Consider the following 57230-nt stretch of genomic DNA (forward strand, 5'->3'; position numbering starts at 1 on the left):
ACAAGGGACGCAACGTCGTCGAGCGCTGCTTCAACAAACTCAAGCAATGGCGCGGCATCGCGATGCGCTCAGACAAGACAGTCCGCTCCTACCGCGCCGCGATAGCCCTCGCCGCCACGCTGATCTGGATCACGACCGACTTAATCCACACGGCCTAAGGCGTCAGCCGAGCGGGAGCGCGAAGGCCAGCGTGATGACCGCGCCGGCGGCGGCGAGAAGGATCCAGCCCCAGCGGCCGGCGGCCTGGGCCGCCTCGGCCGGGGAGAGCAGCTCGGGGCGCTCGGGATACTGCGGGTCCGGATCCGCGCCGCTCTCCTCGGGGAAGACCGGACGCGGCCAGTGGTCGGCGACACCCTCGCGCGTCGCGCGTCGGCTGCCGCCGACCATCTGATCTCTCTCGGTCATTCCGGTGTCCCCCGGGCGCCAGCCTAGGAAGCGCCCGCCTCGCTGTCTGTCCCCCATTCGGCCAGAATTCCGGTTCGGGCCCGGGCGCGACGGAATATTCGCGAAACCCAGCGGTTGTAGCCTCGCGTGGGCGCGATCCGCCCCCGAGCCGACCCGCATTGGAGACACTGTGACCACGACGACCCTCGACCGCACGGCCCCGACCGACGTTCCCGTCCTCGACATCCTCGCCGCGCGCTGGAGCCCGCGCGCGTACGACGAGACCGCGACGGTTGACGAGGGCGCCCTCGCCCGCGCGCTCGAGGCCGCCCGGTGGAGCCCCTCGGCGTACAACTCGCAGCCGTGGCGTTTCATCGTGGCGCGGCGCGGGTCCGAGGCCTTCGCGGGCCTGTCGGCCGCGCTCGTCGAGTTCAACGCCGCGTGGGCGACGCGCGCCGGCGTGCTCATCGCGGCGATCGCCGAGACCGAGAACGAGGCGGGCCGCGCCAACGTCACCGCGCAGTACGACCTCGGCCAGGCGGTCGCGCACCTCTCGGTGCAGGCGCACCACGACGGCCTGTTCGTGCACCAGATGACGGGCTTCGACCCGGCGGTCGTCAGCGAACGCTTCTCCCTGGCGGACCGCTTCCGGCCGTTCACGCTCCTCGCACTCGGTGAGGCGGGCGACCCCGAAATCCTTCCCGACGCGATGCGCGAGCGCGAGCTGGCCCCGCGCGAGCGCCGCGCGCTCGCCGAGACCGTTCTCGTCAACGACTGACCCAGGGCGTATCTCCCTCGCACACACGGCGCCCCCGTCCCCTTAGTGGGGGCGGGGGCGCCGTGTGCCGCTCCGGTTACGCCGTCAGCGCGAGGTGCGTGCCCTCCGGCGCGACGTCAACGCGCACGGTGTCGCCGTCGTGGATCCCGCCGGAGAGGATCGCCATCGCGAGGCGGTCCTGAATCTCCTTCTGGATGAGGCGGCGCAGGGGCCGCGCACCGAACGCCGGGTCGTAGCCGCGCTCGGCCAGCCAGGCCCGCGCGTCGGGGGTGACGGCGAGAGTGAGCCGACGATCCGCGAGGCGGCGCTGCAACAGCTCGACCTGCAGCTCCACGATCTGCGCGAGGTCGTCCTCGCCGAGCGCGTGGAAAACGACGATGTCGTCGAGCCGGTTGATGAACTCGGGCTTGAACGCGCGATGCACGAGCTCGAGCACCTGCGTCCGCTTCTCCTCCGCGGCGATCGCCGGATCCACGAGGATGGGGGATCCGATGTTCGAGGTGAGGATGAGGATCGTGTTCTTGAAGTCCACGGTCCGGCCCTGACCGTCGGTGAGGCGGCCGTCGTCCATGACCTGGAGCAGCACGTCGAAGACCTCCGGGTGGGCCTTCTCCACCTCGTCGAGCAGCACGACGCTATAGGGGCGCCGCCGCACGGCCTCGGTGAGCTGGCCACCCTGGTCGTAGCCGACGTACCCCGGAGGGGCGCCGACGAGGCGGCTGACGGAGTGCTTCTCGCCGTACTCCGACATGTCGATGCGGATCATCGCCTGCTCGTCGTCGAAGAGGAACTCGGCGAGCGCCTTCGCGAGCTCGGTCTTGCCGACGCCCGTCGGGCCGAGGAACAGAAAGGATCCCGTCGGCCGGTTCGGGTCGCTGATGCCGGCGCGGGAGCGCCGCACGGCGTCCGACACGGCGGTCACCGCGTCCTTCTGGCCGATGAGGCGGCGGCCGAGCTCAGCCTCCAGGTGGATGAGCTTCTCGCTCTCGCCCTGGAGAAGACGGCCGACGGGGATCCCCGTCCACGCCGCGATCACGCCCGCGATGTCCTCGTCCGTGACCTGGTCGCTCACCATGCGGTCGTCGGACTGCTCGGCGCGCTCCGCGTCGGCCAGCTCGCGCTCGAGCCCGGGGATCTCGCCGTAGAGCAGGCGCGAGGCGCGCTCGAGGTCGCCCTCGCGCTGCGCGCGCTCGGCCGAGCTGCGCGCGGCGTCGAGCCGCGTCTTGAGGTCTCCGACGCGGTTGAGCGTGGCGCGCTCGGCCTCCCACCTGGCCTGCAGGCCGGACAGCTCCTCCTCCTTCTGAGCGAGGGTCTCCCGCAGCGCCGCGAGACGCTCCTTCGCGGCCGCGTCCTTCTCCTTCTTCAGCGCGAGCTCCTCAAGCTTCAGCCGGTCAACGTGCCGGCGCAGCTCGTCGATCTCGAGCGGCGCGGAGTCGATCTCCATGCGCAACCGGCTCGCCGCCTCGTCGATGAGGTCGATCGCCTTGTCCGGCAGCTGGCGGCTGGGGATGTAGCGATGCGACAGCGAGGCGGCGGCGACGAGCGCGCTGTCGCTGATGGCGACCTTGTGGTGCGCCTCGTAGCGCTCCTTCAGGCCGCGGAGGATCGCGATCGTGTCGGCGGCGCTCGGCTCGCCGACGTAGACCTGCTGGAAGCGCCGCTCGAGCGCCGCGTCCTTCTCGATGAACTCGCGGTACTCGTTAAGCGTCGTCGCGCCGATCATGCGCAGCTCCCCGCGCGCGAGCATCGGCTTGAGCATGTTCGCCGCCGCGACGGATCCCTCGCCGCCGCCCGCGCCCATGAGCACGTGCAGCTCGTCGATGAAGGTGATCACGCGGCCCTCGGACTCCGTGATCTCCTGCAGCACCTTCTTGAGGCGCTCCTCGAACTGGCCGCGGTACATCGCGCCCGCGACGAGCGCGGAGATGTCGAGGGCGATCAGCTCCTTGCCCGCGAGGCTTTCGGCCACGTCGCCCGCCACGATCCGCTGCGCCAACCCCTCGACGACGGCCGTCTTGCCGACGCCGGGCTCCCCGATCAGCACAGGGTTGTTCTTCGTGCGGCGGGTGAGCACCTGGCTCACGCGACGGATCTCGCTGTCGCGTCCGATGACCGGGTCGAGCTTGCCGCTGCGGGCGCGCTCGGTGAGGTTGATGCCGAACTGCTCGAGGGCGCTCTGCTCCTCCTGTTGCGGCACCTGTTTCGCGGGCATGGGATCCTCCTTGCGTCAGCGGGCGATACAACTTGAGTCTTGCAGACTCAACTTTACCACCCTCGCCCGCGACGCGCCACGTTACGCGGTGCTCAGCGGCCGAGGACGCGCTCGTAGATCGCTATCATCGCCGCGGTCCGGGAGGACTGCACGAAGTCGGCGAGCACGCGCGCGGAGGGCTCCGGCGCGGCGCCCCGCGCCAGGTCGGCCGCCGCGCGCGCGAGCGCCGCGGCGAGCGCCGCGACCCGGCCGGGCTCGTCCGCGGCGGACGCGACCGCCCAGCACGCCCCGTCGAGCTCCCGGGCCACGTCCGGATCGCTCACGATCGCCGGGGTGCCGAGCTGCGCGGCCTCGAACGGCGTCATTCCCTGCGTCTCGAATCCAATCGAGGTCTGCACGAGGGCCGCGGATCCCGCGATCCGCGCGAGCGTCTCGCGGTACGGCAGACGCCCCGCGAACGTCACGCGATCCGCGATCCCGCGCTCGCGGACCAGGCGCTCGGCCGCCTGCCGCTCGAAGCCGGATCCGATGACCTCGACCGGCAGAGTGATGCCGCTGTCCGCATAGGCGGCGAGGAACGGCAACAGCCGCTTCTCGGGGCTCATCCGCCCCACCCAGACGAGGCCGCCGCGGGTGTCGGGCGGCGCGACGTCCGCCAGCGCGTCGTCATCGATGCCGTTCCACACGACGTCGACGGGGGAGAAGACGCCGTGCTCCTCGAGCCGCCGCGCGAAGTGGTGCGAGGGCGCGGTCACGGCGCTCGCGCCCGCGGCGAGGCCGCGGAGGTACGCCCACCCGTCGGATCCGCGCCCCGATCCCGGAAGCGCCCGCCGCCGCCACGCGTTCAGGAGCCGCAGCGCGAGCCGCGGCGCCGGGACCGTCGCCGCGAGCCCCACGTCGACGCGGTTGTGCATCGTGTGCACGACGGGAATCCGCAGGCGCCGCGCCAGGCGGTACCCGAGCACCGCGCCCCAGTAGTCGGCCTCCACGTGCACGAGATCGGGGAGCGGGGCGCCCGCCGCGACGCGGCTCGCGATCCCCCGCTCGGCCGCGGCGAGCGCCCGGCGGCCGGGCCAGAGGGCCGAGTACTCGCGATCTGTCGGCACCGCGATCGACGGCAGGTCCACGTACCCCTCGTCTTCGGCGCCCGGGAGGCCGTGCCCGTGCCGCCGCGGCGCGACGATCGTGACCGTGTGCCCCGCGCGCTCGAGGAAGGTCCGCTGCAGCCGCATCGCCACCTGGGCGCCGCCCGACGTCTCGACGTGCTGGTCGGCGAACATCACGACGTGCATGCGCGCCCCTCCCGCCCGCGGCCTCAGGCCGGGAGCTCCTCGCCGCGGTACAGCGCCTCGAACGTGTCGAGCGTGCGCGTAATGTCGTGCACCGCGACGAGGCTAAGCGAGGCGCGCTGCATCCGCTCGTACTCGCGGGGGCTCGCCTCCAGGACCGCGCGGATCCGCTCCGTCAGCCCGGGCACGTCGCCCGGCGGGAACAGGAAGCCGTTCTCGCCGTCGCTCACGAGGTGGGGGAGGGCCACGGCGTCGGCGGCGACGATCGGGAGCCCGGAGGCCATCGCCTCCATCGTGGCGATGGACTGGAGCTCGGCGATCGACGCGATCGCGAATACCGAGGCGCGGGTCAACGTCGCGCGGAGCTCGTCGTCCGGGACGTGACCGTGGAATTCGACCCGGTCCGCGATCCCCAGCTCGGCCGCGAGGGCCTCGAGCGCGGCGCGCTGGTCACCATCGCCCACGAGCTCGACCGTGACGCCGTCGAGGGCGGCGGCCGCCCGCAGGATGTCGTCGACGCGCTTCTCGCTCGTGAGCCGCCCGACGAAGGCGATCCGCCGCTCGGCGCGCGGCGAGAGGTCGGGCGTGTACCGCGACATATCGATCCCGCAGCTGACGGGGATGACGCCGGCGACGTCGACGGTCTTCTCGAGGTAGTCCGCGGCCTTGCGCGTGGGCGTGGTGACCGCCGCGCACATGCCGAAGGTGCGCCGCGCGTCGGCCCACTCCTCGCGCACGAGGAAGCGATTGAACCACTCGGGCGCCCGCGTAAAGTCGAGGATGTTCTCCGGCATGACGTGGTTCGTCGCGATCACGGGGATGCCGCGCTTGCGGGCCTCCCGGGCGAGGCCGCGGCCGATGACGATGTGCGACTGGATGTGCACGACGTCGGGACGCACAAGGTCCAGCACGCGGCGCGCGTAGTGCTTCGAGCGCCACGGCCACACGAAGCGCAGCCACTCGTGCCAGGGGAGGGGGACCGCCGGCAGGCGATGGACCGTCACCTCCTCGCCCTCGATCACCTCCGTGCCTGGGCGCGCCCGGCGGTAGACCTGGTTCGGAGCGCTCACGTGGACGTCATGGCCGCGCTGAACGAGCCCCGCCGCGAGGCGCTCCGCGAACCGCGCCGCCCCGTTGATGTCGGGCGAGAACGTGTCGCAGCCCAGGAGGACCGTCAGCGGGCGGTGAGGCGAGGAATCGGACACGACCGCCACGCTACCGGCGGCCCCGTGAGAATCCCGCAGGCGCCCCCGGCATTCGGGGGTTACCCAGACGGGTTCTCGGCCCACCACGCCACGAGGCGACGCTCGGCCTCCTCGGGCCCCAGCGGACCCTCGTCCAGGCGCAGGTCCATGAGGAAGCGGTAGGCGCGCCCCACGTCCGGGCCGGGCGAGATGCCCAGGATCTGCTGGATCCGGTTGCCATCGATGTCGGGCCGAATCGCGTCGATCTCCTCCTGCTCGCGCAGGTGCACGATGCGGCTCTCGATGTCGTCGTACGCGGAGGCCAGGCGGCGCGCCTTGCGCTGATTACGCGTGGTGACGTCGGCGCGGGTGAGGATGTGCAGGCGCTCGAGCTCGGGGCCCGCGTCCCGCACGTAGCGCCGCACGGCCGAGTCGGTCCACGCGCCCTCCGCGTACCCGAAGAAGCGCAGGTGCAGCTCGATGAGCCGCGCGACCGAGGAGATCGTCGCCGAGTCGTACTTCAGCCGCGTCAGGCGCTTCTTCGCCATGCGGGAGCCCACGACGTCGTGGTGGTGGAAGCTCACGGCGCCGCCCGGCTCGAGCTTGCGGGTGCGGGGCTTGCCGATGTCGTGCAGCAGCGCGGCGAGCCGCAGCGCCACGTCGGGGGCGGCGTCCGGGGTCCGCTCGCGCTCGAGGTCGATCGCCTGCTGGAGCACGGTCAGGGAGTGCTCGTAGACGTCCTTGTGGTGGTGGTGCTCGTCGACCTCGAGGCGCATGTCGCCGAGCTCCGGGAGGAACTCGCCCGAGAGCCCCGTGTCGACCATGACGCGCACGCCGCGGACCGGATCCGTCTCCGCGAGGGTGCGGGACAGCTCCGCCTGGATCCGCTCGGCGCTCACGATCGACAGCGTGCCCGTGAGCTCCTCGAGCGCCTCGCGCGTTGCGGCCTCGATGTCGAAGCCGAGCTGCGCCGAGAACCGGGCCGCCCGGAGCATCCGCAACGGGTCGTCGCCGAAGCTCACGCGCGGGTCGATCGGGGTGCGCAGGGTCCCGGCGACGAGATCCTCGACGCCGCCGGTCGGATCCACGAGCCGCACCTCCGGCACCGCGAGCGCCATGGCGTTCACCGTGAAGTCGCGGCGCGCGAGGTCGCCTTCGAGGCTGTCGCCGAACGCGACGACCGGCTTGCGGGTCTCGCCGTCGTACGTGTCGGCGCGGTAGGTGGTGATCTCGACCTGCTCGCCGCGCACGCGCGCCCCGATCGTGCCGAACGCGCGGCCGATGTCCCACTGCGCCGTCGAGATGGGCGTGACGATCCGGAGGATGTCGTCGGGCCGGGCGCTCGTCGTGAAGTCGAGGTCGTGGGTGGCGCGCCCGAGCAGCGCGTCGCGCACGGGCCCCCCGACGATGGCGAGCTCGTGCCCGGCGGCCGCGAAGGCGCGGGCGAGCTCGGCGACGACGGGATTCTCAGCGAGGTCGCCGAGGCGCGCGAGTCCGGCGGCCATGTTGAGCATGGGTTCCAGCGTACTGGGGGCGCCTGGTGGGCCGCCGGGCGATTAGCCTCGAGGCATGCGGGCAACCATTCTCTACGGCGAACGTGACATCCGATCCGAGCAGGTCCCGGATCCGGTCCTCAGCGGCACCGGGCGCGACGCGATCGTGCGCGTCACGGCCGCGTGCGTGTGCGGATCCGACCTCTGGCCCTACCGCGGCGTGACGCACCCCGACGTCCCCCGGCGCATCGGGCACGAGTTCGTCGGCGTCGTCGAGGAGATCGCCGACGGCGTCACCCGCGTGCGGGTGGGCGACACGGTGATCGCGCCGTTCTACGACTGCTGCGGCGTGTGCGCGAACTGCGTGCGCGGCGTCACGACCTCGTGCCTCGAGCTCGGGTGGTGGGGCGGCGACGACCACTGGGGCCACGCGACCGACGGCGGCCAGGGCGAGTTCGTCCGCGTGCCCCACGCCGACGGGACCCTGCAGGTCGTGCCGGGCACCCCGGATCCGGAGCTCATTCCGAGCCTCTTGACCCTCAGCGACGTCTTCCTCACGGGACACCACGCGGCCGTCTCGGGCGGCGTGGGGCCCGGCTCGACCGTCGCGGTCGTCGGGGACGGCGCCGTGGGCCTGTCCGCGGTGCTCGCGGCCCGGCGGCTGGGCGCGGAGCGGATCGTCGCGATGTCGCGCCACGCGGACAGGCAGGCCGTGGCGCGCTCCTTCGGGGCGACCGACGTCGTCGCCGAGCGCGGGGACGAGGGCGTCGCCACCCTGAAGGACATGTTCGACGGCATCGGCCCGGACGCGGTCCTCGAGTGCGTCGGCACGAAGGAGTCGATGGACCAGGCGCTACGCTCCGCCCGCCCCGGCGGCCAGGTCGGGTTCGTGGGGGTCCCGAACGGCGGCCCGGAGCTGCCGATGCGCACGATGTTCTCGACGAACGTCGGCGTCCGGGGCGGAGTCGCGCCCGTGCGCAGCTACGTCGAGGAGATCCTGCCCGAGGTGCTCGACGGATCCCTCGCCCCCGGCGCCGTCTTCGACCGCGAGTTCGCGCTCTCGGACGCGGCTGACGCCTACCGGGCGATGGACGAGCGCCGCACGATCAAGGCGCTGCTGCGCCCGTAGGGGCCGGGGCCCGCGGTTGCCGCGGGCCCCGACCTCCGACGCGAACGGCGCCTCGATGCCCGTGGCGACCGCGCCCGGCGCGACGGCGTTGATGCGCTGGCCCGAGAGCGCGTACAGGTAGGCCGAGCTCTTCGTCATGCCGACGACGGCGTGCTTCGAGGCGGTGCAGGCACGCGTCTCGGCGTCGATCCTCGAAGCGCTCCGGGCCCGGCCCGCCGGCGGCGCCGCGCTCGATGGGCGGCTCCGCGCGATCATCGGCGCGGTCCTCGCCCGCGGGGAGGCGGATCCGGCGGTCACGGTCGACGACGTCGCGACCGCGACGAGCATGGTCGCGCTCCACGTCGCGCTGCAGCCGGACGACGCCCGCACGGCCGAGCGCGTCGTCGACCTCGCCGTGCGCGCGCTCGCGCCGGGCGCGGGCCGCTGACCCGATGGTCTGCGGCCCGCGCGACCGGTCAGTCCTGAACGACCGAGATGGTCACGGGGATGTTGCCCCGCGTGGCGTTGCTGTAGGGGCACACCTGGTGCGCCGCGTCCGCGAGCCCCTGCGCGACCTCGTGCTCGACGTCGGGGATGACGACCTCGAGCTCGACGGCGAGCGCGAAGCCACCCTCCCCGTTCGAGCCGATCGAGACCCGGCCGCCGACCGACGAGCCGTCGATCGAGACCTTCTGGCCGCGCGCCACGGCCTGCAGGGCCGAGTGGAAACACGCGGCATACCCGGCCGCGAACAGCTGTTCGGGGTTCGCGCCGTTGCCGGATCCGCCCATCGCCTTCGGAACGGCGAGATCGAAGTCGAGGTCCGTGCCCGCGACCGCGACGCGGCCGTCGCGGCCCGCGCCGGTGGCGAGTGCTTCTGTCGTGTAAAGAGCGTCCATCACCCCAGGCTGGTACGGATCCGCCGCGCCCCGGCGGACCGTGCGTGGGAACTTCCTCTGAATGAGAATGGATCCCGTGCTGAACCCGGATCCCGATCTCTGCCGCGCGCTCGCCCGCGACCTCCGCCGAGCCGACTTCCGATCCGAGCCGCTGCGCGCGGCGTGGGGCGTCGAGGCCGACGACGCGATCGGTCGCACGCTCGCGCTGCCCGCCCTGCGCGCGCTGGGGGACCGGACGGATCCCGCCGCGGTGCTGGCCCGCCTGCTCGTTTTCGGCCGGACGCAGCCCGCCGACGAGGTCGACCGGGCGCTCCCCGACACGGGATCCGCGGGCCTCGTCCGCCTCGGGCTCGCGGAGCGCGACGGCGACGACCTGCGCCCGCGCGCGACCGTGCGGCCGCAGTCGTTCCACGACGACCGCGGGCCGGGGGAGTGGTGGATCGCCGCCGACCTCGACGAGCTCGCCCTCGGCGCCGGCGCGCTCGCGGAGGATTACGTGCTCGGCGTGGGCGGGGCCTCCGTCACGCTCGCGGGCCTGCAGCTGCCCGACCGGGCCGGGCGGGTGCTCGACCTCGGCACGGGGTGCGGCGTGCAGGCGCTCCGCGCGCGGCGGTACGCGGACGCCGTCGTCGCGACCGACATCAGCGAGCGCGCGCTCGCCTTCGCGCGGATCACCGCGCTCCTCAACGGCGTGGACGCCGTCGAAACCCGCCTCGGGTCGCTCTTCGCCCCCGTCGCGGGCGAGACGTTCGACCGCATCGTGTCGAACCCGCCGTTCGTCATCACCCCGCGCATCGCGGGGGTGCCCACCTACGAGTACCGCGACGGCGGGCTCGTCGGCGACGCGCTCGTGCAGCAGGTCGTGGCGGGCGTGGGCGCACACCTCGTGCCCGGCGGCACGGCGCAGTTCCTCGCCAACTGGGAGACGCGCGGCGGCGAGGACGGGCTGGAGCGGATCCGCGGCTGGATCGAGGCGTCCCCCGTTCCCCTCGACGCGTGGGTCATCGAGCGCGAGCGGCTGAACCCGATCGAGTACGCCGAAATGTGGGTGCGCGACGGGGGCACGGCCCCCGGCAGCCCGGAACACGACCGGATGCTCGCCGCGTGGCTCGACGACTTCGCGGCGCGCGGGGTCACGGGGGTCGGGTTCGGGTACGTCCTCCTCCGGCGCGCGGACGCCGGCCCGACGCTGTCGCGGTACGAGCGGATCCCCCAGCCCGTGGCGTCCGAGGGTGCGCTCGGATCCCACCTCGCGGCAGCGCTCCGCGCCCACGACGCCCAGGCCGCCCTCACGGACGAGGCGCTCGCGGGGGCCCGCCTCCGGGTGGCCGCCGACGTCACGGAGGCCCGCCATCACACGCCGGGCGCCGAGAACCCCACGGTGATCGAGCTGCGCCAGGGCGGCGGCTTCGGGCGCTCGGTGCAGGCGGATCCCGCCCTCGCGGGCCTCGTCGGCGCGTGCGACGGCGAGCTCGCGGTCGGTCAGATCGTCGCCGCGCTCGCCGACATCCTCGAGGTCGACGAGGCCGCCCTGGGCGCCTCGCTCCTCCCCGCCGTCCGCGCGCTCCTCGTCGACGGGTTCCTCGCGTTCGCGTGACCCCGCCCGCGGCACCACAACGCAGTCAATTTTCGGCGCGGCGGCCGCGGCGACGCGGATCCGGGCCGTGTCGGCAAAAAATTGACTGCGTTGTGTTGGTCGCGCGTCGGGTCGCGGGGGAGCGCGGGGCGTTAGGCGTCGCGAAGGACGCCGTGCGACGGGACGACCGTGAACTGGTTCGGCGCGCGGAAACCGGCGCGGGCGAACGCGTCGGCCACGGCCTGGCGGGTCTGCTCGAGGCGCGCCTCGTCGACGAGGGCGATCGCGGCCCCGCCGAACCCGCCGCCCGTCATCCGCGCGCCCACGGCACCGGCCTCGAGGGCGCTCTCGACCGCGGTGTCGAGCTCGGGAACCGAGATCTCGAAGTCGTCGCGCATCGACACGTGCGAGGCCACGAGCAGGCCGCCGATGGCGCGGGGCCCCTCGGCCCGCAACGCCTCCACGGTGTCGAGGACCCGCTGGTTCTCCGTCACGATGTGGGCGACGCGGCGGAACGTCACGTCGTCGAGCACCGCGCGCGCCCGTTCGAGGTCGCCCACCGTGAGGTCGCGCAGGGCGGGGACGCCCAGGGCGGTCGCGCCGCGCTCGCAGGCCTCGCGCCGGTCGCGGTAGCCGCCCGTCGAGTGCGAGTGCGAGACCTGGGTGTCGATCACGAGCAGCGCGAGGTGCTCGCGGGCGAAGCCGAGGTCGACAGCCTGCGTCTCGAGCGTGCGGCAATCCAAGAACGTGGCGGCGTCGGTCTGGCCCATGATCGAGGCGACCTGGTCCATGATCCCCGTCGGCGCCCCGACCGCCTGATTTTCGGCAGTCCGGCCGATCTTCGCCATGTCGAGCGGCGTGAGGCCGAGGCCCCACAGGTCGTCGAGCGCTCCCGCGGTCGCGCCCTCGATGGCCGCCGAGGAGGACAGGCCCGCGCCGATGGGCACGTCCGACGCGATCGCGATGTCGACGCCCGGGATCTGCGTCGCGCCCTGGCCGTCCGCGGCGAGCGCGGTCCACGCGACGCCGAGCGGATACGCGGCCCACTCGGGCACGGATCCGCTGCGCACGCCCTCGCCCGCGTCGCCGCCGAACAGCGCCTGGAGCTCGACGATCGCGACCTCGACCGGGTTCGGGTCGAAGGTCGACACGACGCGGATGATGCCGTCGGATCGGCGCCCGACGGCCGCGTAGGTGCGGTGCTCGATCGCGAACGGCAGGACGAAGCCCTCGTTGTAGTCGGTGTGCTCGCCGATGAGGTTCGCGCGGCCGGGCGCCGACCAGATGCGCTCGGGCGCGGATCCCGTCAGGCGCTCGAACAGCGCGGCGGCGGACTGTGCGGTCGGCGACATCAGAGGACCTCCCCGGCCTGGGCGATGGCGTCCCGGAGGCGCTGGGCCCCCGTCTCCGGCGGAATCTCGGCGGCCCAGGCGCCCATGGCGGCCTCGGATCCGGCGAGGAACTTGAGCTTGTCCGCGCCGCGACGCGGCGACGTGAGCTGCAGGTGCATGCGGACGCTGTCGCGCCCGACGTGAACGGGCGCCTGATGCCACGCGGCGATGTACGGCGTCGGGGTGTCGTAGAGCGCGTCGACACCGCGCAAAAGGCGCAGGTAGACCGAGGCGAGCTCGTCGCGCTCGGCGGAGGTGAGCTCCGAGAAGTCGGCCGCGTGGCGGCGGGGGACGAGGTGCGCCTCGACCGGCCAGCGCGCCGCGAACGGCACGTACGCGACCCAGTGCTCGGCCTCGATCAGGACGCGCTCGCCCGCGAGCTCGAAGTCGAGGATCCGCTCGAACAGGTCGGCGCCCTCGCGCTCGACCTGCCCGAGCAACGCCTGCGTGCGCGGCGTCACGTAGGGGTAGGAGTAGATCTGCCCGTGCGGGTGGTGCAGCGTCACGCCGATCTGCTCGCCGCGGTTCTCGAACGGGAACACCTGCTGGATCCCGGGCAGCGCCGACAGCGCGGCCGTGCGGTCGGCCCACGCCTCGATGACCGTCCGGGCACGCGTGACCGACTGGGTGCCGAAGGATCCGGTGCGCTCCGGGCTGAAGCACACGACCTCGCAGCGGCCGATCGCCGTGCGCGTGCGGCCGAGGCCCGGCGCCCGGAGGTCGTCGAGGCCCTCGGGCGCGTCCTCGCCGGCGGGCACGTCTCCCGTGGCGCGCGCGAGCGCGGGGCCGAGCGCGGGGGACCGGTTCTCGAACACGGCGACGTCGTAGACGCTGGGCACCTCGGACGGGTTCGTCGGCGTCTGCGGGGCGAGCGGATCCAGCTCCGCTGGCGGCAACATGGCCCGGTTCTGGCGGTTCGCGGCGATCGTGATCCAGTCGCCCGTCAGCACGTCGCGACGCATCGAGGCGGTCGCGGGGCGGGGGTCCAGCGCGCGCGCGTCGACCGCGCGCTCCGGCGGTAGCGCCGTGCCCGCGTCGTCGAAGTAGAGGATCTCCCGTCCGTCCGCCATGCGGGCCGCGCGGCGCACGACTCCGCCCGTGAGCTCGGTCGCCGAGGTCGCGGCATCGAGAGAGGAGGTTGCTGCGTCTTCGGGCATTCCCATAGTCCTCGGGGGTGGATGGAGAGGGGGATACGCCTGATCCTATCGAGCGCGCAGGCCCCGCCCGCGCACGCCGGACCGCGCGGCGGGAACACATCGTTCCTCCTGTGCGGCCTGACAGGCGCCCGTCCGTAGACTCGTCGTCAGCGCGGCTCGCGGTCGCGGACTCTCCTATGAACGATTCGACTTCCTGGACGCGGCGCCCCCTCACCCTCGGCGCCGCCCTCGTCGTGGGCTGCGGGCTGGCGCTGGCCGCTCCGGGCGCCGCGACCGCCGCGACCCTGCCGGCGTCGGTCGCGAGCGCCGACGAGGCGCCGCCGGAGGCTGCGGCCCTCCCGCCCGTCACGCTGCGGATCGGCGACCAGGGCGTCGTCTCGGGCGACGAGGCGGCGCTCGACATCGGCCTCGCGAACCCCGACGACGCGGCCTACGACGCGGCCGAGATCGTCGTCCGCCGCGGCGACGCGTTGACGAACGCCGCGGCCGTCGAGGCCTGGATGTCGGGCGCCGGCGGCGACGCCTCGGAGGAGATCGCGACGATCGAGACCGACGAGCTCGGGGCGGGCGAGGCGACGAACCTCAGCGAGAGCGTCGACGTCTCCGACCTCGACCCGGGCGTCTACCCCGTGCTCGCGACGTACTCCGGGCCGGAGATCCCCGCCGGCGCGCGCGCCGTCATGATCGTCTCAGGCGGATCCGCACAACAGGTGGCGCTCGTCGTCCCGATCACGGGGCCGGTCGCGACCACCGGCGTGTACTCCGCCGAGGTCCTCGCGACCCTCACCGGCGAGTCCGGCCTCCTCACGGCCGAGCTCGACGCCGTGGAGGGCACCTCCGCGATCCTCGCCGTCGACCCGGCCATCCCCGCCGCGATCCGCGCGCTGGGGGACGACGCTCCGCCCCAGGCGAGCGCGTGGCTCGCGCGCCTGATGGCGCTCCCCAACGACCGGTTCGCGCTGCAATTCGCCGACGCCGACGCCGCGACGCAGGTCGCCGCCGGGCTCGACGCACCGCTCGCGGCCGACCATCTGTCGGCCTACACGACGGCGATCGAGGGCGACGCGGCCGGGATCGACGCCCTCACCGATATCGGCGAGACCGCGAGCGCGCCCGTGTACTGGCCCGCGAGCGGATCCCTGAACGACGAGCTCGCGGCCGCGCTCACCTCGGGCGACGGCGCGCGGGTACTCGTGCCGGCCTCTGACACCGCCGACGGCGAGCCCGCGCTGGGGGAGAGCACGATCGCCTACGACGACGCGCTCTCGGACCGCCTGCTCGCGGCCGCGGCCCTCGCCGATCCCGCCGAGCGCGATCGCGCCCTCTCGGCAGCGACCGCCGAGATCTGGCTCGCGGCGGACGACGAGCCCGTCGTCCTCGCGCTCGACCGCATGGGCTCCGACACGCTCACGACCGACCAGGCCGGATCCGTCGTCGTAGACGCGGAGGCCGACGTCACGGCCGACGGCCTCGACGCCGCCGTGGGCGCGGCGCTCGGCACGCCCGCGTCGACGCCTCGGACCCTGTCCGCGCTCGCGGGATCCGGATCCATTCCCCTGACGGAATACGAGGTGGACGAGGCGCGGATCGCCGCCGTCGCGGGATACCTCGCCGACGTCCCGGGGCTCCAGCACATCGCGACCGCGCTGGAGGATCCGAGCCTGCTCACCAGCCAGACGCGCGCGGAGTTCCTGCGGCTGCTCGCGGTGAGCTGGTCGACGAACCCCGACGGGTGGCAGGAGGCCGCCGAGACGCTGGACGCGCTCAACACTGACCGCCAGCAGGCGATCGACATCCAGCAGCCGTCGCCCGTGCAGCTCCTCAGCCCCGAGGCGCCCATGCCCGTGTGGATCCGCAACGACCTGCCCTATCCGGCGAACGTCGTCATTGTCGCGGAGCCCGACGACCCCCGCCTCTCGATAGAAGAGCGCACCGTCGTCGTCGCGCAGCCCGACAGCACCACGCGCGTCACGATCCCGATCGAGGCGCGCGTCGGCAGCGGGGACGTCACGGTGCACTATCGACTCGAGGCCGCCACGGGAGAGGTGATCGGGCCGGAGCGCGACATGCCGGTGACCGTGCGCGCCGACTGGGAGCGCATCGGGATCACGGCGTTCGGCGTGCTCATTGCGGGCCTGCTCGGCACCGGCGTGGTGCGCCAGGTGCGGCGGCGCCGCCGCCTGCGGTCCGAGGCCGCCGACAACAATTCCGATAGCGGCATACAGGAAGCGGGCGAATGAGCCTCGGACGATCGAGCGCCGTCATCGCGGCGGGCACCCTCGCCTCCCGCGTGACGGGGCTGCTGCGGAGCATGGTCCTCGTCGCGGCGATCGGCGCGTTCGGCCTCGCCAACGACGCGTTCTACACCGCGAACATCCTGCCGAACTACGTCTTCCAGGTGATCTCCACCGGCGTCATCACCGCGGTGTTCGTGCCGCTCATCGTGCGGTGGTCGACGGCCAAGGACGGCGGCCAGCGACAGCTGTCGAAGCTCTTCACCCTCGGCACCGTCGTCATGCTGGGCGTCACCGCCGTCGCGCTCGTGGTGGCGCCCCTGCTCGTGTCGCTGTTCTCGCACTACTCGGGTCCGCAGTTCGACCTCGCCGTCGCATTCGCCCTCTGGTGCCTCCCGCAGGTGTTCTTCTACGGAATGTTCGCCCTCATCGGGGAGACGCTCAACGCCCGGCGGGTGTTCGGGCCCTACGCGTGGACGCCGATCGTCAACAACGTCGTCTCGATCGCCGGCTTCCTCGTCTTCATCGCGATCTACGGCGGCGGGAGCATGCCGATCGAGGAGTGGGATCCGGGCAGCATCGCGCTCCTCGGCGGCACCGCGACCGCCGGGATCGTCGCGCAGACCGTCGCGCTCGTGATCTTCTGGCGCAAGACCGGCCTGCGCCTGCGCCCCGATTTCCGCTGGCGCGGCATGGGCCTCGGCGAGGTGCGCCGCGTCGCCACGTGGAGCATCGCCATGCTGCTCGTGGGCTACGTCGTCACGGCGGTGCAGCAGCAGATGATCTCGACGGCGTCGGGAGAGAACGCGTCCGTGACGGTCTGGCAGAACGCCTGGCTCGTCTTCATGCTCCCGTATTCGCTCATCGTGATGAGCATCGGGACGCCCTACTTCACGCGCATGAGCGAGCACGCGGCCGCGGGGCGCGACGCCGACGTCCGCGCCGACATCGGCACCTCCACGCGCGTGCTCGGCATGCTCATCGTGATCTCGGCCGTCACGCTCATGGCCGCGGCCGTGCCGCTGTCGCGCCTGTTCGCGACGAACACCGCGGAGGCGGAGGGCACCGCGACGGTGCTCATCGGATTCCTGTTCGGGCTCGTGCCGATGGCGGTGCTGTTCATCGTCCAGCGCGCGTTCTACGCGTACGGAGACACCCGCACGCCGTTCTTCTTCACGGCGTTCCAGGCGGCGCTCGCGGTCGCCGGGGCCCTCGCTGCCCGCGCGCTGCTCGGCGACGCCTGGGTGACGGCGGGCATCGCGTTCAGCCAGGCGGTCGCGAGCCTGGCGCAGGTCATCCTCGCGTCATGGCTGCTGCGTCGTCACCTCGGCCCGCTCGGCATGCTCCCGAACGTCTGGGCGATCGGCCGATTCACGGCGGCCGCGCTCCCCGCGGGAGCGACGGGATACGCGGTGTACCTCTGGACGGGCGGTCCCGGCGGGTGGATGCTGTCGGGCCTCGCCGGCGCCGTGGCCGGGTGCGTCGTCATCGGCCTGGTGTGCTCCGTGATCTACGCCGCGCTCCTCGCGATCTTCCGCGCGCCCGAGCTCTCGGCGGTGACCGCGACGCTCCGCGCCCGCCTCGGCCGCCCCTAAGTCCACAATTCTCCGACATTTCATCGGGGGATTCCCCGATGAAATGTCGGAGAATTGTGGACTTGCGCGGCGCGGGGTTAGCCGCGGGCGATCGCGACGCCGCGCGGGGGGAGCGTGGTGGATCCGTAGAGGAAGTCCGTCGCGACCCCACCGAGGTCGACCGTGTCGTCGGTGCGGTTGATGAAGAACCGCACGCGGCCGTTCGCCCCCGCGCGCACGACCAGCTCGACCGAGGAACGCAGCGCCTCGGGCAGCTCCGAGGTCACCCCGGCGCCGGACAGGAGCTCCGGCAGGATCGCGGCGAGGCCCTCGAGCCCCAGGCGCGTCGAGACGTACGCGGCGGATCCGGTGCCCGCGGGCCGGCGCGTCACGGCGGCCCCCAGCTCCTCGTGCTCGTACGTCGCGAGCACCTCGACGTCGCCGGCGACGACGTCGATCGGTTCGCTCCACAGCGATCCGGTCGTCCCGGTCGACAGCGGCACCGTCTCCCCCGCAAACAGGGGACGGAACTCCTCCACGCGGATCCCGAGCAGGTCGCGGAACGCGCCGGGATAGCCGCCGAGGTAGGCGTGGTCGTGCTCGTTGACCGTGCCGGAGAAGTAGGTGGTCACGAGGTGGCCGCCGCCGGTCGCGTACGCCCGCAGGGTGTCGGCGAGCGCCTCCGGGACGCTGTAGAGCACGGGCGCGACGACCATCCGGTACCCCGCCAGGTCGGCGCCGGTGGGCACCACATCCGCGCGGATCCCGAGGTTCGCCAGCGCCGTCCACCATTCGAGAGCCTCGCGGCGGTACTCCAGCAGCTCCGTCGGGTGCGAGTCGAGCTCGGATCCCCACCACGACTGCCAGTCGAACAGGATCGCGACCTGCGCCGGGTCGCGGTCGGATCCGACCACGTCGCCGAGGCCCTGGAGGATCCGCCCGAGCTCCACCACGTCGCGGTACACCCGCGTGTCTTCGCCGGCGTGGGGAACCATCGCGGAGTGGTACTTCTCGGCGCCCGCCGAGGACTGGCGCCACTGGAAGAAGCACACCGCGTCCGCACCGTGCGCGACGTGGGTCAGGGAATCCCGGATGAGCTCCCCCGGGCGCTTCGGCCGGTTCACCGGCTGCCAGTTCACGGCGCTCGTCGAGTGCTCCATGAGGAACCACGGCCGGTGTCCCGCCACGCCGCTCGTAATCGCCGCGGAGAATGCGAGCTCGTCGCGGTCGGCGGTGACGTAGTGGTCGTTGGAGACGAAGTCGATCTCCTTCGCCATGGCGGCGTAGTCCGCGTGGCGCGTGCCGCCCGTGATCATGAAGTTTGTCGTCACGGGGACGTCCGGGGTGATGCGGTTCAGCACCTCGCGCTCGGCGACGAGGTAGTCGATCAGCGCGTCGGAGGAGAAGCGCGCGAAGTCGAGCTGCTGCGTGGGGTTCGGGAACGACGCGGCCAACCGCGGGGGCAGCACCTCGTCGAAGGACCCGTACGCCTGCGACCAGAACGCCGTCCCCCACGCGTGGTTGAGGCCCGCGACGTCGCCGTATCGGTCGGCCAGCCACGCGCGGAAGGCGGCGGCCGCGTCGTCCGAGTAGTCGTACGCGTTGTGGCAGCCGAGCTCGTTGTTCACGTGCCACGCGACGACGCCAGGGTGGGATCCGTACCGCTCCGCGAGCTTCTCCACGACCGTCAGCGCGTACTCGCGGAACACGGGCGACGTCGGCCGCCAGTGCTGGCGGGCACCCTGGGAGAGCACGTGGCCCTCGGCGGTGACGGGCAGCACCTCCGGGTGCGCCATCGTGAGCCACGGCGGCGGGGACGCGGTCGCCGTCGCGAGGTCCACGCCGATGCCGTTCGCGTGCATCAGGTCGATGACCTCGTCGAGCCACGCGAAGTCCCACACGCCCGGGGCGGGCTGGAGCTTCGCCCAGGAGAAGATCGCGACGGACACGACGTCCACGCCGGCCTTCTTCATGAGGCGGACGTCGTCGTCCCACACCTCGCGCGGCCACTGGTCGGGGTTGTAGTCGGCTCCGTAGGAGATGCGCGGCGCGGTGCCCTCGGGCGTGCGGAGCCAGCGGTGAGTCGGCATGGGGATCCCTTCGGGGAAACGGGGTGAAAAGAGGGCGGGTCGCCAGGATCCGCGTGCGAGGCGCGGCTCCTGGCGACCCGAGGGGTGTCAGCGGCGGGGCGGGGTCACTCGATCGTGAAGCCCTGGTCCGCGCCGTACTGCTCGAGCGTCGAGTGCCAGGACCCGAGCTGCTCCGAGATCGTCCCGTCGCCGAGGAAGGCCTGGCCGACCGAGTCGCCGAAGATCGTGTTCGCGTACACCTGGAAGGGCAGGTACTGCCATCCCTCGACCACGTTCGCCGACGACTCCGCGAGGACCTCGTTGATCTTCTGCCCGCCGAAGTACTCGAACTCCTGGTTCAGGAACTCGTCCGACTCGAGCTCGGCCGTGGTCGCCGGGAAGGCGCCGTTGTCCAGGCGGGTCTGGACGCCGTCGCCCGCGTTCGCGTACTCCATGAACGCGTACGCCAGCTCCTTGTTCTCCGCGTCCGCGGGGATCGCCAGCGAGCTGCCGCCGTTCTCCGACGAGGTGGCCTCGCCCTCGGTCCACTGCGGCATGGGCGCGACGCGCCAGTCGCCGGATCCGTCCGGGACGCTGCTTTCGAGGTTCGCCGGCATCCACGCGCCGATCGGGAGCGTCGCGAGGGTGCCGTTGGCCATGCCCTGGAACCACTCGTCGGTCCAGCCCTCGATCGGAGCGAGAAGCTCGTCGTCGAGCATGCCCTGCCACAGCTCGGCGTACGCCTGCGCGCCCGCGTCGCCCGTCAGGTCGAACGAGACGTTCGTGCCGTCGACGGTCCACGGCGTGCCGCCGGCCTGCCACATCATCGACGCCGCGAAGCCGGCGTCGGAGGACTCGTTGCCGATGTAGACGTCGGGGTTCGCCTCCTGGAACTGGGCGGCGGCCTCGGCGAACTCCTCCCACGTGGTGGGCACCTCGACGCCGTACTCGTCGAAGACGCTCTTGTTGTAGAACAGCGCCATGGGGCCCGAGTCCATCGGGAGGCCCACGATCTGCTCGCCCGAGTGCACCGAGTCCCACGGGCCCGTCGCGAACGCGCCGTCGTACTCGTCGGCCCCGAACTCCGTGAGGTCGGTGAGCGACTCCTGGAGCGCGAACTGCGGGAGGGCGTAGTACTCGACCTGCACGAGGTCGGGCAGGCCCTGGCCCGCCGTGATGGCGTTCTGCAGGGCGGTGTACGAGTCGATGCCGGTTCCGACGTTGACGAGCTCGACCGTCACGCCGGGGTTGTCGGCTTCGAAGTCCTCGATCACGGGCTCGAGCGTGGGCTCCCACGCCCACACCGTGATCGTGCCGCCCTCCTCGAGGGCCGCGTCGGTGTCGACGTCGCCGCCCCCGGATCCGCCGGAGCAGCTGGCGAGGGCGAGGGTGGCGACGCCCGCGAGGGCGGTGCCGGCGAGAACGCGCCGGCGGGTGGATCGGATAGTGCTCATGTGTGTCAACTCCATCGTCGAGGGGAGGGGGTCATTCCTTCACGGATCCGGCGGCCAGTCCCGACTGCCAGTAACGCTGCATGAAGAGGAAGGCGATGATCAGCGGGACGATCGTGAGCAGGGCTCCCGTGATCACCAGGTCGAAGATGGCCTCGCCGCCGGCGGTCGCGGCCTGCGCGTTCCACTGGTTGAGGCCGATGATGAGGGGGTACCACTCCGGATCCCGCAGCATGATCAGCGGGAGGAAGTAGTTGTTCCACGTCGCGACCATCGTGAACAGCGCCACGGTGATCGTTCCGGGGGTCAGGAGCGGCAGGCACACCTGCCAGAACGTGCGGAACTCGCTCGCGCCGTCGATACGGGCGGCCTCCATGAGCTCCTCCGGGATCGCCTCGCTCGCGAACGTCCACATGAGGTAGAGGCCGAACGGCGAGATGAGCGACGGGATGATGACGGCGAGCGGGGTGTTCGTGATCCCCATCTCGCTGAACATGAGGAACGTCGGGACGGCGAGGGCCGTTCCCGGAACCGCGACCGCGCCGATGATGATGGCGAACACGGCCTTCTTCCCGGGGAAGGAGAACTTCGCCAGCGCGTATCCGCCGAGGACCGACAGGAGGGTCGCGCCGCCCGCGCCGACGACGACATACAGCAGCGTGTTGGCGAACCACCGCAGGAAGACGCCGTCGTCGTAGGTGAGCGCGCGGCCGATGTTGTCGAACAGCGCGAACGAATTGCCGAACCACAGGCCGAAGGTCGAGAACAGGTCGGCCTGCGTCTTCGACGCGTTGATCACGAGCCACGCGAGCGGCAGCAGCGAGTACACGACCATGATGGCCGTGAGCACCGTCAGCAGGACGCTGCGGCGCGGCTTGTCGATCGTGCCGAGTCGGCCGCGGCGCTCGGCGCGGGTCGCGCCCGTGCGCAGGGTGACGAGGGTCGTCGTGCTCATGTCAGGATCCCTTCCGCATCCCGCGCAGCTGCACCACGTAGGCGACGATCATCGTGATGACGCCCATGATGATGGCGACGGTCGCCGAGTAGTTGTGCTGCTGGCCGGCGAACGCCAGCGAGTAGGCGTAGAGGTTCGGCGTGTACGACGTCGTGATCGCGTTCGGCGCGAGCGACTGCATGATGCTCGGCTCGTTGAACAGCTGGAAGCTCCCGATGATCGAGAAGATCGTCGCGATGACGAGCGCGCCGCGGATCGCGGGGAGCTTGATCGCCGTGATGACGCGGAACTGGTTCGCGCCGTCGATCGCCGCCGCCTCGTAGAGCGAGGTCGGGATCACGCGCAGCGCCGAGTAGAAGATGAGCATGTTGTAGCCCATGAACTCCCACGTCACGACGTTGCCGATGGACGCGAGGATCAGATCCGGCGAGAGCAGGTTCGGCAGGCTCCACCCGAACATGTCATTGAGGTTGCCCACGAGGCCGAAGCGCGTGCCGTACATGAAGCCCCACATCAGCGAGGCGACGACGGCGGGGACCGCGTAGGGCAGGAAGATCGAGAGCCGGAAGAAGCTCTTGCCGTAGAGGCGCCCGCTGTCGATCGCCAGGGCCGCGAGCAGCGAGAGGAAGAGCATGACCGGCACCTGGACGACCAGGAAGAGCGCGACGCGCCACACGCCCGCCCAGAGCTGCGGATCCCCGAACGCGCGCACGTAGTTATCGAGACCGACGAACTCGGTGCCGCCGACGAGCTGGCTGCGGAAGAGGCTGAGCCAGATCGCGTAGAGGATAGGCGCGATGAACACCAGCGCGAAGACGATCGCGAACGGCGCGAGGAATCCCCAGCCGGTCCACCGCCCGCGCGCGCTGCGGCGCGTCCGGACGGGCGCCCGCTGGGGGAGCGTCGCTGGCATGGACGTCATGGTCTTCCTCCGCTTCATCGCGTGAGCTCTGCAACAATGTTTACGTAAACATAGCCCATTTCGCCACCCGTGGCGCACATCCGCCCGATACCTTGAGCGAACAACCCATGAACACACCCTCTGAACGACCCGGCTCGCGACGGCGCGTATCGATGGGCGACGTCGCCCGGCACGCCGGCGTGTCCGCGCAGACCGTTTCCCGCGTCGCCAACGGCACCGGCACCGTCGTGCCCGAGACGCGCGAGCGCGTCATCCGCGCGATGCACGAGCTCGGGTATCGGCCCAACAGCGCCGCCCGCGCCCTGAAGCTCGGATCCTTCCGGACCATCGGCGTGCTCTCGCAGACGCTGTCGACGATCGGCGACGTCCGCACGATCGAGGCCATCGCGCTGAGCGCGGCCGAGGAGGGCTACGCCACGACACTGCTGCCCGTGCACGCGACGAACCAGGCCGACGTCGATCGGCTGTTCTCGCGCCTCCAGGAGCTCGCCGTCGACGCCCTCATCCTCAACCTCGAGGCGCCGCAGCTCGGGCACGCGGCCGAGATGCTTCCGCCCGGCGTGCCCGTGGTCTACATGGATCCGGACGCGCCCCGCGCCCGCGCGGTCGTCGACACGGATCAGGAGGGCGGCGCTCGGCAGGCCACGGAACACCTGCTCTCGCTCGGCCACGACACGGTCTGGCACATCGCGGGCCCCGAGGAATCCCGCCCCGCGGCCCGCCGCATCGACGGGTGGCGCGGCGCCCTCGAGGCGGCCGGGCGCGAGGTGCCGGATCCGCTCCGGGGTGACTGGAGCGTCGCCTCGGGCTACCGCGAGGGGCGCAGGATCGCCGGCCGCGAGGACGTGACGGCGGTGTTCTGCGGCAACGATCAGATGGCGCTCGGGCTGTACCACGCGCTCGCGGAGGCGGGCCGTGGCGTCCCCGACGACGTGCACGTGGTCGGGTTCGACGACACGTCGGACGCGCGCGCATACGACCCGCCACTGACGTCCGTGCACCACGAGTTCTCCGACGTCGGGCGCCGCTGCATCGCCGCGGCCCTCGCGCTCGCGCGCGGCGAGACGCCGGATCCGTTCTCCGTCGTCACGACGAAGCTCATCCTCCGCGAGAGCACCGCCGGGCGGCGCGGCTGACGCCGGCCTACGCCCGCGTCACCTCGATCAGCATCGCCTGCTGCGGCGCCAGGGTCGGCAGCGGCAGGCCCACCGTCGCCAGCGCCGCCGCCGGCAGGGTCAGGCCCCGCCGCGCCGCGGCGACCCACGCCGGCGGCTCGTCCTGCATGAGCCGCGCGGCGCCCGCGTCCTCGAGGATCCGCACGACGACGGATCCCTCCGGGTCGATGCCCGGGAAGGGCACGACGCCCGTGCGGGTCGCGGCCGCGGAGTCGGTGCGGCTCCAGCGGAACAGGGCGTGGCCAGTGCCCTCGTCGACGACGCCGTCGAGCGCGGCGCCCGCGTCGAGCCCGTCGGCATGGACGACCCGGCCGCCGTGGAGGAGCGGCCGCAGGCGCTTGTGGAGGGCTGCCCAGGCCGCGAGGGTCGCGCGCTCGGCGGGGGAGCACTCCAGCAGGTTCCACTCCACGCCCGCGTGCCCCATGAGCGCCGCGGCCAGCCGGTACCCGAGGTCGGTCGCGCGCCCCGTCGTGTGCGCCGCGGGCGGGCCCACGTGGCCCCCGATGAGCTCCGGCGGCAGGAGGAGTCCCGTGTAGCGCTCGATCCGGCCCCGCTCGACGGGGTCGTTGCAGTCCGACGCCCACACGCGGTCCGTGCGCTCGAGAATGCCCAGGTCGATGCGGGCGCCGCCCGCCGAGCACGACTCGATCTCGAGCGCGGGGTGGCGCTCGCGCAGCGCGTCCATGAGCCGGTACGTGGCCCGGGTCTGCGCCCCCACGATCGGGCGGTCGGATCCCTCGCGACGCGCGACGGCCTCGAGGACCTCGCGGTTGTGATCCCACTTGATGTAGTCGATGCCGTACTCCGCGACGAGCGCCGAGATGCGCTCGAGCAGGTAGGACCACGCGTCAGGGTGCGAGACGTCGAGCACGTACTGCCCGCGCATCGGGAGCCCGAGGCCCGCCGCGGGGCCGAGGATCCACTCGGGGTGCGCGCGAGCGAGGTCCGAGTCAGCGTTGATCATCTCGGGCTCGAACCACAGCCCGAAGCTCATGCCGTGCGCGCGCACGACCTCGACGAGCGGGCCGAGCCCGTCGGGCCACACGGCGTCCGAGACCACCCAGTCCCCGAGCCCGGCCGTCGTGTCGCGACGGCCGCCGAACCAGCCGTCGTCCAGCACGACGCGCTCCAGCCCGACCTCGGCCGCGGCCTCGACGAGGCGCGTGAGCGTCGCGAGGTCGTGGTCGAAGTACACGGCCTCCCAGGTGTTGAGCACCAGGGGGCGCGGATCCGCGGGGTGCGAGGGCCGGGCGCGCAGGCGATCATGCAGCCGCGCCGCGAGGCCGTCGAGGCCCGCGTCCGACCAGACGTACACGGCGGTCGGCGCGCGATAGGTGTCGCCCGCCTCGAGGCGCACCTCGCCCGGGGCGAGCGCCTCGCCGAGGCCGAGGACGCCCGCGTGCGCGCCCGCGCCCTCGGGCAGGCGCTCCGCCAGGTACCGGCCGTTGCCGCTCCAGGCGAGGTGCGCGCCCCACACCTCGCCGGAGCGGAATCCGAAGCCGGGGGTGCCGGCCATCAGGAGGAACGGCGAGTCGTGCCCGGGCCGCCCGCGCCGGCCCTCGCGCACGTGCGCGCCAATTGTGAAGGGCGCGCGCTGCGGGGCGCGCTCGCGGCACCACCGCCCCGTGAAGTCGATGAGCTCGCCCGCGCGCTCCGGAACCGGCACGAGCGCGGTCAGGGCGGCCAGGTCGTACGCGCCCGCGGCGCCCGCGTGGCGCTCGAGCTCCTGATCGATCGCGAGCACGCCGAAGCGATCCAGCGCGATCCGGACCGTCAGCGACAGGCCGGCCGCCGCGTCGGACAGGCGCACGGTCGCGGACTCGCCCGCGCGCGTCCGCTCCACCTCGACGGCGCGCGTCTCGGGGCGGGGCGTCGTCGCGGATCCGTCGGCGTGGCCGGCCACGCTCGGCGTGCCCACCCAGCCCTCGTGCTGCGTCACCCACAGGCCGAGGCGGCGCGCCACGTCCGGCTCGGATCCCGCCGTCCCCACGTGAGACGTGGCCTCGAGAGCGGCCAGGGCCTCCCCGCTCAGGTCGCCGACGTCGCGGCCGAAGTGGGCGATGCGGGGCACCGCGCCGTCGGTCGCGAGCACGACCGACGCGCCGCCGCCGCGCAGCAGGACGGGGGAAGGGGAAGCCACCATGGGGTCCTCTCACGGGGTGCGCGTCGCGCGCGGGATCTCGAACAGGGAAGAGTCTCGCCGCACGGCGCACGAAAGGCGAACTGCCACGCGGGCGGGACGGCGCCGAGACCCACCCCGTCGGGAATACCGGGCCCGTAGCATGGGTTTCAGCACAAGAACCAAACGCCTGAGGAGGCCGCGACAGTGCGAGACGTCATCATCATCGGATCCGGTCCCGCCGGGTGGACCGCCGCCATCTACGCGGCGCGCGCCAACCTGTCGCCGGTCGTCGTGGCGAGCCAGGTCGAGGTCGGCGGCGAGCTGATGAACACGACCGAGGTCGAGAACTTCCCCGGCTTCCCCGAGGCCGTCATGGGCCCGGAGCTCATGGCCAAGATGCAGCAGCAGGCCGAGCGCTTCGGCGCCGAGGTCGTCTACGACGACGCGACCGCGCTCAACCTCGCGGGCGACGTCAAGAGCGTGACCCTCGGATCCGGCGAGACGCTGGAGGCGCGCACCGTGATCTTCGCGACCGGATCCGCGTACCGCAAGCTCGGCGTGCCGCGCGAGGACGAGCTGTCGGGCCACGGCGTGTCCTGGTGCGCGACGTGCGACGGCTTCTTCTTCCGCGACAAGACGATCGCGGTCGTCGGCGGCGGCGACTCGGCGATGGAGGAGGCGACCTTCCTGACGAAGTTCGCGTCGAAGGTCTATCTCATCCACCGCCGGGACGAGTTCCGCGCGTCGAAGATCATGCAGCAGCGCGCCTTCGACAACGAGAAGATCGAGGTCCTCTGGAACACCGAGATCGCCGAGCTGCAGGGCGCGAGCGGCCTCACGGGCGTCGTGTTGCGCGACACCGTGACGGGCGAGACGCGCGAGCTGGCCCTGGACGGCCTGTTCGTCGCGATCGGCAACGACCCGCGCACGCACCTCGTGCACGACACTCTCGACCTCACCGTCGACGGCACGATCGCGGTCGACGGCCGCTCCTCGCGCACGTCCGTTCCCGGCGTCTTCGCCGCGGGCGACGTCATCGACCCGTCCTACCGCCAGGCCGTCACGGCCGCCGCGAGCGGCACCGTCGCGGCACTCGACGCCGAGCACTACCTCGCGGCGCTCGACGACGCCACGCACGCCACACCCGAGGCCGTCACGGCCTAACCGACTTCCCTAAGGAGAACCACTATGAGCGCCAAGGTCACCACCTCCGCCACCTTTGAGCAGGATGTCCTCCAGGCCGACGGGCCCGTGCTCGTCGACTTCTGGGCCGAATGGTGCGGCCCGTGCCGCATGGTCGCGCCCGTCCTCGACCAGATTCAGTCGGAGAACGCCGACAAGATCACCATCGTCAAGCTCAACGTCGATGAGAACCCCGACCTCGCGATGAAGTACCAGATCACGTCGATCCCGGCCATGAAGGTCTTCTCGGGCGGCGAGGTGGCCACCACCATCATCGGCGCCAAGCCGAAGCAGGCGCTGGAGCAGGACCTCGCCGAGTTCCTGAAGTAATCCCGCCGCGCGAAGAGGGGGTGTCCGGATCCGTTCCGGGCACCCCCTTTTCGCGTACGCCTCGCCGCTTAGCGGCCGCCGAGCACCCGCACGACCGAGTCCCACCGCCGGTGCGTGTTCTCGGCGCCGAGCATGCCCCAGACCGCGGCCGAGAGGTCCGGGTACTGCGCCGCGATCTGGCGGAGCAGGCGCTGGTTGCGCGCGTGGGTGGGGCGCAGGCCGCCGTCCGCCTCGATGTGCTCGGCGCGCAGCATGAACACCACGAGCTCGTCGACCGTCGGAAGGTCCTCCATGAAGTCCCACGGATCCTCGCCCTCGCGCAGGCGCTCGTGGATGAGCGTCGAGAGCTCGTCGTGCGCCTCGGCACGGAGCACCTCGACGCTCGCGCGGCGGGGGAGGAGGGGGTCTTCGGAACTCACCCCTCCAGGCTACGGCGCGCGGCGCACCCCGCGGTCGATAGGGCCTGGGTGATCAGTGCGAGCGCAGGGCGTCGATGAGCTCGCCCTTGCGCATGCGCGAACGGCCGGTGATCCCGAGCTCGCGCGCGCGTTCGCGGAGTTCGTCGACCGTGCGGTCCTCGTAATCGTCCGCGGATCCGCCCTTGCGGCCCACGGACGAGCGCCCGTCGCGCGCCGCGGCGTTGGCGATTCGGGCGGCCTTCTCCTTCGAGGCTCCGTCCTCGCGGAGGCTCTCGTACAGCTCCTCGTCCTTGATGCTCGGATTCGGCATGTGTGCTCCTCCCTCTCTCGCGGCGATCGCCGCCACCCGGACAGGGTGTCACATGCCGGCCGGCGGGACTACTGCTCGTAGCCGGATTCGCCGAGCTCCTCGAGGATCCGGTTGAGATCCTGAATGGTCGCGAAACTGATCTTGATCTGGCCTTTTCTCGCCGTCAGATCGATCTTCACCTTCGTGTTGAGACGATCGCCGAGCTTGTCGGAGACCTCGTCGAGGTAGGCGCGGCGCGCGCCGGCCTGGGGGCGCTTTTGCGGGGCGGGGGCCGCCGTGCCCGCGGCCTGGATCACCTTCGCCGCGGTCTCGGCGCCACGCACGGTGAGCTCCTCGTTGACGATCTTGTCGGCGAGGCGCTGCATGCCGTCGGCGTCTCCGTCGAGGGAGAGAATCGCGCGCGCGTGCCCGGCGCTGAGGACGCCCGCCGCGACCCGCTGCTGCACCGACTCGGGGAGTCGGAGGAGCCGGATCGTGTTCGAGATCTGCGGGCGCGAGCGCCCGATCCGATCCGCCAACTGCTCCTGCGTGATCCCGAAGTCGTTGATGAGCTGCTGGTACGCGGACGCTTCCTCCAGCGCGTTCAGCTGCGCGCGGTGGATGTTTTCGAGCAGCGCGTCGCGCAGCAGGTCCTCGTCGGCCGTCTCGCGCACGATCGCCGGGATCTCGGCGAGGCCGGCCTCGCGCGAGGCGCGCGTGCGCCGCTCGCCCATGATGAGCTCGTAGGTGCCGTCCTTCTTGTCGCGCACCACGACCGGCTGGAGCACGCCGAACTCTCGCACCGAGTGCACGAGCTCCGCGAGATCCTCCGCGTCGAAGAGCGTGCGCGGCTGCCGCGGGTTGGGCACGATCGCGTGCGGGTCGACGTGCACGAGGCGCACGCCCGGCACCTCGGTCAGCGGCGCCACGGACGGGCTCTCGGCCGCCTGGGCCTTCTTCGCCGCCGGGCGGCGCTTCGGCGCCTCGGGCGCGGCGGGCGGGTCCTCGTCGAGGGCGGGGGATCCCGCGAAGAACACGTCAGCGGGGCGCTCGCGTGCCTCGGTACCGGTGGGGATGAGTGCCCCGATTCCACGCCCCAGGCCCGTGCGCTTCGCCATTACTTTCGCCCTTTCCTGCGGGGTGCCCCGCGCTTCACGATCTCCACCGCCGCCTCCTTGTAGGCGATCGCCCCCGCGGATCCGCCGTCGTACGCGATCACGGTCTGGCCGAAGCTCGGCGCCTCGGAGACGCGCACCGATCGCGGGATCATCGTCTGCAGCACCTCGTCGGGGAAGTGTTCGCGCACCTCGTCGGCGACCTGCTGGGAGAGGCGCGTGCGGGCGTCGTACATCGTGAGGAGGATCGTGGACACCTTGAGCCGGGTGTTCAGGTGCTTCTGGATCATCTTCACGTTGCCGAGGAGCTGGCTCAGGCCCTCGAGGGCGTAGTACTCGGCCTGAATCGGGAGGAACACCTCGTCCGCCGAGCTGAAGGCGTTGATCGTCAACAGCCCCAGCGATGGCGGGCAGTCGATCAGGACGAAGTCGAAGGGGTCATCGAGCTGTTCGAGATAGTCGCGCAGAGCCGTGTCCAGCCGCTTCTCGCGCGCGACCTGCGAGACGAGCTCGATCTCGGCGCCGGCGAGGTGGATGGTGCTCGGCAGGCAGAAGAGGCGCTCGTTCTCGGGGCTCTGCTGCACCGCCTCGGCGATGGGGAGGTCGTTGATGAGGACGTCGTAGACGCTCGGGGTATCCGCCGTGTGGGGGACACCCAGAGCCGTGGAGGCGTTGCCCTGGGGATCCAGGTCGATCACCAGGACGCGCCCACCCAGGTCGGCGATCGCCGCGGCGATGTTGACGGTCGTCGTCGTCTTGCCGACGCCGCCCTTCTGGTTGGACACCGTCATGACGCGCGTCCCGCCGGGGAAGTCGACGTCTACCTCCTCGAGGCGGCGTCGCCGGGCGCTGAGATCCTGCAACTGCCGCATGATCGGGCTGTCATCGAAGGCGGCAGCGATATCGCTGGAATGCTGACTCACGCTCGTCCTTTCGTGTCCCAGGCCGACCTCACCACTCTATCCCGGCGGCGCCCGAACACGCCCAGGGCCCGCGCGGTGTTTCACGTGAAACATCCCGGCGACGCGCCCACGGCTCGCGGAGAATGGGGGCGTGCTCGCCACCCTCGACATCTGGCCGCACCCCGGCCCGCGCGTGACCCGGACGCCGTTCTCCGAACGCGACGTGGACGAGGCGTGGTCATATCCCAGCCTCCCCGAGGTCACGACCTGGAGACGAACGTGGCTCGCGTCGCGTGACGCGTGGCAGGGCGACGCCTCCCGCGCAAAGCTCGTCGGACGCGGGCTTGCGGCCCGGGCAGGGGGCGCCCTCGTGGGCGACGCAACGCTGACGCTCGCGGACGGCTGGGGACAAGGCGGGTCCGACCCCGCCGCGGTCTCGCGGTGCGAGGCAGAGGTCGGGTGCACGAGATCGACCCGCGCCTCGCGGGCCGCGGCCCGGGCACGGAGGTGGGGAGGAACTGCGGCGGATCGCGTTCCTCTGCGTCGGGGTACGGCGCGTGACGGCGTCGGCGCTCGCGGATAACACGCCGTCGATCCGCATCATGGAGAAGCTCGGCGTACGCCGCGAGGCCGCGCTCACGGTCTCGGCGGCCTTCCACGCCACGCGCGGGTGGTTCGACGGCGTTGACGACGCGATTTCGCGGAGGAACGGCGTGAGCGCTCGTCTTCTCGCTCTGGTGATGTTTCACGTGAAACATCGCGCGACGGGTAGACGCAGCGCGCTCCGCACGGTCGCGTGCGGCGGTCCCGCGCCCGCAGAGGACGTGCCACCCCGGCCGCGTTCGTGTACCCGGCTGAGACCGCTACCACCGTCGGCCCGAATCAGCTTCGCTGCTTCAGAACGCCGGCGGGGCAGCACGGGTTGCGCGCGAACACCGTGGCGTGCGCCGCGCGGCGGCCGTGCGGACGCTGCGCGGCGCACGCAGAACGCACCAGCCGGGCGTCCGCGACGGGCGCCGTCGCCAGCGCGGCAGTATCCTCGCGGTTCGGTCGTGCGCTCGCGGACGTCGTGTCCGCCGTGGCGTGCGTTCTCGGGTCGGGTCCCCGCATCCGTGGGTGACACAGTCCGCAGAGCCGCATGAGTGCTGCAACCCCCGACCTCACGCCGCGGATCCCGACAAGCGGATCTACGGCCCCGGCGCGCTGCGTCCCGCCTGTGCTCCCCACAGTCTCGATGTTTCACGTGAAACATCGGCCGCCTCGGCCACACCGATGGTGCACGCCTCAGTCCCCTCGCCAGGTTGGCCGGCCCGCTGCGGCTGACCGACCTGCCACCCCGGCACCACTCGGACCTTCGCCTGAGATGTTTCGTCACGCCACCCACCGCGGGCCCATCGGTGAGGCGAGGTGTGTCACGCCGGAATTCGTCACGAACGGGCTCTCGCGCAGGGCGCGCCCGCGGGCGCATGCTCGAACGATGTTTCACGTGAAACATCACCATGCCCGGCCCCGGACCACTGAAGGGCGCTGAGGAGAGCGGCCAGGAGCTCCAGCCTGGCGCCCTCATCCCGCGCGCTCGCGCGCGGCCAGCAATCGCCTAGGGGCTGTCTCCGTCTTGGAGACGCACCGAGCAAGGGCCCGAGTGCGTCCATCGCAAGGCGGACGAGGGGCGCGATGCTCCAGCATCGTCGCAACCGAGGACGACGCCGAGGACGACGCCGAGAGGCGCGTGCTCGGCCCCGGCGTGACCCGGTGCCGAGACCCGCGAGTGCCCCACGCCGCCCGGTCGTCACAGGGAAGTCGCATCGGTAGCTCGCTCAGGGCCGATCCCCCCCCCCCCCGTCGTCCCGTGTCGCGCCAATGTTTCACGTGAAACATTCGCCGCCGACGGAAGGACGACCGCCCCACTTCGCTCGGCGCCCCCACCACGCGCACCGCGGGCACGGCCTCGCGCCATGCCTCCGCGGATCCCGACGTAGCCGACTCTCGCCCACGGACTCACTTCAGGCGCTGGTGCGGGACCGGTCGCACACGCCGCCATCACGCGCGGCACGTCGTCAGACTGCGCAGGGAGCGCGGAGCCGCGATTAGTCCGCATCGGTTCCCGCTCGAGCGGGGAGACCCCATCATTTCAGGGCTCCTTCTCCGCGCATACGTGGCGCGCACCGCACCGCACCGCACGCGACGGACTCAGGAGCACGCGGGCGGCCGCAAGTCGCGCGCGGAGCCCGGTACACGGCACTCTCCTCCTACCTGCGCAGCACCGCCGCCCGCGGAGGCCCTTCTCACCCGCGAGCGCATTACCGGAACCGCTCGCATTCCATCGCGCGCGGGCGCATTCCGACAGCTGGCTGACCACGCCCGGGCTGGCCGGCGGAGCGGCGATGTGCCGATTGCAGTGCGCGGCTGCATGAACGCAGACCAAGACACGGCGCACATGGCGGCAGACCGCGGCCGCAGCCCGCGCGCACGTTCCGTTGAGCCGGCGACGACTGCGAGGCCACACCGGGCACGCCCGACTGCGAAAGCGCCGTGGCCCGCTGCGCGTGCCGCGGGCGCGTCGGCGGGCCGGTGCCGACAGCACTTCGCGGGCGTCGCCGCAGCCGGGGGAGGGGTGCGGTGCGCGAGTTGGGGTGCGCCCCCGGGTCCACTTCGGGCGCAAGCGCGATCAGCGCGACGTTCGTCGTTCGTGCTGACGGGGTCGCGAGCCATGCCTGCGCGTTATCGTCGCCCCTTCGCGAGGGCCAGCGGAGCCTGCGCGACATTTTGCGCCGCGACGCCGTGCATACCCATCACGACGCGGCCCGCGTGCTGCGGTCGGAGCGTCGCGCCGCAACAATGTTTCACGTGAAACATCGGTCGTACGAGGCCCCTCGGCGCCGTGCCATGCGAGACGTGTCACGACAACTGATCGCGACGCGCACCCCGTCACCACGGAGATGCCGGGCCCCGACCCTCATCACCACGAAACTGCCCGGCCCCGACCCTGATCACCGCGTCGCAACTCCGCCCGCGAGGCCGCACCCCCGCCCCACACGGCGAAAGGGCTGGGGTGGCCCGTGCCGTGGCCGGAGCGTCGCGCCGCAGCACTGTTTCACGTGAAACATCGGTCGTGCGAGGTCCTGCGGCGTCGCGCCGTGCGAGGCACGTCACGAAAGCTGATCGCGCCGCGACCCCCCCCCGTCGCCCATGCAGCTGCCCGGCCCCGACCCTGATCACCGCGTCGCACCTCCGCCTGCCAGGCCGCACCCAGGCCTCACCCGACGCACGAGGTGGGCAGACCCCCGTGCGGCAGTCAGAGCGCCACGTCATAGCGATGCGTCACGCGAAGCATCGGCCGTACGAAGTTCTCCGGCGCCGCGCCGCGCGAGGCACGTCACGAATGCTGATCACAACGCAGACCCTCGTCACCACGGCGCTGCTCGACCCCGCCCTCCTCAACCCGGCGCAGCGTACGCCCACGGTGTCCGTGACATGTGCACGCCGGACGACGACGCATCCGATCCATCCGAAGCACACACCGCATCACCAGGCGACGCCACGATCGGCGCACACACGACGCTCAAAGTGACGGAGGAACGGGCGCACAATGGCTCCACCAGCGATACGCCCGTGGGCGAGATGTCCGCCCCGCTCGACAGGCCGCGCATTCGCATCCTCGTGCGCATCCCGCGAAAGCCCGAGAGCGCGAGACGACGTAGCCACGATCGCGCGAGCGGGCACAGGCAGCGCCGCAGCGCGCGCAAGGGCAGGAACGCACCGCGGCACGAGGACCATCCACGGCATGGCCTCGCCCGACTCAGCGGACGATGAGCCCACCCGAGGGCCAGCCCACGAGAACTGTGACGTGAACGCCCGCCCCACCGCTTCCACGACCACACCCATCACGCCCACCGTTTCACGTGAAACATTCGTACCGCGGGTCGGCCGCCATGGAGGGACCCGACGCGGCGCGACCGCGCGCCGCGCGCACCGTGCCGCGAGAGCGCGCGCTCCCGCGAGGCCCGGATGTCGTAACCGGTCCACCTCGCGGAGGACCGCTTCCCGCTTCCCGCCTCGCGCCGGCAAGCCTCGCGCCGCTTTCGCACCTCCCACGTCGCCCACCGCGTCGCTCCCGCCGCACCGCGCCCCTGCGCACCGGGCCTCCACACCGCGCGCGGGCTCCCGCCTGCATCGATCAGGCGCTCCCGACCCCACTCGACCGCTCCTACCGTGCCGATCAGGTGGAAGGTCGAAATCGGGGGAGACGCCTCTGCATCGGGGGAGACGTATCACTGCCTTCGCACATGGGGCCATGATGATGGTCCGAACGACCGGGGGAGCGCGCCACGCTTCGCGCCAGGCGCCTCGCCCCACCTACTCCTCGCTCAGATCCCCCGCGTATGCGACGCACCACTGCGGCACGATCCGGAACATGCGGATGTCGTCGCCCCAGGTGCGCGGATCCGACCCGTAGTGCCGCGCCCAGTGCGCGAACACCGCGGTCTCGTCGTCGCCGAGCGGGACGGCCCGCCCGTGGGTGAAGAATCCGGTGCGTTCGCCGTCGATCCAGGCCGCGCTTACCGCCGGCCGCGCGGCGAGATGGCGCGCCTTGGCCGAGGACCCGTCTGTGCCGAACGTCCAGGCACCGTGGAGGAAGTGGCCGTCCACAGCGCTCACCCGCGGCGCGCCGCCGGCGGTGACCGTGGCGAGGCTCAGGACCCGCATACCGTCGAGACGCGCGAGCAGCTGCCGCGCGCCCCATCGATGATCCCCGGACACGATGTCCGTCAGGTGTCGCGTCGCCCCCTCGTGCGACGCCGCGAGCAACGCATCCAGCGCCGCGATCTCCTCGTCCGTCTCGTACACCCCGCGACCCCCTCACATGTTTCACGTGAAACATCCCCGAGATCAGTCTCACACGGGCCTCCGGCATGGCCCGGTGCGCGCGTGACCAGCATGGCGACGCGCGCGAGCGCTCATCCCAGCGCCCGCAGGGCGCCCGACACGAGCCGCACGCGAAGGGGCAGATCGGGAAGCGGCTCGCCGTCGCCGTGGGGGAGGGGCGCGCCCCCGCCCGCGGCGATATCGATGCCGCGGGCTCGCCCCACGAGGACCCGCGGAGACGAGGTGTGGCGTCCGAGGAGCATGCGGGCGAACAGCGGGAAGGCGCCCCGCCGCCCGACGTCGCCCGCCACGACGACGTCCGCCCACCCGTCGATCGCGGACGCGCGCGGCGCGATCGCGATCCCCCCGCCGATCGTCGGCCCGTTCGCGAGGGTCACGAGCGCCCCGCGTGCACGCCAGTCGGCGCGGTATCCGGCGCCGTCCTGCTCGGCGGTCACGCCGACGACGCCCGGAAACCGGGCGACGCGGTCGAGCTCCTCGGCGGAGAGCGCCATCCCCCGAATGGACACCTCGTAGCCCCAGGCGCGGTACCCGGCGAGCTCGCGCAGCGCGGCCCACACGTACCGGGAGGCGCCGCGAACGTGCCGCATCCCGTTCGCGCGCGCGTTGACCGCCGCGTCGAGGCCCGCGGACACCGCCCCCGCCACCCACACGTCGGATCCGCTCTCCGGGCACACGCGAAGGAGATCGACGTCGCGCACGCGTTCCGTCGCCATCGCCGTCACCACGCGCGACACCGCCGCATCCGTATCCCGCGGCATCGCCAGCGTGCGCGCGAAATCGTTCCCCGTGCCGACGGGAATGATCCCGAACGGGATGGGGCCGTCCGCCAGCTCCTGAATCGCAAGGTGGGCTATACCATCTCCCCCCACCGCGACCACCGCGCGCGCGGATCCGTCTCGTGCGGCGCGCACGCGCGAGGACCCCTCCGCGGCCGTCGAGGCCGACAGAATCGTCGCTGCGATCCCTGCCCGCGCGAGACGCTCGCGCGTCGTCCTCGCGGTCGCGACGGCCCTCCCGGCGCCCGCGCGCGGATTCGCGAGGATCGCCACGTCCCCGGGCCTGAGCAGCGTCATGACCCGACGCTACCGCTGCCGTTGGGCGTCAGGCGCGCACGGTGGCGCGCACGACGCGCGTCGGCTCCGCAATCTCGCCCTCGCCGAGGATCTCGACGCGCACGTCGCTCAGCTTGTACTTCCGCGCGGCCTTGGCCGCCGCGTCGATCTCGCGCTCGGCGTTCTGCCCCTTGAGGAGGATCAATTCCCCGCCGTCGCGCACGAGCGGCGCGGTCCACGGGATCAGGGTGCGCAAGGCCGACACGGCCCGCGCCGTCACGGCGTCCAGGAAACCCTCGTAGCGACCGGCCTCCTCCGCCCGCGCGCGTTCGACGCGGACGTTGTCGAGCCCCAGCGCGTCCGACTGCTCCGTGAGCCATGCCACGCGACGCTCCATCGGCTCGATCAGGATCCACTCGATGTCGGGGCGCGCGATCGCCAGCACCAGGCCCGGCAGGCCCGCCCCGGACCCGACATCGCCCACGCGGCCGCCCGCGGGGAACAGCGACGCCGCGATCGCCGAGTTGAGGATGTGACGGTTCCACAGCCGCGGCACCTCGAGCGGGCCGATCAGCCCGCGCTCCTCGCCGTGCTCGGCGAGGGCGTCCGTGAAACGCCGCGCGAGGTCGATGCGGTCGCCGAACAGCGCCGCCGCCTCGGCGGGCTCCGGCTCGAGCGCGTCGTTCGTCACGGCCGTCAGGCCTTGCGGATGACCGTGTGTCGGTCGTCCCGCTCGCCGTACGACTCCGAGACGAGCCCGCGCTCCGCCACGATGTCGTGAACGATCTTGCGCTCGTACGACGTCATCGCGGGCAGCGAGGCCTGCGTGGCGCCGTCGTCCAGCCGCGAGACCGCCTGATCGACGAGCTCCGCCAGCTGGGCGCGGCGCGTGTCGCGCGAGCCCCCGACATCGAGGATGAGGCGCGAGAACTCGCCCGTCTCCCGCTGGACCGCGAGCCGCGTGAGCTCCTGGAGCGCCTGGACGGTGTCCGGATCCGCGAGCGGACGAAGCGACGCGTCGTCGCTCTCGACCGACACGTACGCGCGACCCTGCCGCACGTCGAGCTCCAGGTCGCCGTCAATGTCGGCGATGTCGAGCAGGCCCTCGAGGTAGTCGGCCGCGACGTCACCCTCGCGCTCCAGCTGCTCCTTCGTCGGGGTGTCCTCGTGCGTCATGCGTTCTCTCCCGCCGACCCCTGGCCGGACTTCTGCGGGCCCGGGCCCGCGTTTCGCTGCTGGTCCTTCTTGGCGCGCTTCGCCGACTTCGGCTGCACGCGCTTCGCGCGCTCCTGGCGCTCGGCCTCGACCTTGCGGGCCAGCTCCTCCTGCTCGCGCTCGTACTCCGCCATCGACACGACCTTGCCCGCGGCGTTGACGGCCTTGCCCTTCTTCGCGAGGCGCTCCTCGCGGGCCTTGGCGGCCTCGGATCCGGGCGTCGGGTTTTCGTGAATGATGTAGAACTGCTGGCCCATCGTCCACAGGTTGTTGAAGAACCAGTAGGTGACGACGCCGAGCGGGAAGAAGACGCCCGAGAAGATCATGGCGAACGGAATGATCCAGAGCATGATGCGCTGCATCTGGTAGGCCTGGCCGGTCTTCGCCTCGGGCGAGAGGTTCTTCGAGACGATCTGCAGCTGGGTGACGAACTGCGTGGAGATCATCAGCGCGACGAGGATGATCAGCATGATCACGGCCGGCAGCGAGTCGATGCCATTGTTAAAGTGATCGACGAGCGTCATGCTCAGCGGCGCGATGTCGAACAGCGACGCGTCGTTGAACTCGTGCACGCGCTCGGCCGTGAACAGCCAGGTGTTCAGGCCCGACTCGTCGGCCGCCGCCCACACGCTGATGTCGCGCAGCGTCCAGTACAGCGAGAAGAAGATCGGCATCTGCACGAGCATCGGCAGGCAGCCCGACACCGGGGTCGTGCCGTGCTTCTTGTACAGCGCCATCGTCTCGCGGCTCATCGCCTCGCGAGACAGCTGATCGCGCTTGCCCTTGTACTTCGTCTGGATCTTCTTGATCTCGGGCGCCAGCTCCATCATCTTTCGCTGGCTCTTGATCTGCTTGACGAAGAGCGGGAAGATCGCCAGTCGCACGACGACGACGACTCCGAGGATCGACAGGACCCAGGTGAGGCCGCCCGCGCTGGGCATTCCCACGGTCGTCAGCAGCCAGTGCCACCCGACGAGGATCGCCTCGATCACCCAGCGGATCGGGAAGAGGATCGTTCCGAAGAAGTCCACGGAGGGTCAGTCCTTTCGGCGCGGCACCACGAGGCCACGGGGGGTCAGGTCGTATCGGAAGTTCGCGTGCGGACGCACATCGTCCTCGCCGCCCGCGGCCCAGGGATGGCACCTCGCGATGCGCGCCGCGGCCAACCCCGATCCTCTCACGAGGCCGTGCTGCTGCACTGCGGTCACGGCGTATGCCGAGCAGGAGGGGTAATAGCGGCAGACGTCGCCATACATGCGGGAGATCGTCGCCCGGTAGGCGAGGAGCAGGCCGAGGCCCAGGTTGCGGGGCACGAGCGGGAGCGCGCGGCCCGCGTCGACGCCGCGGATCCGCCCCGACCCGACGGCGGACGCCGGCAGGACGCTCACGCGCCGGCCCTCCGTGCGAGCCCGCGGGCGACGTCGCGCCGCAGGTCGGCGAAGGGCGCCGCGGCGGAGGCGGGAAGCGCGCGGATCACGACGTCGGCGCCCGGACGCAACGACGGCGTCGCCTCGAGGCAGATGGCCTTGAGGCGACGCCGAACGGTGTTGCGCGTCACGGCGTTGCCGACCGCCTTGCTCACGATGAAGCCGAAGCGGGGCGGACGGGGTTCGCCGGTGTCGACGACGTGCACGACGTGCGTCTCGCCCGCGCGCCGGGCTCCCCGCCGGACGACCATGCGATAGTCGATCCCGCGGGTGATCCGCTGCGGCTTGCCGAGCACACCCGTCGCGACGTCGAGGGGCGTTACGCCGAGAGCTCGGTGCGGCCCTTGCCGCGGCGAGCGTTAAGGATCGCGCGGCCGGCGCGCGTACGCATGCGGGCGCGGAAGCCGTGCTTCTTGGCGCGGCGACGGTTGTTGGGCTGGAAAGTGCGCTTGCTCATAGCCTTCTCACTCCGGGAGGACGTGTCACCGGAACTGGTCGACCGGAGACGGGTACAGGGGTGCCCGAGATGGGCACAAGTCAACCGCAATAGAATACGCCGGGCGCCGCTCGCGGCGCAAACCGCGCGCTAAACCTGTCAGTATCCCCACAGGACGGGTCCCTTGCCCGCCACAACACGCGGATCCGCTCGCCGACGCGTTTGCGGGGCGGCGCCAGGATGACTAGCGTATTCGAAGTTATCCACAGGCTGTGTACAAGGGGGAATGGACCGATGGCAGACGTCCCGGACGTGCCGATCTGGCGCCTGGTCATCGCGGAGCTCGAGAACGACGAGCGGATCACGCCGCAGCTCGAGGGCTTCCTGAACCTCGCGGTGGCCCAGGGGGTCATGGGAGGCGCGCTCTACCTCGACGTGCCGAACGACCTCACCGCGGGTCAGCTCAACAAGCGCATGCGCGATCCCATCATGGACGCGCTCGGCCGCATCGGGGACGAGGTCACGAGCTTCCGCGTCGTCGTCAACCCTGAGCTCGCCGACCAGCCCTATATCCCGGAGCCGCACCCGATCGCGGACGAGGCCCGCGAGGCCGCACCCGAGCGGTCCGCGCCCCGCCCGATCGAGACGCCGCAGACCCAGTCCCGCAGCGAGACGCGGCTGAACCCGAAGTACACCTTCGACAACTTCGTCATCGGACAGTCGAATCGCTTCGCGCACGCCGCCGCGGTCGCGGTCGCGGAGGCTCCGGCGAAGGCGTACAACCCGCTGTTCATCTACGGCGACTCCGGCCTCGGCAAGACGCACCTCCTCCACGCGATCGGCGACTACGCGCAGAACCTCTTCCCCGGGGTCCGCGTCCGGTACGTCTCCAGCGAGGAGTTCACGAACGACTTCATCAACTCGATCGCGAACAACCGCGGGGCGGCCTTCAACGCGCGATACCGCGACCTCGACATCCTGCTGATCGACGACATCCAGTTCCTCCAGGGCAAGGCCGAGACCCAGGAGACGTTCTTCCACACGTTCAATACGCTGCACGACCACGACAAGCAGGTCGTCATCACGAGCGACGTCGCGCCGCGACTGCTGACGGGGTTCGAGGACCGGATGCGGTCGCGGTTCGAGTGGGGCCTCATCACCGACGTGCAGGCACCCGACCTCGAGACCCGCATCGCGATCCTTCGCAAGAAGGCCTCGAGCGAGCGGATCTACATTCCCGAGGACGTCATCGAATACATCGCGTCCATGGTCTCGACCAACATCCGCGAGCTCGAGGGCGCCCTCATCCGGGTGTCCGCCTTCGCGAGCCTCAATCGCTCCGAGGTCTCCCGCGAGCTTGCGGAGGGGGTCCTGCGCGACATCGTCGACAAGCCCGAGGACACCGTCGTCTCGCCGACCGACATCATCAAAGCGTCGGCCGACTACTTCAAGCTCACCGTCGAGGACCTGTACGGGCCCGGTCGCGCACAGGCGGTCGCGCAGGCCCGGCAGATCGCGATGTACCTCTGCCGCGAGCGGACGAACCTCTCCCTCCCCAAGATCGGGCAGTTGTTCGGCGGGCGGGATCACACGACGGTGATGTACGCGACGAAGAAGATCACCGAGCTCATGAAAGAGAAACGGCAGCTGTACAACCAGGTGCAGGAGATCACCGCGCGGCTCGGTCGCCGCTGACGGCGCGCCCGTCCGTCCACAGCGGCATCCCGCGCGGATCCTCGCGCCTCGCGACTTTTCCACACGTTATCCACAGGACCCCCGTCGACAAAGACGGGGGTCCTGCCGTGTTTTTCCCCCCGCGTTCCCCCGGGCGCATCTGAACGCGCGGTGGCGTATTCCCCAACTCGCGCTTGACACGACTGCGGCGGGGGCGTTAAGGGTTCTCCCCAGTGTGGAAAACCTGTGGATAACTGTGGAGACACGCCCTGCCGGGTGTGCATGACACGCGCCCGCCTTGTGAAAACGGCTGTGGGCGTCGACCCGCCGCGCCTCCGGCTTCCCCCACACCCTCCGCATCGATTCCACAACTCACATGCGTGTGATTCCTTACTGCTGACACGGATCCACAGAGTTATCCACACTCTCCACAGCCGTTAACGCTGTTAAGAGATTTCTCTTTCGAAGAGGGCCCCCGATCACCGTGACGCCGGCGGCGTCGTGGGCCGCCAGGCCGACGCACTAGCATGGGTTTCCCGCGACATCCGCGCTCCTCCCGAGCGCTCACCTGCGTGTCGCGCCCGGTCTTTCGCCACATGAGGGGGAGTTACGTGAAGTTCCACGTGAACCGCGATGTCTTCAGCGAGGCGGTCTCGTTCGTCGTCAAGCTGCTGCCGCAGCGCAATCCGCAGCCGATCCTTGCGGGCGTGCTGATCGAGGCGGGGGAGGACGGCACGCTCGCGCTGTCGGCCTTCGACTACGAGGCCTCCGCGCGGACGACGATCGAAGCGACCATCGACGAGCCCGGCACGATCCTCGTCCACGGCCGCCTCCTCAACGACATCGCGAGCCGCCTCCCGCACGCGCCGATCGAGGTCTCGACCGAGGACGATGGCAATGTCGCCGTCATCTGCGGCCCCGCGCGCTTCGCGCTCGCGTCGATGCCCGTCGAGGAATACCCCGCGATTCCCGAGGTCACGGGCGAGTCCGGCCTCGTCCCGGGCGAGGACTTCGCCACGGCGATCTCGCAGGTCGCCTTCGCCGCCTCGCGCGACGATGTCACGCCGGTGCTCACCGGCGTGCAACTCGAGGTCCACGACAACCAGCTGAGCCTCGTCGCGACCGACCGCTACCGCGTCGCGCTGCGCGACATCAACTGGGACGGTAGCCAGTCCGATGCGAAGGCCCTCGTGCCCTCGCGCACCCTCACCGAAGTCGGCAAGACGTTCTCGCACGGCGGCAACATCTCCGTCGCGTTTTCCGGATCCGGCGACCGCGAGATCATCGCGTTCACGGCGGGCAACAAGACCGTGACCTCGCTGCTCATCAAGGGCAACTTCCCGCCCGTGCGCCGCCTGTTCCCGGAGCAGACCGGCCACTACGCCGTCGTGTCGACGAGCGACCTCACGGAGGCCGTGCGCCGCGTGGCGCTCGTGCTCGATCGCTCCGCGCCCCTGCGCTTCACGTTCTCGCAGAACGAGGTCACGATGGATGCCGCCGGCGGCGACCAGGCGCGCGCGTCCGAGTCGGTCGACGCCACTCTGACGGGCGGCGACGAGGTCACGCTCGGCCTGAACCCCCAGTACCTCCTCGACGCGCTCGGCGCGGTGAAGAGCGAGTTCGCGCGGATCACGTTCACGTCGAGCGACAACGCCAACAAGCTCAGCCCCATCCTCGTCACGGCGCAGACCTCGGTCGACGACGCGGCAAGCGACAACTTCAAGTACCTGCTGCAGCCCAACCTGCTGCTGCGCTAAGCCGGGTTCGACGCATGATCGTCGAACACCTCAGCCTCGTCGATTTCCGCAACTACGCGCACGCGGAGCTCGAGCTTCGGCCGGGGACGAACCTGCTGGTCGGCCGCAACGGCCAGGGCAAGACGAATCTGGCCGAGGCGGTCGCGTACCTCGCGACGCTCGGCTCGCACCGGGTCTCCGCCGACGCGCCGCTCGTGCGCGAGGGGCAATCGGCCGCGTTCGTCCGGGCGCGCCTGACGCACGGATCCCGCAAGGTGACCCTCGAACTGCAGATCAACAAGCAGGGCTCGAACAAGGCCCGCATCTCGGGCAACCCCGTGCGCACGAGCGAGCTGCCGCGCTACGCGCAGGTCGTGCTCTTCGCCCCCGAGGACCTCACGATCGTGCGCGGCGACCCCGGATCCCGGCGTCGCTTCGCGGATCAGCTCCTCGTGCAGCGCACGCCGCGGCTCGCGGCGGTCATGGCGGACTACGACCGCGCGCTGAAGCAGCGCACCACGCTCCTTAAGTCCGCGCGGGCGCGCGGCATGCGCGCCGAGAGCCTCAGCACCCTCGACGTCTGGGACGACAAGCTCGTCGCGCTCGGATCCCAGATCATCGACGCGCGCTCGCGCCTCGCCGCGGATCTCGCGGCCCCCGTCGCCCGCGCCTACGCCGCGATCGCGGGCGAGGATCATGCGCCGCAGCTCGCGTGGGCACTGTCGATCGGGGGATCCGACCCCGAGGAGGGCGAGGACATCGAGGAGGGCGCCCCCGCCGCGGGCGACACGGCCGCCCAGTTCCGCCAGGCGCTGGAAAACCGGCGCGCGCAGGAGCTCGAGCGCGGCCTCACCCTCGTCGGGCCGCACCGCGACGACCTCGTGCTGCGGCTACGGGGGCTGCCGGTCAAGGGATACGCCTCGCACGGCGAGGGCTGGTCCGTCGCGCTGTCCCTCCGGCTGGCGTCGGCCGAGCTGCTGCGCAGCGAGTCGCCCGGCGGCGACCCGATCCTCATCCTCGATGACGTGTTCGCCGAGCTCGACGCGGCCCGGCGCGGGCGCCTCGCCGGTGTCGTCGCCGACTACGAGCAGGTCATCGTGACGGCGGCGGTGGCCGGCGACCTGCCGGATCCGCTCCGCCGAGACGCCGTGCGGATCGAGGCGGGCGCGATCCTCGGACCGCTCTCCGAGCATCCGCTGGAGGAGCCGCGATGAGCGACGAGCGGCCCCCCGGCGTGCCAGAGACCATCGCGACCTACCTGCGCCTGCGCGGGCTGCCGCTGAGCAAGGCGGCGCGCTGGAAGAAGCGGCGGCGCGGGGATCCGGACGGCAGCCAGCCGTTTGCAAAGGGGCGGGATCCGAAGCCCCTCGGCGACGCCATCACTGCGCTCACCGCCTCCAGCGGGTGGGCGCCGCAGCTCGAACGCGAGGACCTGGCGCTGAACTGGGAGGAGATCGCGGGCGAGGATAACGCCGCCCACTCCTTCATCGAGACCTTCGCGCAGGGCCTCGTCGTCGTCCGGTGCGACTCGACTGCCCGCGCGAAGCAGATGCATCTGCTGCGGGCCGCGTTCCTCACGCGGATCCTCCAGCTCTACCCCGAGGCGGGCGTGAAGGAGATTCGCTTCTTCGGGCCAGACGTGCCGACCTGGAAACATGGCTTCAGACGCGTTCAGGGCCGCGGTCCGCGCGATACGTACGGGTAAGACGGGTCGCATCCCGTCGGAGGGGGATTTCTCCCGCGAGAGGGCCTGTTACGCGGTTTTCGTCGTCCGAAACGGGTAGAATGGCAGACGCTGTTCGACCTACAAGGAGCGACACCTACATGACGAGCGAGACCCCCGGGAACGAGCCTGATTCGACGACGGCGAGCGGGGGCACCGGCGCATCCGTGGGCTCCGGCAAGGTGACGAACGCGTACGGCGCCGACCAGATCCAGGTCCTTGAGGGCCTTGAGGCGGTCCGCAAACGCCCGGGTATGTACATCGGATCCACCGGCCCGCGCGGCCTGCACCACCTGGTGTACGAGATCGTCGACAACTCGGTCGACGAGGCGCTCGCCGGCTACTGCGACACGATCACCGTGACGCTCCTCGAGGACGGCGGCGTGCGCGTCGTCGACAACGGGCGCGGGATCCCCGTCGGCATGCACAAGGTCGAGAAGAAGTCGACGCTCGAGGTCGTCCTCACCGTTCTCCACGCCGGCGGCAAGTTCGGCGGCGGCGGCTATGCGGTCTCGGGCGGGCTCCACGGAGTCGGATCCTCCGTCGTCAACGCGCTGTCGACGCGCCTCGAGGCCGTCGTCCGCACCGACGGAAGCGTGTGGCGCCAGTCCTTCACGACGGGTGGCGTCCCGACCGCGCCCGTCGCGCAGGGCGAGCCGACCGACGAGACCGGCACCTCGATCACGTTCTGGCCGGACCCCGACATCTTCACGGAGACCGTCGAGTTCGAGTACGAGGTCCTGCGCACGCGCTTCCAGCAGATGGCCTTCCTCAACAAGGGCTTGAAGATCGAGCTCTTCGACGAGCGGCCCACCTCGACCGAGGAGGTCGAGACGGAGGAGGGCGCGCCCGTCGCGAAGCAGCGTCACGACGTGTTCCACTACGAGCGCGGCCTGATGGATTACGTCGACTACCTCAACAGCGCGCGCAAGGCGGAGCGCGTCCACGAGGACATCATCAGCTTCGAGTCGGAGGACACCGAGCGCAAGATCGCGCTCGAGGTCGCGATGCAGTGGACGACCTCGTACAGCGAGAACGTGTTCACGTACGCCAACACGATCAACACGCACGAGGGCGGCACGCACGAGGAAGGCTTCCGCGCGGCGCTCACCTCGCTCGTGAACCGGTACGCGCGCGCCAACAACCTTCTCAAGGAGAAGGACGACAACCTCACGGGCGACGACGTCCGCGAGGGCCTCACGGCCGTCATCTCCGTCAAGCTCAGCGAGCCGCAGTTCGAGGGCCAGACCAAGACGAAGCTCGGCAACACCGAAGCCAAGAGCTACGTCCAGCGCATCGTCGCCGACGAGCTCGGCGACTGGTTCGCGCGCAGCCCCGCGCAGGCGAAGAACGTTGTACGCAAGGCGATCGACGCCGCGACCGCGCGCATGGCCGCCCGAAAGGCGCGCGAGACAGCCCGCCGCAAGAGTGTGTTCGAGTCGGCCGCCATGCCCGACAAGCTCAAGGACTGCACGAGCAAGGACCCGTCCATCAGCGAGGTGTACCTCGTGGAGGGCGACTCGGCCGGCGGATCCGCCGTGAACGGCCGCAACCCGCTCACGCAGGCGATCCTCGCGCTGCGCGGCAAGATCCTGAACGTCGAGCGCGCGCGCCTGGACAAGGCCCTCGGCAACAAGGAGGTCCAGGCGATGATCCAGGCCTTCGGCACGGGCATCGGGCCGGACTTCGACATCGAGAAGGCGCGCTATCACAAGATCGTCCTCATGACGGACGCCGACGTCGACGGCCAGCACATCACGACGCTGCTGCTGACGCTGCTGTTCCGCTACATGCGCGGGCTCATCGAGGCCGGGTACGTCTACCTCGCGATGCCGCCGCTGTACCGCCTGAAGTGGACGAACGCCGACCACGAGTACGTCTACAGCGACCGCGAGCGCGATGTTTTCCTCGAGGCGGGCCTCGCGCGCGGCTGGCGCTTGCCGAAGAGCAACGAGGGCGGCGTGCAGCGCTACAAGGGTCTCGGCGAGATGAACGCCGAGGAGCTGTGGGAGACGACCATGGACCCCGAGACCCGCACCCTGCGCCAGGTGACGATCGAGGACGCGGCCGCGGCCGACGAGATCTTCTCGGTCCTCATGGGTGACGATGTCGAGTCCCGCCGCGGGTTCATCCAGCGCAACGCGAAGGACGTCCGCTTCCTCGACATCTGATCGAGCGGACGAACGAGGAAGACACAGACTTATGACTGACGAAGAGCGCCCCGACATCAACGCCGGGCACAACCACGGCCGCATCGACCAGGTCGACCTGCAGTCGGAGATGCAGCGCAGCTACCTCGACTATGCGATGAGCGTCATCATCGGTCGCGCACTGCCCGACGTGCGCGACGGGCTCAAGCCCGTGCACCGCCGCGTGATCTTCGGGATGTACGACGGCGGGTACCGGCCCGACAAGTCGTTCTCGAAGTGCACCCGCGTCGTCGGCGAGGTCATGGGTCAGTACCACCCGCACGGCGACAGCGCGATCTACGACACCCTCGTGCGCCTCGTGCAGCCGTGGTCCATGCGCTACCCGCTCGCGCTCGGCCAGGGCAACTTCGGCACGCCCGGCAACCAGGGCGCGGCCGCCCCGCGGTACACCGAGACGAAGATGGCTCCCCTCGCCCTTGAGATGGTGCGCGACATCGAGGAAGAGACCGTCGACTTCGAGGACAACTACGACGGGCGCACGCAGGAGCCCACGGTCCTGCCCGCGCGGTTCCCGAACCTGCTGGTGAACGGATCCGTCGGGATCGCGGTCGGCATGGCGACGAACATCCCGCCGCACAACCTTCGGGAGGTCGCGGCCGGCGCCCTGTGGGCGCTGGAGAACCCGGAGCTGCCGCGCGAGGAGGTCCTCGGCGGCCTCATGCAGCGGATACCCGGCCCGGACTTCCCGACGGGCGCCCAGATCCTCGGCAACAAGGGGATCCACGAGGCGTACCGCACGGGGCGCGGGTCCATCACGATGCGCGCGGTCGTGAACGTCGAGGAGATCCAAGGCCGCACCTGCCTCGTCGTGACCGAGCTGCCCTACCAGGTGAACCCCGACAACCTCGCCGTGAAGATCGGTGAGCTCGCCCGCGAGGGGCGCGTCACGGGCATCGCGGACATCCGCGACGAGACCTCGGGCCGCACGGGGCAGCGGCTCGTCGTCGTTCTCAAGCGCGACGCGGTCGCGAAGGTCGTGCTGAACAACCTCTACAAGCACACCGACCTGCAAACGAACTTCGGCGCGAACATGCTCGCGATCGTCGACGGCGTGCCGCGCACGCTGCCGCTCGACCGCTTCATCTCGCTGTGGATCACCCACCAGCTCGAGGTCATCGTCCGGCGCACCCGGTTCCGGCTGCGCAAGGCCGAGGAGCGCATGCACATCCTGCGCGGCTACCTCAAGGCGCTCGACGCGCTCGACGAGGTCATCGCGCTGATCCGTCGGTCGCAGACGGCCGACGACGCCCGCGAGGGGCTCAAGGCCCTCCTCGATATCGACGACCTGCAGGCCGACGCGATCCTCGCGATGCAGTTGCGCCGCCTCGCGGCGCTCGAGCGGCAGAAGATCGTCGACGAGGCCACCGAGCTTGAGGCGAAGATCGCCGACTTCCTCGACATCATCGGCAGCGACGCGCGCCAGCGCGACATCGTCAAGACGGAGCTCACGGCGATCGCCGACAAGTTCGGCGACGACCGCCGCACCGAGATCCTCCCCGGGTTCGACGGCGACGTGTCGATCGAGGACCTCATCGCCGAGGAGGAGGTCGTCGTCACCGTCACCCGCGAGGGTTACGTCAAGCGCACCCGCAGCGACCTGTACCGCAGCCAGCACCGCGGCGGGAAGGGCGTGCGCGGCGCGCAGCTGCGCGCGGACGACGTCGTGGAGCACTTCTTCGTCACGACGACGCACCACTGGATCCTGTTCTTCACGAACACGGGTCGCGTCTACCGCGTCAAGGCGTACGAGCTGGCCGAGGCCGGCCGCGACGCGAAGGGCCAGCACGTGGCGAACCTGCTCGCGCTGCAGCCCGACGAGCAGATTGCCGAGGTGATCGAGCTCAAGAGCTACGAGGACACCGAGTACCTCGTGCTTGCGACCCGCAACGGCCTCGTGAAGAAGACGCGCCTGACGGAGTACGACTCGAACCGGCAGGGCGGCATCATCGCGATCAACCTGCGCGACGGCGACGAGCTCGTCGACGCGCTCCTGGTCAACGGCGACGATCACATCCTGCTCATCAGCCGCAAGGGCATGTCCCTGCAGTTCGCCGCCGGCGACGACTCGCTGCGGCCGCTCGGCCGCTCGACGTCGGGCGTCAAGGGCATGTCGTTCCGCGAGGACGACGAGCTGCTGAGCGCCTCCGTCGCCCGCGCCGACACGTACGTGTTCACGGTCACCGACGGCGGCTGGGCCAAGCGCACGCCGATCGCCGAGTACCGGCAGCAGGGCCGCGGCGGTCTCGGCATCAAGGTGGCCAAGCTCAACGACGACCGGGGCGAGCTCGCGGGCGGTCTCGTGGTGTCGGAGGACGACGAGGTGCTCGTCGTCCTCGCCAAGGGCAAGGTGGTACGCTCGGCCGTTGCCGAGGTGCCCTCCAAGGGCCGCGACACCATGGGAGTCGTGTTCGCGCGCCCCGACAAGGGCGACCACATCCTGACGATCGCGCGCAACAGCGAGCGGGGCCTGGGTGAGGGCGAGACCGACGAGCCGGCGACCGACGCCGCTCCCGAATCCGCAGAAGGTGACGCATGAGCACGGTAGCTGACAAGCTCGCGAAGAAGTCCGCGCAGAAGTCGTCCTCGAAGCAGGTGCGCCTGCGGCTCGTCTACGTCGACTTCTGGTCCGCGGTGAAGCTCTCCTTCCTCGTGGCGATCGCCGTGGCGATCGTGACGCTCGTGTCGTTCCTCCTCGTGTTCCTCGTCGTGCAGTCGACGGGCCTGATCGCGCAGGTCGACGAGTTCGTCTCGAGCTTCAGCGACGGCGCCTTCTCGATCCAGGCCGCGGTCGGACTGCCGCAGGTCTTCGCCTTTGGATCCGTCGTCGCGATCCTGAACCTCGTCGTCGTTACCGTGCTCGGCGCGGTGGCCGCGGGCATCTACAACATGGCGGTCAAGGTCACGGGCGGCATGCTCGTGGGCTTCACGTCCAACTGACCGCGCGAGCGAACAAGAGGGGCGGATCCGACGGATCCGCCCCTCTTGCGTGTGGTGGACGCGCGCGGCACGCCCGGGATCCGCGGCCGAATTGGTGGCGGCAAGGCGCGTGATGTATGCTCTTGAAGGTTGACGCCGAGAGGTTGTCACACGGGGCTATAGCTCAGGCGGTTAGAGCGCTTCACTGATAATGAAGAGGTCCCAGGTTCAAGTCCTGGTAGCCCCACCATCCCTTCCCGCGGGGCCTTAGCTCAGTTGGTAGAGCGCCTGCTTTGCAAGCAGGATGTCAGGAGTTCGAATCTCCTAGGCTCCACAGTCTCCCTCTCCGGCGCCGGTCCTCACCTCTCGAGGATTCGCGTGAGCTCCTCCAGGTCGCGCTCGACCGCGCGGCAGTCCTCGTCGAACTGCGCGTCCGTCATATCGCGCTGCCGGCCACACAGGCAGATGGTCTGGCTCGGCCGCGTAGGAGTACACGACGTGGGGTGGGGGCGCGATGACGCGGGAGAGGTGACGCGAGCGCATCGGCCGAGTGTCGCACCCGGCGGCCGGGAATGCCATGTCCCCGGGGCGACGTTGGGGCAGATGTGGCGCCACACGCGTCACCGCAACGATGGAAAGGACTCCCATGCCGATTCTCGGTTCCAGCGACATCGAGGTTTTCCCGCTCGCCCTCGGCGGCAACACCTTCGGATGGACGAGCGATCGCGACACCTCGTTCGCCGTGCTCGACGCCTACCTTGCGGGCGGCGGCAACTTCATCGACACGGCAGACGCGTACTCGGCCTGGGCACCGGGCAACGCGGGCGGCGAGTCCGAGACGATCATCGGTGCTTGGCTCGCAGCGCGCGGACATCGCGAGGACGTCGTCATCGGGACCAAGGTCAGCCAGCACCCCGAGTTCCGGGGGCTCGCTGCGAAGAACGTCGCCGCGGCCGCCGACGCCTCGCTCCAGCGCCTGGGGACGGACTACATCGACGTCTACTACGCGCACTTCGACGACGCGGACACGCCGCTCGAGGAGACGGTCGCCGCCTTCGACGCGCTCGTGACGGCCGGCAAGGTCCGCGCGGTCGCGGTGTCGAACTACGCGCCCGAGCGGATCGACGAGTGGTTCCGGATCGCCCGTGAAGGCGGGTACGCGCTGCCCGTCGCGCTGCAGCCGCACTACAACCTCGTGCACCGGCGCGACTTTGAGGGCGCCCTCGCCGACGTCGCGGCGCGCGAGAACCTCGCGGTCGTGCCATACTTCGCCCTCGCCAGCGGATTCCTGACGGGCAAGTACCGCACCCGCGAGGACCTGGCGGGAGCCTCGCGCGAGCAGATGGCCAACGGGTACTTCTCGGAGGAGGGGCTCGCCGTCGTCGCGACGCTCGACGACATCGCCGCCGCGCACGGCACCCAGCCGGCCGCCATCGCACTGGCGTGGCTGGCGGCACAGGATCTCGTCGCGGCGCCGATCGCGAGCGCACGGACGGTCGAGCAGCTGCCCGCGCTGCTCGATTCCGCGCGCGTGACGCTGACGGCCACGGAGCGCGAGGCGCTCGACGCGGTCTCGGCGCGCGTGCCGTGATCGGACGCGCCGCGGCCCGGCTCGGGCCGCGGCGCGAACTAGGCTGGGGTAAGTGCCCGAGATCGACCTGCTGACCCTCTGCCTCCTCATCCTGGCGGGGCTCCTCGCCGGGTGGGTGGACGCGGTGGTCGGCGGCGGCGGGCTCATCCAGCTCCCGGCCTACCTGCTCGTCCCGGGCCTCGCGCCGATCCAGGCGCTCGCGACGAACAAGCTCTCCAGCATCATGGGGACGTCCGTCGCCGCCGCGACCTTCGCGCGGCGGGTGAAGCCGGATCCGCGCACCGCCATCCCGCTCGCCGTCATGGCGCTCCTCGGCGCGGTCCTCGGCGCGACGATCGCCTCCCTCATCCCCGCCGAGGCGTTCACCCCGATCATCCTCGTCATTCTCGTCGGGGTCGGGGCGTTCACGGTCCTGAAGCCCCAGATGGGGGTCCACGCGACGCAGCGCTGGCACGGATGGCGCCACGTCGCGGGGGCGGCGGGTATCGGCCTCGTCATCGGCACCTACGACGGCGCCCTGGGACCCGGCACCGGATCCTTCTTCGTCATCCTCCTCGTGAGCGTTCTCGGGTACGCGTTCATGCCCGCGTCCGCCCTCGGGAAGATCGCGAACTTCTGCACGAACCTCGGCGCGCTGCTGTTCTTCATCCCGGCCGGCCACGTCGTGTGGGGGCTCGGGCTCGCGGTCGGCGCGGCGAACCTCGTCGGCGGCTACCTCGGCGCGCGCATGGCTGTCTCGCGCGGCAACCGCTTCGTCCGGATCGTCTTCATCGTCGTCATCGCCGCGCTCATCCTGAAGCTCTCTTACGACCTCCTCAGCGGGGCCTGAACCCCCAGGCGACGGCTACTACGCTCGGGGGCATGGACGCGCGACGGGCATGGGTGAGCCAGGCGATCGGACTCCTCGAGGCCGACGCCAACCGGAGCGCCGACACGCACCTGCACGTGTTCCCGCTCCCGCCCGAGTGGGGCATCGACCTCTACCTCAAGGACGAGTCCGTCCACCCCACCGGGTCGCTGAAACACCGGCTCGCGCGCTCGCTTCTCCTCTACGGGCTCGTGGGCGGGCGCATCGGCCCGGGGACCACCCTCGTCGAGGCATCGAGCGGATCCACCGCTGTGAGCGAGGCGTACTTCGCTCGTATGCTCGGATTGGAATTCATCACGGTCGTGCCGCGCTCGACGAGCGCCGAGAAGATCGGCCTGATCGAGTTCGCCGGCGGCCGGTGCCACTACGTGGACGACCCCATGGCCGTCTACGGCGAGGCGGAGCGGCTGGCCGCCGAGAGCGGCGGCCACTACCTCGACCAGTTCGCGTACGCCGAGCGGGCGACCGACTGGCGCGGCAACAACAACATCGCGGACAGCGTGTTCGGCCAGATGACGCGCGAGCGGCACCCGATTCCCACGTGGATCGTTGTGGGCGCGGGCACGGGCGGCACGAGCGCGACGTTCGGCCGGTACCTCCGGTACCACCGGCACGAGACGCAGCTCGCGGTCGTGGATCCGGAGGGATCCGCGTTCTACGACGCGTGGCGCACGGGCGACCACGGCTACGAGACCGGTCGCGGCAGCCGCATCGAGGGCATCGGCCGCCCGCGCATGGAGCGATCCTTCCTCCCGGAGATCGTCGACGAGATGATGCGTATTCCCGATGCGGAATCCATCGCGGCGGTCCGGCTCCTGCGCGACCACACGATGCACTGGGCGGGCGGATCCACGGGCACAAACCTCGCCGGCGCCTTCCGCCTCATCTCCCGCATGCGGGAGGAGGGGCGCACCGGATCCGTCGTGACGCTCCTGTGCGACGGCGGCGCGCGGTACCAGAACACCTACTACAGCGACGCGTGGGTCGCGGAGCAGGGCCTCGAGATCGGCCCGGTCCGCGCGCGGATGGACGACTTCCTCGAGACGGGACGGTGGCGAGATGGCTGAGCACGATCGCGCGCGGCGGGTCGTCGACGGCGTCAAGAACGCGGTCTGGAGCGACCCCGCGAAACGCCAGATGACGGAGGCCTTGCCCATCGTCGATGAGACGATGGCGCAGCGCATCATCGACCTCGCGATGCGCGTCGCCGAGGTCATGCTGTCGGTGGGCGCGTCGGCGAAGGAGGTCGTCCTCGCCGTCCTCCGGATCACGGCCGCATACGGGCTGCGGAGCGTCCACACGAACGTCACGTTCAACTCCGTCACGCTGTCGGATCACCGCAACGGCACGGGCCACCCGATCACCGTCATGCAGGTCGTGCGCGCGGCGGTGCCGGATCACGCGAAGCTCCAGCGTCTCCAGGCCCTCGTGAACGACATCGAAAGCGGGCTCCCGCTGAACGAGGCCGTCACGCGCTTCCACACGATCCGGCGCACGCCGTTCATGTACCGCACGGGCGTCGTGGTGGTCGTCCAGGCGCTCCTCGCCGTCGCCGTGGCCCTCATGTTCGGCGCGAGCTGGGTGATCCTCCTCGCGGTCTTCCTCGCGGGCCTCGGCGTCGCGACCTCGCAGGTCCTTCTCGGCAAGGCGCGGGTTCCGCTGTTCTTCAGCCAGATCGTCGGCGCCCTCGTTCTCACGGCGATCACCGTGCTCCTGGCATGGCTCGGGGCGAACGGCGTCGAGCCCTTCGACGGGGTGCGCTCCAGCCTCGTCGTCTCGAGCGGCATCGTCCTCCTCCTCGCGGGGCTCGCCGTGGTCGGCGCGGCGCAGGACGCGATCGACGGGTTCTCTCTCACCGCGGGCGGGCGGCTGCTCGACCTGACGGTCATGACGATGGGCGTGGTGCTCGGGATCCTCGTGGCCCTCGAGATCGCCGGTCAGATCGGGGCGTCGCTCGAGGTGCCGAGTGAGGCGACGGCCATGGGACCCGCGTTCGGCCAGGCGGCGGGCGCGGTGGTGATCGCCGCGGCGGTGGCGATCATGAACGGATCCGGCATGCGGATCATCGCGGTCAGTGCGGGCCTGGGCCTGCTCGGGTGGGGCGGCTGGTACCTCCTCGGGACGGTGCTCCTCGCGCCGTCGTCGGCCGCGTCGTTCGGCGGCGCGCTCGTCGCCAGCTTCGTCGGGTCCCTCGTTGCCGACCGGCTCAAGGTTCCGTCGGTCGCCGTCACGACGGCGGCGATCATCCCGATGGTGCCGGGCGCGGCCGTCTTCCGCGGCCTGCTTGGGGTCGTCGAGGCGGGCAGCGATACGGCCGCGCTCATGGCGGCGTTCGACGCCCTCTTCACGGCGGGCATGATCGGCATCGCGCTCGCGGCGGGTGCCACGCTCGGGATCTTCCTGGGGAGCCCGCTTCGGGCGCGGATCGGGGGGCGGCGCGTGGCGCTGCGCTCCAAGGCGCGCGGGGGGTCGGGCGCCGCCGGGACGGCCGCGTTCGAGGTCGTGCCCGCGTACCGCACGACGGAGACAACGCCGGTGCCGCAGGATCCGCCGGCGACGCTGCCCGTCGCGGAGGCCTCGGATCCGCACCCGATCACGAAGCCCTACGACGAGGCGGTCGACGGCCCGCTCTGAGGATCCGGCCCGCCGAGGTGCGGGCCGATCGCGTCGAGCGCCGGCAGGCCCACGAGGTCGTCGACCAGCGGCACGCGCGTGACGGGCGCGCCGAGGTCGAGGCCCTCCAGGAGCGCCTCCTCGCGGGCGCGGCGCGCGGGAAGCGCCGCCGGTGAGAGCCGGTTTGCGACGGCGGCGACGAGCGGGACCCCGATCCGCGCGAGCTCCTCAGCGACCTCGCGGCTCTCCGCGACCGGCAGCGGCTCGGGCACGAACACGAGCACGAAGCCGGCGACCCGCGGATCCGCGAGGGCGTCGCGCATCGCGGCGAACCGTTCGCGGCGCCTCCGCAGCACGCGACGGAGCTCGGCGTCGCGGTCGGACGTGTCGCGCGTGCCGCCCAGCGCGCCGTACGCGGCCGAGAACCGCTCCGACCGGTCGCGGTTCGCCAGCAGATTCTCGGCCCACGTCGTCATGCGCTCCGGGCTCGCGAGCAGGTGCAGGGTGTGGCCCGAGGGGGCCGTGTCGAACACGACGCGGTCGTACTCGGCGAGCCCCATCGCGAGGGCGTCGGCGACGGCCTCGAGCACGGCCGACTCGTGGGTCCCGGGCGCCTCGCGCGCCGCCGCGAGATGGGCGCGGGCGGCGCCGTGGAGGCGTTCGGGGAGCAGCCCCGTCATGGTGCGCGCGACCGCCGCGAGGTGGCGGTCGACCGTGGCCGCGGGGTCGATCTCGATCCCGTCGACCCGCCCGGCCCCCCGCCACAGGGGCGTGGGTCGCTCGCCGACGGGGCGCTCCCAAAGGTGACCGAGGTTGTGCGCCGGATCCGTCGAGACGACGAGCACGCGCTCGCCCCCGCGCGCCGCCGCGAGGGCGAGCGCGGAGGCGACCGAGGTCTTGCCGACCCCGCCCTTGCCGCCGACGAAGAGCGCGCGCCGGCCCGCCAGCTGGTTCAGCAGCACGAGATCGACTCGAGCGGGCTCTGTGGGATGCCCGCGCGGCGGTGCCACTCGTGGAAATCGTCGTACACGGCGGGCAGGAGCTCCGCGGAGTAGTAGGCGGCGGGATCCGGAACCCCGAGCGACTCCGCGAGCACGGCGAGCATGAAGTGATCGTCCTCCTCCCGCCGCGCCCGCGCAAACGTCTGCCGGTATGGCCCCGCGTAGAACTCGCGGAGCCCGTCCTGGATCCGCGCCCACCGCCCGCCGGTCATCGCGTTGGCACGGTGCCCGTGACGTGGTCGGTCAGGTCGGCGTCCTCCGGCTCCGGATCCTCGCGGGCCGCGCGCCGGAGGGCCGTGAGCCCCTCTACCGCGACCCAGACCGCGGCGACGATGATCACGACGTCCAGCACGAGCAGCAGCCAGTTCGTGTCCGTGCCGCCGTTCCAGAACGTCCCCACCTGGAGGATGGCCGCCCAGAACGCCGCGACGAACACAACGACGAGCGGCACGAGCGCGACGAACACGTTCCGCCGCTTCCGGAGGAGCATGATCGACACGATGATGAGCGTCAGAGATGCGAGCAGCTGGTTGGTCGTGCCGAACAGCGGCCAGATCGTGAGGCCGCCGGATCCGTCCACGCCCTGGCTGAAGACGAGGCCCACGCTCACGATGAGCACGAGGATGGTCGAGACGATCGTGTTCATGCGCACGCCGACCGCCTCGCCGGCCTCCTGGAACACGAAGCGCAGTAGGCGCACGCCCGTGTCCATCGTTGTCGCGGCGAACAGGACGGCCATCGTGGCCAGGACGGTCGCCGAGAGCGACTGCGGCAGCCCCAGGCCCATCTCGATGATGTTGCCGCCGCCCTCGACGAAGGCGTTCACGCCGCCCGCGCCGAAGGCACTGTAGATCTCCTCCCAGCGCGCGACGGTCGAGATTCCGGCCGTCGTGGCGATGATGGATCCGAGCGCGAGCATGCCCTCGCCGACCGCGCCGAAGTACCCCACGAAGCGGGCGTCCGGCTCGCGGTCGAGCTGCTTCGAGGAGGTGCCGCTCGCGACGGCGCCGTGGAACCCGCTGATCGCGCCGCACGCGATCGTGACGAACAGCAGCGGCCAGATCGACGGGGTGCCCTCCGGGACCGCGGTGTTGATGGCGGGCGCGACGAAGCCGTTGCCGAAGACGAGGCCCGCGACGAGGGTCCCGACGAACAGGATCGCGAGGCCCACGAAGAGCTGCACGCCGTTGATGTAGTCGCGCGGCTGCAGGAGGAGCCAGACCGGCAGCAGCGAGGCGATCCCGGCGTAGACGAACAGCGCGATGATCCAGAAGGTCGCGGGGCTCATACCGAGGATCGGATCCGGCAGTACCACGGGCACCTGGTCGCCGAGGAAGATGAGCCCGTACAGCGCGACGACGCCGATGATCGTGACCGCGAGCAGATTCCAGCGCAGCTTGTACACGGCGATGCCGATGAGGGCCGCGACGGGGATCGCGCCCCAGGCCGGGATGACGGCCGAGGGGTTCGCGAGGAGAAGGTCCTTGATGACGACCGCGAACGCCGCGACGACCATGAGCAGCAGCAGCGCGATCACGAGGAGGAACACGGAGGATCCGCGCCGCCCGATGTAGCGCGCGGCGAGGGATCCGATCGAGCGTCCCTTGTTGCGCTCGGAGGCCCACAGCGCGCCGAGGTCGTGCATGCCCGCGAAGAAGACGGTGCCGA

At 71.2% G+C, this 57230-nt stretch carries 48 protein-coding genes, 2 tRNA genes and 2 pseudogenes (1 of these 52 running past the window's edge); 23 read left to right on the plus strand and 29 right to left on the minus strand.

The features are described 5' to 3' along the window. Window positions 1-162 precede the first annotated feature (162 nt). On the minus strand, window positions 163-405 hold the full coding sequence (locus GJQ66_RS07800) for a hypothetical protein (RefSeq protein WP_155048785.1): 243 nt from the start codon (window positions 403-405) through the stop codon (window positions 163-165). Window positions 406-574: 169 nt separating this feature from the next. Here GJQ66_RS07800 and GJQ66_RS07805 point away from each other — a divergent pair, with 169 nt between their 5' ends. Beyond that, a complete protein-coding gene (locus GJQ66_RS07805; RefSeq protein ID WP_368732794.1) occupies window positions 575-1162 on the plus strand; it encodes a nitroreductase family protein in 588 nt (195 codons plus the stop codon). A gap of 76 nt (window positions 1163-1238) precedes the next feature. On the opposite strand, the gene GJQ66_RS07810 is transcribed toward GJQ66_RS07805, so the two are convergent. From GJQ66_RS07810 to GJQ66_RS07825, 4 genes are all read right to left on the minus strand, one after another. Next, window positions 1239-3374, minus strand: a complete 2136-nt coding sequence (locus GJQ66_RS07810) for an ATP-dependent Clp protease ATP-binding subunit (protein ID WP_155048786.1) — start codon at window positions 3372-3374, stop codon at window positions 1239-1241. A gap of 92 nt (window positions 3375-3466) precedes the next feature. Next, window positions 3467-4666 carry a glycosyltransferase gene (locus GJQ66_RS07815; RefSeq protein ID WP_155048787.1) on the minus strand — a complete coding sequence of 400 codons (1200 nt, stop codon included), beginning with the start codon at window positions 4664-4666 and terminating at the stop codon, window positions 3467-3469. 23 nt (window positions 4667-4689) lie between these two features. Continuing rightward, the gene (locus GJQ66_RS07820) at window positions 4690-5868 is read right to left on the minus strand and encodes a glycosyltransferase (protein ID WP_368732795.1); all 1179 of its coding nucleotides are present in this window, start codon (window positions 5866-5868) and stop codon (window positions 4690-4692) included. A gap of 59 nt (window positions 5869-5927) precedes the next feature. Next, on the minus strand, window positions 5928-7361 hold the full coding sequence (locus tag GJQ66_RS07825; protein ID WP_155048788.1) for a CCA tRNA nucleotidyltransferase: 1434 nt from the start codon (window positions 7359-7361) through the stop codon (window positions 5928-5930). 55 nt (window positions 7362-7416) lie between these two features. Between GJQ66_RS07825 and GJQ66_RS07830 the strand changes: the two genes are divergently transcribed. Then, window positions 7417-8469: a zinc-dependent alcohol dehydrogenase family protein gene (locus GJQ66_RS07830; RefSeq protein WP_155048789.1), complete on the plus strand. Its 1053-nt coding sequence runs from the start codon at window positions 7417-7419 to the stop codon at window positions 8467-8469. Between the two features lie 27 nt (window positions 8470-8496). Here the strand turns inward: GJQ66_RS07830 and GJQ66_RS14675 are convergent. Continuing rightward, a pseudogene (locus tag GJQ66_RS14675) lies at window positions 8497-8640 on the minus strand (SDR family oxidoreductase); the annotation flags it as partial. Here GJQ66_RS14675 and GJQ66_RS14680 point away from each other — a divergent pair. Then, window positions 8606-8896: a hypothetical protein gene (locus GJQ66_RS14680; protein ID WP_230379472.1), complete on the plus strand. Its 291-nt coding sequence runs from the start codon at window positions 8606-8608 to the stop codon at window positions 8894-8896. The pseudogene GJQ66_RS14675 and the gene GJQ66_RS14680 overlap by 35 nt on opposite strands. 28 nt (window positions 8897-8924) lie before the next feature. Here GJQ66_RS14680 and GJQ66_RS07840 read toward each other — a convergent pair whose 3' ends face one another. Then, window positions 8925-9347 carry an organic hydroperoxide resistance protein gene (locus tag GJQ66_RS07840; RefSeq protein ID WP_155048790.1) on the minus strand — a complete coding sequence of 141 codons (423 nt, stop codon included), beginning with the start codon at window positions 9345-9347 and terminating at the stop codon, window positions 8925-8927. Between the two features lie 67 nt (window positions 9348-9414). Between GJQ66_RS07840 and GJQ66_RS07845 the strand changes: the two genes are divergently transcribed. Then, window positions 9415-10944 carry a methyltransferase gene (locus GJQ66_RS07845; RefSeq protein WP_155048791.1) on the plus strand — a complete coding sequence of 510 codons (1530 nt, stop codon included), beginning with the start codon at window positions 9415-9417 and terminating at the stop codon, window positions 10942-10944. 131 nt (window positions 10945-11075) lie between these two features. On the opposite strand, the gene galK is transcribed toward GJQ66_RS07845, so the two are convergent. Together galK and galT are read right to left on the minus strand one after the other, a co-directional pair. Beyond that, window positions 11076-12275, minus strand: coding sequence for a galactokinase (gene galK, locus GJQ66_RS07850; protein WP_155048792.1), 1200 nt, complete (start codon window positions 12273-12275; stop codon window positions 11076-11078). After that, a complete protein-coding gene (galT, locus tag GJQ66_RS07855; protein ID WP_230379450.1) occupies window positions 12275-13384 on the minus strand; it encodes a galactose-1-phosphate uridylyltransferase in 1110 nt (369 codons plus the stop codon). The genes galK and galT overlap by 1 nt, the downstream gene beginning before the upstream one ends. Before the next feature lie 263 nt (window positions 13385-13647). Here galT and GJQ66_RS07860 point away from each other — a divergent pair, with 263 nt between their 5' ends. Both GJQ66_RS07860 and murJ read left to right on the plus strand, forming a co-directional pair. Next, window positions 13648-15711 (plus strand): DUF6049 family protein, encoded by a 2064-nt coding sequence (locus GJQ66_RS07860; protein WP_155048794.1) that lies wholly within the window; start codon window positions 13648-13650, stop codon window positions 15709-15711. Further along, window positions 15708-17300: a murein biosynthesis integral membrane protein MurJ gene (gene murJ, locus GJQ66_RS07865; protein WP_155048795.1), complete on the plus strand. Its 1593-nt coding sequence runs from the start codon at window positions 15708-15710 to the stop codon at window positions 17298-17300. Before GJQ66_RS07860 ends, murJ begins: the two co-directional genes overlap by 4 nt. Window positions 17301-17377: 77 nt before the next feature. Here murJ and GJQ66_RS07870 read toward each other — a convergent pair whose 3' ends face one another. The 4 genes from GJQ66_RS07870 to GJQ66_RS07885 form a co-directional block, all read right to left on the minus strand. Continuing rightward, window positions 17378-19369, minus strand: a complete 1992-nt coding sequence (locus GJQ66_RS07870; protein WP_155048796.1) for a beta-galactosidase — start codon at window positions 19367-19369, stop codon at window positions 17378-17380. Between the two features lie 104 nt (window positions 19370-19473). Further along, the gene (locus GJQ66_RS07875; RefSeq protein WP_155048797.1) at window positions 19474-20802 is read right to left on the minus strand and encodes a sugar ABC transporter substrate-binding protein; all 1329 of its coding nucleotides are present in this window, start codon (window positions 20800-20802) and stop codon (window positions 19474-19476) included. Between the two features lie 31 nt (window positions 20803-20833). Next, window positions 20834-21634 (minus strand): carbohydrate ABC transporter permease, encoded by an 801-nt coding sequence (locus GJQ66_RS07880; protein ID WP_230379451.1) that lies wholly within the window; start codon window positions 21632-21634, stop codon window positions 20834-20836. A 121-nt stretch (window positions 21635-21755) separates the two neighbouring features. Beyond that, on the minus strand, window positions 21756-22667 hold the full coding sequence (locus tag GJQ66_RS07885) for a carbohydrate ABC transporter permease (protein ID WP_230379453.1): 912 nt from the start codon (window positions 22665-22667) through the stop codon (window positions 21756-21758). Window positions 22668-22783: 116 nt separating this feature from the next. Between GJQ66_RS07885 and GJQ66_RS07890 the strand changes: the two genes are divergently transcribed. After that, window positions 22784-23812 (plus strand): LacI family DNA-binding transcriptional regulator, encoded by a 1029-nt coding sequence (locus tag GJQ66_RS07890; protein ID WP_230379442.1) that lies wholly within the window; start codon window positions 22784-22786, stop codon window positions 23810-23812. Window positions 23813-23819: 7 nt separating this feature from the next. Here GJQ66_RS07890 and GJQ66_RS07895 read toward each other — a convergent pair whose 3' ends face one another. Beyond that, entirely contained in the window at window positions 23820-25991 is a 2172-nt protein-coding gene (locus GJQ66_RS07895; RefSeq protein WP_368732796.1) for an alpha-galactosidase, read from the minus strand. Between the two features lie 186 nt (window positions 25992-26177). On the opposite strand from GJQ66_RS07895, the gene trxB reads away from it, so the two are divergent. Together trxB and trxA are read left to right on the plus strand one after the other, a co-directional pair. Further along, the gene (gene trxB, locus GJQ66_RS07900; RefSeq protein WP_368732797.1) at window positions 26178-27137 is read left to right on the plus strand and encodes a thioredoxin-disulfide reductase; all 960 of its coding nucleotides are present in this window, start codon (window positions 26178-26180) and stop codon (window positions 27135-27137) included. 24 nt (window positions 27138-27161) lie between these two features. Beyond that, entirely contained in the window at window positions 27162-27485 is a 324-nt protein-coding gene (gene trxA / locus GJQ66_RS07905; RefSeq protein WP_155048801.1) for a thioredoxin, read from the plus strand. A gap of 68 nt (window positions 27486-27553) precedes the next feature. Here trxA and GJQ66_RS07910 read toward each other — a convergent pair whose 3' ends face one another. From GJQ66_RS07910 to GJQ66_RS07925, 4 genes are all read right to left on the minus strand, one after another. After that, window positions 27554-27904, minus strand: coding sequence for a tryptophan synthase subunit alpha (locus GJQ66_RS07910; protein ID WP_166314911.1), 351 nt, complete (start codon window positions 27902-27904; stop codon window positions 27554-27556). A gap of 52 nt (window positions 27905-27956) precedes the next feature. Further along, window positions 27957-28214, minus strand: coding sequence for a Rho termination factor N-terminal domain-containing protein (locus GJQ66_RS07915; protein ID WP_155048802.1), 258 nt, complete (start codon window positions 28212-28214; stop codon window positions 27957-27959). Between the two features lie 68 nt (window positions 28215-28282). Continuing rightward, the gene (locus GJQ66_RS07920; RefSeq protein WP_155048803.1) at window positions 28283-29311 is read right to left on the minus strand and encodes a ParB/RepB/Spo0J family partition protein; all 1029 of its coding nucleotides are present in this window, start codon (window positions 29309-29311) and stop codon (window positions 28283-28285) included. Then, window positions 29311-30180, minus strand: coding sequence for a ParA family protein (locus GJQ66_RS07925; protein WP_155048900.1), 870 nt, complete (start codon window positions 30178-30180; stop codon window positions 29311-29313). Before GJQ66_RS07925 ends, GJQ66_RS07920 begins: the two co-directional genes overlap by 1 nt. 181 nt (window positions 30181-30361) lie before the next feature. On the opposite strand from GJQ66_RS07925, the gene GJQ66_RS07930 reads away from it, so the two are divergent. Continuing rightward, a complete protein-coding gene (locus GJQ66_RS07930; protein WP_155048804.1) occupies window positions 30362-30793 on the plus strand; it encodes a hypothetical protein in 432 nt (143 codons plus the stop codon). 3773 nt (window positions 30794-34566) lie between these two features. Here the strand turns inward: GJQ66_RS07930 and GJQ66_RS07935 are convergent. The 8 genes and pseudogenes from GJQ66_RS07935 to rpmH all read right to left on the minus strand — a co-directional run bounded on the left by GJQ66_RS07935 (window position 34567) and on the right by rpmH (window position 39251). Beyond that, complete coding sequence (locus GJQ66_RS07935) at window positions 34567-35058, minus strand: pyridoxamine 5'-phosphate oxidase family protein (RefSeq protein ID WP_368732798.1); 492 nt, start codon at window positions 35056-35058, stop codon at window positions 34567-34569. Between the two features lie 110 nt (window positions 35059-35168). Beyond that, entirely contained in the window at window positions 35169-36173 is a 1005-nt protein-coding gene (locus tag GJQ66_RS07940) for a diacylglycerol kinase family protein (RefSeq protein WP_155048805.1), read from the minus strand. 28 nt (window positions 36174-36201) lie between these two features. After that, entirely contained in the window at window positions 36202-36843 is a 642-nt protein-coding gene (rsmG, locus tag GJQ66_RS07945; RefSeq protein WP_368732799.1) for a 16S rRNA (guanine(527)-N(7))-methyltransferase RsmG, read from the minus strand. A 5-nt stretch (window positions 36844-36848) separates the two neighbouring features. After that, window positions 36849-37328 carry a R3H domain-containing nucleic acid-binding protein gene (locus GJQ66_RS07950; protein ID WP_155048807.1) on the minus strand — a complete coding sequence of 160 codons (480 nt, stop codon included), beginning with the start codon at window positions 37326-37328 and terminating at the stop codon, window positions 36849-36851. Next, window positions 37325-38386, minus strand: a pseudogene (gene yidC, locus GJQ66_RS07955) (membrane protein insertase YidC); the annotation flags it as partial. The gene GJQ66_RS07950 and the pseudogene yidC, both read right to left, overlap by 4 nt. An 18-nt stretch (window positions 38387-38404) precedes the next feature. After that, window positions 38405-38755, minus strand: a complete 351-nt coding sequence (gene yidD, locus GJQ66_RS07960; RefSeq protein WP_368732800.1) for a membrane protein insertion efficiency factor YidD — start codon at window positions 38753-38755, stop codon at window positions 38405-38407. Continuing rightward, the gene (rnpA, locus tag GJQ66_RS07965) at window positions 38752-39090 is read right to left on the minus strand and encodes a ribonuclease P protein component (RefSeq protein WP_368732801.1); all 339 of its coding nucleotides are present in this window, start codon (window positions 39088-39090) and stop codon (window positions 38752-38754) included. Before rnpA ends, yidD begins: the two co-directional genes overlap by 4 nt. Before the next feature lie 23 nt (window positions 39091-39113). Then, a complete protein-coding gene (gene rpmH, locus GJQ66_RS07970; RefSeq protein WP_155048808.1) occupies window positions 39114-39251 on the minus strand; it encodes a 50S ribosomal protein L34 in 138 nt (45 codons plus the stop codon). Between the two features lie 273 nt (window positions 39252-39524). Here rpmH and dnaA point away from each other — a divergent pair, with 273 nt between their 5' ends. The 13 genes from dnaA to GJQ66_RS08035 all read left to right on the plus strand — a co-directional run bounded on the left by dnaA (window position 39525) and on the right by GJQ66_RS08035 (window position 54582). After that, on the plus strand, window positions 39525-40925 hold the full coding sequence (gene dnaA / locus GJQ66_RS07975; RefSeq protein ID WP_155048809.1) for a chromosomal replication initiator protein DnaA: 1401 nt from the start codon (window positions 39525-39527) through the stop codon (window positions 40923-40925). Window positions 40926-41515: 590 nt separating this feature from the next. After that, window positions 41516-42661: a DNA polymerase III subunit beta gene (gene dnaN, locus GJQ66_RS07980; protein WP_368732802.1), complete on the plus strand. Its 1146-nt coding sequence runs from the start codon at window positions 41516-41518 to the stop codon at window positions 42659-42661. Window positions 42662-42675: 14 nt separating this feature from the next. Further along, window positions 42676-43854 (plus strand): DNA replication/repair protein RecF, encoded by a 1179-nt coding sequence (recF, locus tag GJQ66_RS07985; protein ID WP_155048811.1) that lies wholly within the window; start codon window positions 42676-42678, stop codon window positions 43852-43854. Continuing rightward, window positions 43851-44345, plus strand: a complete 495-nt coding sequence (locus GJQ66_RS07990) for a DUF721 domain-containing protein (protein ID WP_155048812.1) — start codon at window positions 43851-43853, stop codon at window positions 44343-44345. Before recF ends, GJQ66_RS07990 begins: the two co-directional genes overlap by 4 nt. A gap of 119 nt (window positions 44346-44464) precedes the next feature. Further along, window positions 44465-46534, plus strand: coding sequence for a DNA topoisomerase (ATP-hydrolyzing) subunit B (gene gyrB / locus GJQ66_RS07995; protein ID WP_155048813.1), 2070 nt, complete (start codon window positions 44465-44467; stop codon window positions 46532-46534). Window positions 46535-46565: 31 nt separating this feature from the next. Next, on the plus strand, window positions 46566-49109 hold the full coding sequence (gyrA, locus tag GJQ66_RS08000) for a DNA gyrase subunit A (RefSeq protein ID WP_155048814.1): 2544 nt from the start codon (window positions 46566-46568) through the stop codon (window positions 49107-49109). Next, on the plus strand, window positions 49106-49510 hold the full coding sequence (locus tag GJQ66_RS08005) for a DUF3566 domain-containing protein (protein ID WP_155048815.1): 405 nt from the start codon (window positions 49106-49108) through the stop codon (window positions 49508-49510). The genes gyrA and GJQ66_RS08005 overlap by 4 nt, the downstream gene beginning before the upstream one ends. A 152-nt stretch (window positions 49511-49662) precedes the next feature. Further along, a tRNA-Ile gene (locus tag GJQ66_RS08010) sits at window positions 49663-49739 on the plus strand. An 11-nt stretch (window positions 49740-49750) separates the two neighbouring features. Continuing rightward, window positions 49751-49823: transfer RNA gene (locus tag GJQ66_RS08015), tRNA-Ala, on the plus strand. Window positions 49824-50135: 312 nt separating this feature from the next. Then, complete coding sequence (locus GJQ66_RS08020; RefSeq protein ID WP_155048816.1) at window positions 50136-51080, plus strand: aldo/keto reductase; 945 nt, start codon at window positions 50136-50138, stop codon at window positions 51078-51080. 52 nt (window positions 51081-51132) lie between these two features. After that, window positions 51133-51909, plus strand: a complete 777-nt coding sequence (locus tag GJQ66_RS08025) for a TSUP family transporter (RefSeq protein ID WP_166314962.1) — start codon at window positions 51133-51135, stop codon at window positions 51907-51909. A gap of 32 nt (window positions 51910-51941) precedes the next feature. Then, window positions 51942-53015 (plus strand): PLP-dependent cysteine synthase family protein, encoded by a 1074-nt coding sequence (locus GJQ66_RS08030; RefSeq protein WP_155048817.1) that lies wholly within the window; start codon window positions 51942-51944, stop codon window positions 53013-53015. Continuing rightward, window positions 53008-54582, plus strand: coding sequence for a threonine/serine exporter ThrE family protein (locus GJQ66_RS08035; RefSeq protein WP_196215840.1), 1575 nt, complete (start codon window positions 53008-53010; stop codon window positions 54580-54582). Before GJQ66_RS08030 ends, GJQ66_RS08035 begins: the two co-directional genes overlap by 8 nt. On the opposite strand, the gene GJQ66_RS08040 is transcribed toward GJQ66_RS08035, so the two are convergent. The 3 genes in view from GJQ66_RS08040 to GJQ66_RS08050 are tightly spaced (each overlapping or abutting the next) and all read right to left on the minus strand, a layout consistent with a single transcriptional unit that may run on beyond the window. Further along, window positions 54552-55523, minus strand: a complete 972-nt coding sequence (locus GJQ66_RS08040) for an ArsA family ATPase (RefSeq protein WP_368732803.1) — start codon at window positions 55521-55523, stop codon at window positions 54552-54554. The genes GJQ66_RS08035 and GJQ66_RS08040 overlap by 31 nt on opposite strands. Beyond that, complete coding sequence (locus tag GJQ66_RS08045; protein WP_155048818.1) at window positions 55514-55774, minus strand: cory-CC-star protein; 261 nt, start codon at window positions 55772-55774, stop codon at window positions 55514-55516. Before GJQ66_RS08045 ends, GJQ66_RS08040 begins: the two co-directional genes overlap by 10 nt. Continuing rightward, window positions 55771-57230, minus strand: the 3' portion of a protein-coding gene (locus tag GJQ66_RS08050) for a carbon starvation protein A (protein WP_155048819.1). Its footprint extends 271 nt past the window's final position; 1460 of the gene's 1731 nt are visible here — the last part of the coding sequence; the start codon falls outside the window, past its right edge; the stop codon is at window positions 55771-55773. Before GJQ66_RS08050 ends, GJQ66_RS08045 begins: the two co-directional genes overlap by 4 nt.

Source organism: Microbacterium sp. ZXX196 (assembly GCF_009709595.1).
Classification (GTDB): Bacteria; Actinomycetota; Actinomycetes; order Actinomycetales; family Microbacteriaceae; genus Microbacterium; species Microbacterium excoecariae.

What these genes read in the sequence shown, in the direction of transcription:
- GJQ66_RS07800 (WP_155048785.1), bottom strand. Translation starts at nt 405, where the DNA reads ATGACCGAGAGAGATCAGATGGTCGGCGGCAGCCGACGCGCGACGCGC.
- GJQ66_RS07810 (WP_155048786.1), bottom strand. Translation starts at nt 3,374, where the DNA reads ATGCCCGCGAAACAGGTGCCGCAACAGGAGGAGCAGAGCGCCCTCGAG.
- GJQ66_RS07815 (WP_155048787.1), bottom strand. Translation starts at nt 4,666, where the DNA reads ATGCACGTCGTGATGTTCGCCGACCAGCACGTCGAGACGTCGGGCGGC.
- GJQ66_RS07825 (WP_155048788.1), bottom strand. Translation starts at nt 7,361, where the DNA reads ATGCTCAACATGGCCGCCGGACTCGCGCGCCTCGGCGACCTCGCTGAG.
- GJQ66_RS07830 (WP_155048789.1), top strand. Translation starts at nt 7,417, where the DNA reads ATGCGGGCAACCATTCTCTACGGCGAACGTGACATCCGATCCGAGCAG.
- GJQ66_RS14680 (WP_230379472.1), top strand. Translation starts at nt 8,606, where the DNA reads ATGCCGACGACGGCGTGCTTCGAGGCGGTGCAGGCACGCGTCTCGGCG.
- GJQ66_RS07840 (WP_155048790.1), bottom strand. Translation starts at nt 9,347, where the DNA reads ATGGACGCTCTTTACACGACAGAAGCACTCGCCACCGGCGCGGGCCGC.
- GJQ66_RS07845 (WP_155048791.1), top strand. Translation starts at nt 9,415, where the DNA reads ATGGATCCCGTGCTGAACCCGGATCCCGATCTCTGCCGCGCGCTCGCC.
- galK (WP_155048792.1), bottom strand. Translation starts at nt 12,275, where the DNA reads ATGTCGCCGACCGCACAGTCCGCCGCCGCGCTGTTCGAGCGCCTGACG.
- galT (WP_230379450.1), bottom strand. Translation starts at nt 13,384, where the DNA reads ATGGCGGACGGACGGGAGATCCTCTACTTCGACGACGCGGGCACGGCG.
- GJQ66_RS07860 (WP_155048794.1), top strand. Translation starts at nt 13,648, where the DNA reads ATGAACGATTCGACTTCCTGGACGCGGCGCCCCCTCACCCTCGGCGCC.
- murJ (WP_155048795.1), top strand. Translation starts at nt 15,708, where the DNA reads ATGAGCCTCGGACGATCGAGCGCCGTCATCGCGGCGGGCACCCTCGCC.
- GJQ66_RS07870 (WP_155048796.1), bottom strand. Translation starts at nt 19,369, where the DNA reads ATGCCGACTCACCGCTGGCTCCGCACGCCCGAGGGCACCGCGCCGCGC.
- GJQ66_RS07875 (WP_155048797.1), bottom strand. Translation starts at nt 20,802, where the DNA reads ATGAGCACTATCCGATCCACCCGCCGGCGCGTTCTCGCCGGCACCGCC.
- GJQ66_RS07880 (WP_230379451.1), bottom strand. Translation starts at nt 21,634, where the DNA reads ATGGTCGTGTACTCGCTGCTGCCGCTCGCGTGGCTCGTGATCAACGCG.
- GJQ66_RS07885 (WP_230379453.1), bottom strand. Translation starts at nt 22,667, where the DNA reads ATGCCAGCGACGCTCCCCCAGCGGGCGCCCGTCCGGACGCGCCGCAGC.
- GJQ66_RS07890 (WP_230379442.1), top strand. Translation starts at nt 22,784, where the DNA reads ATGAACACACCCTCTGAACGACCCGGCTCGCGACGGCGCGTATCGATG.
- trxA (WP_155048801.1), top strand. Translation starts at nt 27,162, where the DNA reads ATGAGCGCCAAGGTCACCACCTCCGCCACCTTTGAGCAGGATGTCCTC.
- GJQ66_RS07915 (WP_155048802.1), bottom strand. Translation starts at nt 28,214, where the DNA reads ATGCCGAATCCGAGCATCAAGGACGAGGAGCTGTACGAGAGCCTCCGC.
- GJQ66_RS07920 (WP_155048803.1), bottom strand. Translation starts at nt 29,311, where the DNA reads ATGGCGAAGCGCACGGGCCTGGGGCGTGGAATCGGGGCACTCATCCCC.
- GJQ66_RS07925 (WP_155048900.1), bottom strand. Translation starts at nt 30,180, where the DNA reads ATGCGGCAGTTGCAGGATCTCAGCGCCCGGCGACGCCGCCTCGAGGAG.
- GJQ66_RS07940 (WP_155048805.1), bottom strand. Translation starts at nt 36,173, where the DNA reads ATGACGCTGCTCAGGCCCGGGGACGTGGCGATCCTCGCGAATCCGCGC.
- GJQ66_RS07950 (WP_155048807.1), bottom strand. Translation starts at nt 37,328, where the DNA reads ATGACGCACGAGGACACCCCGACGAAGGAGCAGCTGGAGCGCGAGGGT.
- rpmH (WP_155048808.1), bottom strand. Translation starts at nt 39,251, where the DNA reads ATGAGCAAGCGCACTTTCCAGCCCAACAACCGTCGCCGCGCCAAGAAG.
- dnaA (WP_155048809.1), top strand. Translation starts at nt 39,525, where the DNA reads ATGGCAGACGTCCCGGACGTGCCGATCTGGCGCCTGGTCATCGCGGAG.
- recF (WP_155048811.1), top strand. Translation starts at nt 42,676, where the DNA reads ATGATCGTCGAACACCTCAGCCTCGTCGATTTCCGCAACTACGCGCAC.
- GJQ66_RS07990 (WP_155048812.1), top strand. Translation starts at nt 43,851, where the DNA reads ATGAGCGACGAGCGGCCCCCCGGCGTGCCAGAGACCATCGCGACCTAC.
- gyrB (WP_155048813.1), top strand. Translation starts at nt 44,465, where the DNA reads ATGACGAGCGAGACCCCCGGGAACGAGCCTGATTCGACGACGGCGAGC.
- gyrA (WP_155048814.1), top strand. Translation starts at nt 46,566, where the DNA reads ATGACTGACGAAGAGCGCCCCGACATCAACGCCGGGCACAACCACGGC.
- GJQ66_RS08005 (WP_155048815.1), top strand. Translation starts at nt 49,106, where the DNA reads ATGAGCACGGTAGCTGACAAGCTCGCGAAGAAGTCCGCGCAGAAGTCG.
- GJQ66_RS08020 (WP_155048816.1), top strand. Translation starts at nt 50,136, where the DNA reads ATGCCGATTCTCGGTTCCAGCGACATCGAGGTTTTCCCGCTCGCCCTC.
- GJQ66_RS08030 (WP_155048817.1), top strand. Translation starts at nt 51,942, where the DNA reads ATGGACGCGCGACGGGCATGGGTGAGCCAGGCGATCGGACTCCTCGAG.
- GJQ66_RS08035 (WP_196215840.1), top strand. Translation starts at nt 53,008, where the DNA reads ATGGCTGAGCACGATCGCGCGCGGCGGGTCGTCGACGGCGTCAAGAAC.
- GJQ66_RS08045 (WP_155048818.1), bottom strand. Translation starts at nt 55,774, where the DNA reads ATGACCGGCGGGCGGTGGGCGCGGATCCAGGACGGGCTCCGCGAGTTC.